The organism is Staphylococcus sp. HMSC063A07 (assembly GCF_001836955.1).
Taxonomy (GTDB): Bacteria; Bacillota; Bacilli; order Staphylococcales; family Staphylococcaceae; genus Staphylococcus; species Staphylococcus lugdunensis.
Genome location: NZ_KV830932.1, coordinates 230563 through 285882, shown reverse-complemented (window position 1 = coordinate 285882; position 55320 = coordinate 230563). Strand labels below are relative to the sequence as shown.

The window sequence follows — 55320 nt, the reverse complement described above, 5'->3', positions numbered from 1 at the left end:
AGTTGACTGGATTGAAAATACGCTTATACTCAGCTTTATTCAATCCTAGTCAACCTTACCGGGGCGGACTACGAATTCATAATGAATTATGTTCTGCTCCTTTTTATTGGAGTGTCGTCTTAAATTGGGCTTGTATTTTGTTGGTGGGTTGTGGCATTATAAATGTAAGGGCTTACAAAACAACTCTTTTATTTATATAAAGGAGTTGTTTTGATTTATTTGTATGATGTAAAATTGATTAAATTATTGTGACACAATGTTTAATTCGGCAATCAAACATTGGTATATAAAGTTTTGATATGATGTTTATACAAATTGCTAGGCATACTGTAATGGTAGTACTAAAGGCTGTTCAAAAAATTGTAACATTTAGTATGAAACCCCTTTAAAAACATAAGACATATTGTTAAAATGTTTATGAAAGCGAAATCATTAGTTAAAAAGAGGCGAAGAGGATCATGACTGAGACTAATAATTTAGTAACTTCTACACAAAGTATTATTAAAGAGGCATTACATAAATTAGGTTTTGATGATGGTATGTACGATTTAATTAAAGAACCATTAAGATTTTTAGAAGTGCGTATTCCAGTAAGAATGGACGACGGAACTGTAAAAACATTTACTGGTTATCGTGCACAACATAATGATGCAGTTGGGCCAACAAAAGGTGGCGTAAGATTTCATCCTGAAGTAGATGAAGAGGAAGTAAAAGCTTTATCTATGTGGATGACCTTAAAATGTGGCATTGTCAACTTACCATACGGCGGTGGTAAAGGTGGTATTGTGTGTGATCCACGTGAGATGAGTATTCATGAAGTTGAAAGATTATCTCGTGGCTATGTAAGAGCAATTTCACAATTTGTTGGACCGACTAAAGATATTCCAGCACCTGATGTATTTACAAATTCACAAATTATGGCATGGATGATGGACGAATATAGCGCATTAGATAAATTCAATTCACCTGGTTTCATTACAGGAAAACCAATTGTCTTAGGCGGTTCACAAGGTCGTGATCGTTCTACTGCCTTGGGTGTTGTTATAGCTATTGAACAAGCAGCTAAGCGAAGAGGACGTCAAATCGAAGGATCTAAAGTAGTGATTCAAGGCTTTGGAAACGCAGGTAGCTTTTTAGCAAAATTCCTATACGATATGGGTGCTAAAATTGTAGGTATATCTGATGCATATGGCGCATTACACGATCCTAATGGACTAGATATTGATTACTTATTAGATCGTCGAGATAGTTTCGGTACTGTAACAAATTTATTTGAAGATACGATTTCGAATAAAGAGCTATTTGAAATAGATTGTGATATTTTAGTTCCAGCAGCAATCTCAAATCAAATTACTGAAGATAACGCACATGATATTAAAGCTGATATTGTTGTTGAGGCAGCTAATGGACCAACGACACCTGAAGCAACACGTATTCTAACAGAAAGAGGTATTTTACTAGTACCAGATGTGCTTGCAAGCGCTGGTGGCGTAACGGTATCATACTTTGAATGGGTGCAAAATAACCAAGGCTACTATTGGTCAGAAGAAGAAGTTAATGAAAAATTACGTGAAAAATTAGTTGAAGCCTTTGATACAATATATGAATTATCTCAAAATAGAAGAATTGATATGAGATTAGCAGCATATATTGTCGGTATTAAGCGTACTGCCGAAGCTGCTCGTTATCGTGGTTGGGCATAAAATACAATAATAATTTTTAGGGTCTAGGACATTAAGTTCTTAAACAATGTAAAAAAGACAATTTCTATCAAATAATTTTAATAGAAATTGTCTTTTCTCTTATGTATTAGATAATATACAGCTCGTTATCATTTTAGGGTGATAAGATGTAGCCCTACGATGGTGTTCGAATTATAAATTAATTTTGGTTTGATATCATTGCTTTCCTTATTATTATTCGGCAAACGTCATAAAAATCGTAAAGAAAATTAATTATATTTTACAGAAAGGTCGGGCGTCTGTCCGTCCTTTTTTATAATTGATTGAAAATTTGCAGAAAAAATAAAATATTTGTAAAGTAAAGTTAACCTATTATTAAAGGAGAAAGCCTATGAATATAGAAAGTAAAATTCAAGACTTAGTTGATCAAGTCAACAATTTCTATCCTGAATTTGATAAGATATTTGTGAGTTTGGGCAAACCCAATATTAAAGCGCAAGTCAAATTATTAAAAAATAAGCGTAATCTTGAACGTGATGTTATGAAGCGATGCCAAAAATTTAAGAAACAAGCAGGTAGTTACCCGCAATGGATAAAATTGGATATCGTTACTGATACACAAACCATTCGTTTTGATAATGTAGCTGAAGAATTGATAACTACTCGTAGAAATTATATTGATTTTGGTATTGCAATGGATAATTATTGGAATTTAACTTTTTTACCAGAAGAAATTAATGCCAATGCATTTGTTAGACCTAAAAAAGGTACGAACACTTTATTTTTATCCGAAGAAAATATTAATAATTATCTTAAAAAATATACGACACATAAAAAAGGTTTTAGCTATGAATTTTACAAAGATAAAAATGTAACGAAGTTTTATACACAAGGGTTTATATATGATGGTGAAGGTATTTATCAATTACATGGAAGAGGATATCAAAAAAACTTACGTATAGTTAATAATTTACATACAGAAATTGATAAGTTAATAGATAAGAGTTCTGACTTTTTACAAAATATGTTAATGCCGAATGGACGCTATATTTATGGTTATTTTCCACATTTTGATAAAACGATTAATTTTTATAACGTACTTAGACACGCTTCCTCAACGTATGCATTAATTGAAGGTTTAGCATATCAACAGAAAGATATTACATCAACAGAGAAAGCAATTGACTATATTATTGATTATTGTTTATGCAAAGATAACTCAGGAGCAATGTTTGTTTTTGATGGTACGAATGATATCAATGAAATTAAATTAGGTCAAAATGCGTCATTTATTTTTGCTGTATGTGAATATTTAAAATATGGACAATTTAATAAACGTTATTTAAATGTAGCGCAGCAAGTTGCTCAAGGTATGTTAAAAATGATTAATCAGACGACAGGCGAAACGGTACATATTTTAAATTATCCAGATTTAACTGTAAAAGAAAAATATCGTATTGTATATTATGATGGAGAAGCAGCACTTGCGCTATTACGGTTATATCAAATCGATCAGCAGCCGCAATGGATAAAAACGGTAAAAATATTATTTGAGTATTTTATTGCTAATGATTATTGGAAATATCATGACCATTGGTTAGGCTATTGCACAAATGAGTTAGTTCAAATTTCATCGGAAGAAAAGTATTACCGTTTTGGAATTCAAAACGTTAGTTCTCACTTGGATTATATTAAACAGAGGGAAACAACATACCCTACGTTTTTAGAAATGCTGATGGCCACATATCATTTAGTTGAAAAGGCTAAAGCTTCGGGATATGATGATTTGGTTGCAGAATGGTTAGACGAAGATAAATTTATTGATACGATCCATACAAGGGCAGATTATGAACGCACGGGTTTCTTTTATCCTGAAATTGCGATGTATTTTAAAAAGCCAGGTCGCATTTTAAATAGTTTCTTTATTAAACATCATGGTTATCGTGTAAGAATTGATGATATAGAACATTATGTGTCAGGGTACGTGCAATATCAGAAAGTATTTAAGTCGTAAGTTTTGTAGGTAAAAAGGAGTATAAGATATGACTCTCAAGGATAATCAAAAGAATGACAATAAAGTTCCTGAAAAACACAGCAAAAATTATGAAGACGAGAAATCAAAAATAGATAAAGAAATAGAAGCAGAATTACTGGAATATTTAAATAGGGATAAAACTAATGAAAAAGAAGAGAAGCAGGAAAAGAAAAAATACAAATCGGCAATGTTTGTTGTTTTACTGATTATTGTTTTACTATACTTATTTAAAATGGGCAAACATTTTATGTATATTGATATTAATGCGCTGCTGCTATATTTTAGTTAATATTATAAGAATGTATATCTCATGCGTTATTGTAATAAGACTTGTTGTGAGAAGGATACCTAACACTTTCGCTAAATTGATTTAATGTGAACTTAGCGAAAGTTTTTTTATAAAAATGATTAGAAATTAATAGCATAGTTATCACAATAAAATATTACTGTAAATAACAAAGTTTAAATACAAACGCATGTCGATTCTTCATAAAATTTTAAAACTTAGCAGATATAATATATTACGTAAAGATAATTAATAATACTTTATTTGAAATCATCACATGTTAAAGGAGAACCATACCAGTGAATAAATTTAAATTATCCATCTACTTACTATCCATTCTTCCAATAGATTATTTTGGTTTAATTATAGATTATCATTATAAAGTGATGTGGGGATATATTCCGCTAGTTATAATATCTATTGCTCTCGGAATGTTTATTAAAAGCTTTAAGAGCTATGTCTCAACATTTATGATTAGAACAATAGGTATAGTAATATCTTTCATTTGTACGCATGTTTTTATGAATTTGTATGAAACATCAGGGTATTTTAAACCGTTCTATGCATCTGGTTATGCCATTTTTTTAGGAATAATCAGTCATATCATCATACTGGTAACGATAGCAATTACTTATACAATCACACCAAAAGATGATAAGTCTTAGGCAGTTTTATGGTAAATGCATATTTATGTTACAGCTTAAATTAGTGATTATCTGCAAGTAGGTCGAATAACCAATAGGCTAATTATTATAGAGGTAATTGCACTATTTTTCTATTCAAAATTTAAAAATCGAACTAGTGTTTTATCTCACCAGTCCGATTTATTATAGAACCAAAAGAAATCATTATAAAATGAAATCAATTTTTAATGAATGATTTATGATTCATCGAGTAATGCTTGCGCTACTTTAAGTTGATGTTTAACTGCATCAGGTCCCGTAGAACCATAGCTTTGGCGACGTTGTAAGCAATTTGCTGGTTTGAGGTAGTCATAGATATCTGCTTCAATGCGTGCGTCATAAGCCTGGTAGCGTTCTAGTGAGACATCTAGGAGGTAAATACCTTGTTGTATACATTCAAATACTATTTTTCCAACGATTTCATGTGCAGTTCTAAATGGGACGTTTTTAGTAACTAAATAGTCAGCTAACTCTGTTGCATTTGAAAAATCTTGTGTAACTGTTTGTGCTAAGCGTTCTGAATTAACAGTCATAGTTGCAATCATACCTTCAAATATTCTTAATGAACCTTTGATCGTATGCAAAGCATCAAATAATCCTTCTTTATCTTCTTGCATGTCTTTATTGTATGCTAGTGGTAACCCTTTAAGTGTTACAAGCATACTCATCAAGTGACCTGTTGTACGTCCCACTTTGCCACGGATAAGTTCAGCCATATCGGGATTCTTTTTCTGTGGCATGATAGAGGAACCAGTTGAAAATGCATCCGCAAGTGTAATGAACTTTGCTTCATCTGTTGACCAAAAAATAATTTCTTCGGCAAAGCGTGATAAATGAACCATTGTTAATGAAATATTGTGCAATGTTTCTACAATATAATCACGGTCACTAACGGCATCTAAACTATTTTCATAAACGCTAGCAAATCCGAGTAAGTCCTTCGTTTCATGTCTATCAATTGGATATGTTGTACCGCTTAAGGCTGCTGCACCTAATGGTGAGATATCTATACGTTTTAAGCTATCAGTAAAGCGTCCTTTATCACGTTCAAGCATCCAAAAATATGTCATAATATGATGTGCGAAAGATATAGGTTGAGCACGTTGTAAATGCGTGTATCCAGGCATTATCGTATCAACGTGTTGATTGGCAAGCTCAACGATGGTCTGTTGGAAAGATTTAATTAACGTTGTTATATCTAAAACTTGTTGTTTTGTATATAAATGCATATCCGTTGCAACTTGGTCATTGCGACTACGACCAGTGTGCAGTCGACCACCTGCTGCACCTATGCGCTCAATTAATTCATGTTCAATATTTAAATGAATATCTTCCAATGAATGTTTAAATGTTAATTTATGCTGATGAAAATCAGCTTGTATTGCTTTTAGCCCGTCTATAATATCCGCTTTGTCTTGTGTTGAGATGATACCTTGATTTGCTAACATTGTGGCATGTGCAATACTTCCTGCAATGTCTTGATCAATTAAGGTTTGGTCAAAATCGATGGACGCATTAAAATCATCTACCCATTCCTCGGGTTGCTGTTGGAAGCGTCCACCCCATGCTTTATTGCTCATTGCTATAGCCTCCATGTAACATGGCGTTGACTTGTGTTGGTAAGCCAAAGATATCAATGAAGCCAACAGCAGCTTCTTGATTGAATGCGTCCTCTTTAGTATAGGTTGCTAATTTTTCATCATAAAGCGTGTAAGGTGATTGTCTGCCATTAACGATGGCATTACCTTTAAATAATTTAATTCTGACATCTCCTTCAACATGTTGCTGTGTTGAATCAATGAATGTTTTTAAGCTGTCTGTCAAAGGTGAGAACCATAACCCGTTGTATGTTTGCTCTGCGAATTGTTTTTCAATGATCGGTTTGAAATGTGCCACATCTTTTGTTAGCGTAATGGTTTCAAGCGCTTTGTGTGCTTTTAAAATGACTTCAGCACCAGGCGTTTCATAAATCTCTCTCGATTTAATACCTACAAGTCTATTTTCTACATGGTCGATACGACCGATGCCATGTTTCCCAGCTAGGTCATTCAAAGTTAAGATTAGCTCATCTAAATCATAGGCTTTATCGTTCAATTTAACTGGAATACCTTTTTTAAATGATAGGATAATTTCATCAGCAGTATCTGGCGTCTCTTCAATAGGTGTTGTTAAATCAAATGCATCTTCTGGAGGCGTTGCATAAGGATCTTCTAAAATACCGCATTCATTTGCTCTGCCCCATAAATTTTGATCAATTGAATAAGGAGAATCATGATTGATAGATACAGGAATATTGTGTTTCAATGCATAATCAATTTCTTCTTCACGGCTCCAAGCCCATTCTCGCACGGGTGCAAATGTTTTTAATTTAGGGTTCAAAGCTTTGATCGCTACTTCAAAACGTACTTGATCGTTTCCTTTACCTGTACAGCCATGTGCAATACCAATTGACTGTGTTTGTTCAGCAATTTCTACCAATTTTTTAGCAATGAGTGGTCGTGATAATGCTGATACGAGAGGATAACTATTTTCATACATCAAATTACCTTTAATAGCATAGCTTACATAGTCATCACTAAACTCTTTCGTAGCATTGATAATATGGCATTCAATTGCGCCCATTTCTAAAGCTTTAGAGTGTACAGTATCTAAATCTTTTCCTTCACCGACATCTAAACAACAAGCTACAACATCATATCCTTTATCTATAAGCCATTTAACTGCTACGCTAGTGTCTAATCCACCAGAATAAGCTAACACGATTTTATCTTTCATTATATAGTCACCTCAAATTGTTTTCATAATTATCATTATGACTTTATCATAACAGAAAGGTAATGAAAATAAAACCGTTTTATTACATAATTATACATTTTATAACTTTATCATTTTTCTTTATTAGCCTTATATGTTCACATTTAAAGCTTTTTTGTAATTTCTAAAAAATATGAAAAATGCATAAAAAAGTAATGGTAGATTTTACTTTAATTTGATATCATTATCATTTTTTAAATAGCTCAAATTTAGTTCTAAGGACTTGAAATTTGAATAAGGTATACAAAGTTAGTAAAATTAAAGTAATCTACCCCACAGGAGGCTTTTTAAATGACGCATATTCAATTAGATTATAGTAAAACGTTAGAATTTTTTGAAAAACATGAACTAGAACAACAACAAGAAATTGTAAAATCAATTCATCGTACAATTCATGAGGGAACAGGTGCGGGTCATGATTTCTTAGGTTGGCTTGATTTACCAGAAAATTATGATAAAGAAGAATTCTCTAGAATTGTTGAAGCGGCAAAACGCATTAAAGCTAATTCTGATGTGCTTGTTGTAATTGGAATTGGAGGATCTTATTTAGGTGCACGTGCTGCAATTGAAATGCTAACCTCATCATTCCGTAATAATACAGAATATCCTGAAATCGTTTTTGTTGGAAATCATTTATCATCCACATACACTCAAGAATTACTCGATTATTTAGCTGATAAAGATTTTTCTGTTAACGTAATTTCTAAATCAGGTACGACTACTGAGCCTGCAGTTGCATTTAGATTATTTAAGCAATTAGTTGAACAACGTTATGGTAAAAAAGAAGCACAAACACGTATTTTTGCTACTACTGATAAAGCAAAGGGTGCGTTGAAACAACTTGCTGATAATGAGGGCTATGAAACATTTGTTGTTCCTGACGATGTTGGCGGACGATATTCTGTACTAACTGCCGTAGGTCTATTGCCTATTGCAGCAGCTGGAATTAATGTTGAAGCAATGATGATAGGTGCAAATAAAGCACGTAAAGAGTTATCATCTGATAATTTAGACGATAATATTGCATATCAATACGCAACGATTCGTAACGTTCTTTATAATAAAGGCTACACAACTGAAATGTTAATTAACTATGAGCCGTCTATGCAATATTTCAACGAGTGGTGGAAACAATTATTTGGTGAATCAGAAGGTAAAGATTTCAAAGGTATTTATCCATCAAGTGCTAACTATACAACTGATTTACACTCTTTAGGACAATATGTACAAGAAGGACGTCGTTTCTTATTTGAAACTGTAGTTAAAGTAAATCATCCTAAACAAGATATCACGATTGAAGAAGATAGCGAGGATTTAGACGGTTTAAACTATTTAGCAGGCAAAACAATGGACGAAGTCAATACTAAAGCATTTGAAGGTACGCTATTAGCACATACAGATGGCGGTGTTCCAAACATTGTCATTAATGTACCAAGATTAGATGAAGAAACATTTGGCTATTTAGTATATTTCTTCGAATTAGCCTGCGCAATGAGCGGTTATCAACTAGGCGTTAATCCATTCAATCAACCTGGAGTTGAAGCATACAAACAAAACATGTTTGCATTACTAGGTAAACCAGGTTATGAAGATAAAAAAGCTGATTTAGAAGCACGCCTATAATAGGTAATGGTTTATTAAAGTTTGTTGAGCCGATATGTGGTAATAGTGCCGCATATCGGTTTTTAGTCTTTCAATAAGGTATTGTAGGCGTTTATTTGCTACAATGTTTTTAAGTAAATAGCAATGTCAGACATTATTTATAGAAGGGATAGGTCACTCATGTTACAACAAATTGAACAATGGTTTGATGCGTTTCGAGATTTGGGCTATTTGGCTGGCTTTCTACTTCTATATTTAAGAGCTATGGTACCCATCTTACCGTTATTTCTTTATATTACAGTTGTTATTCATGCTTATGGATTTACTGTAGGAATTATTATATCTTGGTTGGGAATTGTAGCAGGTACATTTACAGTCTATCTTATTTGCAAACGATTTATTCATTCCAAATTTATGCTTAAAATTCAGCAAAGAACAGCGGTGAAAAGGCTTATTCATTTTATAGATAGACAAGGACCGGTGCCTATATTTATCTTACTATGCTTCCCGTTTACGCCCACTACGTTAGTGAATTTTGTTGCAAGTTTATCCCATATTAAGACTAAATATTACTTTATTATTTTGCTAATCTCTAAATTGATTTCTATATTATTATTAGGCATGATGGGCACAGGAATAACAACATTATTTACGCATCCTATTCGTGGCATATTATTGATTTTAGTTACAGTTGTATTATGGATTGTTGGCAAACAAGTTGAAAAGTATTTTATGGGTCAATCAAAGGAGAAGTGACAAGGTGCAAAAAGTTAGTCAATATATAATAGCTTTTATTGCTGCGATAATTTTTGTTTTCATTTTAAATGTTTTTATTATTCAAGGTGCAGTAGTAAAGCAACAGAACATGGCACCTGTTTTACAAAAAAATGATCGTGTCATTGTTAATAAAGTCAAAGTGACGTTTAACATACTACAACATGGCGATGTCGTTATGTTCCGACAACATGGTGATTTAAAGTTTAGTCGAATTGTCGGTATGGCTGGTGAATCAGTTGAAGTCAAGCAGGGGCAATTATATCGAGATGATAGACAAATTAAAGCATCATATGCTAAAAATATAAAAACAGACTTTCAGTTACGCAATTTACCTCATTCAGAAGGAGATATCATTCCACCTGATAAGTACCTTGTACTATCTGATGATAGTCGATTAAATAAGCAATCTCAGTCATATCAACTTATAGATAAAAAAGACATTATTGGTGATGTTAATTTAACTTATTATCCTTTCCATCATTTTCGTTATAACTATGAACGATAAAGGAGGTGTTTATGTGAAAAAGGAATTGACAGAATGGTTAATAGCTATAGCGGTAGGTATTATTTTAGTCATACTAATCATTAATTTTGTAGCGAAATCATATACCATTAAAGGAGACTCAATGAATCCAACATTAAAAGATGGCGATCATGTTCTGGTCAATATTATCGGCTATAAAGTAGGCACTGTGAAAAAGGGGAATGTCATTGTCTTCCATGCTAACCAAAAGGATGATTATGTTAAACGCGTTATAGGCACACCAGGTGACAAAGTATACTATCGAGATGATCAACTTATTATAAACGGAAAAAAAGTAAAAGAACCTTATCTCGAATACAATATGAAACGTAAGCAAGGAGAGTATATTACTGGATCTTTAGATATAAAAGATTTGGCCGGTGCAAAACATAATTCTAATGTCATACCTCAACATAAATACCTCGTGTTAGGAGACAATCGTGAGGTAAGTAAAGATAGCCGTGCTTTTGGCCTTATCGATGAAAAGCAAATTGTCGGTAAAGTGTCTTTAAGATTTTGGCCATTAACTGATTTTAAATTTAATTTTAACCCTGATATGAGCTAATGATATAGACAAGAGATGATTGCATTTCAATGCGCAACGTCTCTTTTTATTTATCATAAAAAGTATTTTCGATTATCTGCGAACAACCTCATAAAATCACTATATAGAAACGTATGTTCTGTGTTAAAATGAATTTAATAAAGGAGCGTGGCTATATTTATGGAATTTAATACATATATCGGAAGAGCTGGGACCGGCAAATCCTATCAAATGATTAGTGACATTAAATCAGAAATGAAACGCCAACCTCTTGGAGACCCGATTGTACTCATAGCCCCTACTCAAAGTACCTTTCAGTTGGAACAAGCTTTTGTAAGCGACCATGAATTGTATGGAAGTCTTAGAACAGAAGTACTACATTTTGAGCGATTAAGCCATCGTGTGTTTCAAGAAGTAGGTGGCTTATCAGAAGAACGCTTATCTAAATCAACCATGGAAATGATGATTTATGATATTGTTCAAAATCACCAACAGGAATTAAAGCTTTATCATTCTCAAGCTAAATATTATGGCTTTAGTGAGAAATTAGCAGAACAAATACAAGATTTTAAGAAATATGTTGTAACACCTGAGGATTTGCAATCGCTTGTGACACAACATTCATTACCTACACGCATGCAACATAAATTAGAAGATATTGCATTAATATATAATGCTTTTGAGCGTCAAATTGCTGGACGTTATATCACATCAGAAGATAAGCTGAAGCAATTCATTAATGTTATGCCACAGTCACAATGGTTGAAGCGTGCTGAAATTTATATAGATGGTTTCCATAACTTTTCATCATTAGAGTACGACATTATCAAACATTTAGTGAAGTATGCTAAGAAGGTAACTGTACTTCTAACAACTGATGGAAATACTGATCCATTTAGTCTATTTAGAAAGCCATCTGAAGTATTACAACATTTAGAAGAAATTGCAGCAGAATTAAATATAACTTTAAATCGCAAACATTTTAACCAACAACATCGATTTACTAATCATGATTTAGTGCACTTAGAACAAGAATTTGATGCTTTACAAATTAATCCAATCCAACAACAAGGTCACATTCAAATACTTGAAGCAGCAAGTATACGAGAAGAAGTCAATGAAGTTGCACGACAAATTATTAAAGCGACGCGTGAGCAACACTTAAGGTATCAAGACATAGCAATACTGTATCGAGATGAAAGCTATGCATATCTACTAGCATCTGTCCTGCCACAATTTGACATCCCATTTCATATTGATATAAAGAAATCTATGACACATCATCCTATCATGGAAATGGTGCGTTCATTGATAGAAGTCATGCGTACAAATTGGAGTACAGATGCTATGCTGCGCTTATTTAAAACAGATATCTTAACATATCAAATAAAAAACAGCAGTTATCTTATTGATTTATTAGAAAATTTTGTATTAGAACGCGGTATCACTGGGAAACGTTGGTTTGATGAATCTCGATTTCAAATAGAACATTTCCAGAAAATGGGGCGTAAAGAACATCAGCTTACACCTGAAGAACAGGAAACCTTTGAAAAGGTTGTGCAACTAAAAGATGATGTGGTTCATAAAATTCTCTATTTCGAACAGGCGATGAATGATGCGCATACTGTCATTGATTATGCTACGGCATTTTACGAAAGCATGGAATATTTTGAACTGCCTAATCAATTAATGACTATACGTGATACGTTAGAGGCTGATCATCGGTATGAAGAAGCAGAAGAAATTGATCAAATTTGGAATGGCATCATTCAAATTTTAGATGATTTAGTCACAGTATTTGGAACGACTGAGATGTCATTACAACGTTTTAACGAAGTACTAGATATTGGTTTAGAACAGTTAGAATTTGCCATGATTCCTCAAACGCTAGATCAAGTATCAATAGGGAGCATGGATTTAGCTAAAGTAGACAACAAGGCTAAAGTATTTATGGTTGGTATGAATGATGGCGTGATACCTCAACCGATTGCTTCTACGAGCTTAATATCTGATGAAGAAAAGAAATTTTTTGAAACACAAACTCATATTGAGTTGAGTCCAACATCAGATGTTTTGCAGATGGATGAAGCATTTGTATGTTATATAGCAATGACACGTGCGACACAACAAGTAACTTTTTCGTACAGCTTAATGGGTAATTCTGGCGATGAAAAAGAAATCAGTCCATTTTTGTCTCAAATTAAGCAGCTTTATACAAACATGCAGATAGATAATTTAAATTATGTTCATGCGCAACAACCATTATTACTCGTTGAACATGGCCATCAAACTAAAATTCATTTATTTGAAGCTTTACGTGCATGGCTTGATGATGAAATCGTTGCAGATACATGGATAGATACGTATCAAGTCATGCGAGATGATGCACAATTAAATGATGGACTTGATTATTTATTAACGTCATTAACTTATGATAATCACACTGTACAATTGAGTGATCAATTGGCACAGCAATTATATGGTAAAGCGATTAATGCCAGTGTGTCACGTTTTGAAGGATATCAACAATGTCCATTTAAACACTATGCTTCTCATGGGTTACGCTTAAATGAGCGTACGAAATATCAATTGCAAAACTTTGATCTTGGTGACATTTTTCATTCTGTATTAAAGTACATTTCTGACAGAGTTAATGGTGATTTTAAACATTTAAACGCTAAGACAATCAAACAGCTGACTTCTGAAGCACTTGAAGAAATTTTACCGAAAGTTCAATTTAATTTATTAAATTCTACAGCTTATTATCGCTATTTATCGCAGCGTATTGGCGCCATTATAGAAACAACACTTGGCGCATTAAAATACCAAAGTAGCTATTCTAAATTTAAGCCACAACGCTTTGAAACCGGATTTCGTCGCAAGCCTCATGAAGATGAACTTATGGCCGAATCACTTCAAACAACTCAAGGCATTCCGATTAATATAAGAGGACAAATTGACCGCATAGATACCTACACTGAAGATGATCAAAGTTATGTGAATATTATTGATTATAAATCGTCAAAAGAAAGTGCAAAGCTAGATTTAAAGAAGGTTTACTATGGTTTACAAATGCAGATGATGACATATATGGATATTGTCTTGCAGAACCATGAACGGTTAGGATTATCAGACACAGTTAAACCAGGGGGATTGCTGTATTTTCATGTGCATGAACCTCGCATCAATTATAAACATTGGACTGATATTGATGATGTTCAGTTAGAATTAGATTTTAAAAAAGCGTTTAGAATGAGTGGATTAGTAAATAGCTCAGAAGAAGTGTTAAATGCTTTAGATTTAAGAATGGAACCAAAATTTGTGTCTGATATCATACCCGTGGGAAAAACAGCTAAAAACACTATAAATCAGCGAGGCAGTCAAGTCGCTGATGAAGCGACAATCATGAAGTTTATTGAGCATAATAAGCGTAACTTTATTGAAACCGCATCTAATATTATGGCAGGACATACAGAAGTGGCGCCATTAAAATATAAACAAACTTTACCTTGTCAATATTGTAGCTATCAGTCTGTTTGTCATGTTGATGGCATGATTGATAGTAAACGATATCGTACAGTTGATGAAACAATTAATCCTATTGAAGAAATCCAAGAGGCGGTTAAAGATGGAGGTGACGATGCATGATACCAGTCAAGCCCGAAGGGGTAATTTGGACAGATGCGCAGTGGCAAAGTATATATGCTAAAGGTCAAGATGTGTTAGTTGCGGCCGCTGCCGGCTCAGGGAAAACGGCAGTTTTAGTAGAAAGAATTATTCAACGTATCATCAGAGACAATGTTGATGTTGATCGATTATTGGTGGTTACTTTTACTAATTTAAGTGCACGTGAAATGAAACATAGGGTAGAACAACGCATTCAAGAAGCAGCACTTGAAGATCCTAATAATACGCATTTAAAGAATCAACGCATAAAGATACACCAAGCTCAAATTTCTACATTGCATAGTTTTTGTTTAAAGCTAATACAACAGCATTACGATGTGTTAGATGTTGATCCTAATTTTAGAACGAGTAGTGAAGCAGAAAACATCTTACTGTTAGAACAGACCATAGATGAAACTTTAGAACACTACTATGATGTGTTAAACAGCGATTTCATTGAACTAGCAGAGCAATTGTCTAAGGATAGAAATGACGATGACTTTAGAACAATCATTAAATCTCTTTATTACTTTAGTATTGCGAACCCCAATCCTTTTGAATGGTTAACCCAATTAGTGAAACCATACCAAAATGAAGCACAACAAGACAACTTGTTACAATTGTTGACAGATTTGTCGCGTATTTTTTTACGTGCTGCACAAGAGGCTTTAAGTAAAAGCTATGAAATATTTACTTTAGCTGAAGATACGGACAAGCAAATAGCTGTCATTGAAGATGAAATGGCTTTTATGACTAAAGCCTTTGATGGAGATATGATACAAAGTGATGTAATTGCAAATCATGAATTTGTCAGTAGATTTCCTGCATTGACTAAAAAGATAAAAGAAGTAAATGAAACTATGGGTGATGCACTTGTTGAAGCTAAAGCATATTACGATAAATATAAATCGCTTGTATCCAAAGTCCAAGCAGACTATTTCTCACGCAGTGCGCAAGATTTAAAGCGAGATATGCAAAGGTTGGCACCACGAGTAAATATATTAGCAGACATTGTTAAAGACGTTATAACTGCATTTGGTCAAAAAAAACGAAGTCGTAATATCCTAGACTTTGCTGACTATGAGCATTTTGCGTTACAAATATTAACAAATGATGATGGCTCACCTTCTCATATCGCGGAGATGTATCGCGAACAGTTTGCTGAAATATTAGTAGATGAATACCAAGATACCAATCGCGTACAAGAACAAATATTATCCTGCATTAAGACTGGTTCAGAAGCAGACGGTAATTTATTTATGGTAGGGGATGTCAAGCAATCTATTTACAAATTTAGACAAGCAGACCCAAGTCTATTTATTGAGAAATATCAACGTTTTAATGCAGAGGGTAACGGCACAGGTATACGCATTGATTTGTCGCAAAACTTCCGATCTAGAAAAGAAGTGTTAAGTACCACTAACTATTTATTTAAGCACATGATGGACGAAGAAGTTGGTGAAATTAGTTACGATGATGCTGCACAATTGTACTATGGTGCGCCATTTGATGAGGTGGATCATCCAGTAGAGCTGCGTACATTGATTGAAGCAGATAAAGAACATAGTGAACTAAATGGCTCAGAACAAGAAGCTGAATATATTGTTAAACAGGTGAAAGATATTTTAGAAAATAAGCGTATATTTGATATGAAAACGGGTCACTATCGTCAACCAACATATAAAGATATTGTTATTTTAGAACGTAGTTTTTCGCAAGCTAGAGACTTGCAACAAGCGTTTAAAGATCATGACATACCCTTTCACGTGAACAGTAGACAAGGCTATTTCGAACAAACGGAAGTGCGATTAGTTTTATCATTTTTAAGAACAATAGATAATCCTTTACAAGATATTTATTTAGTAGGATTGATGCGTTCGGTCATCTATCAATTTACCGAAGATGAATTAGCTAATATACGTGTCTTCAGTCCTAATGATGACTATTTCTATCAATCTATTGTGAACTATATTAACCATGATTTGGCTAATAAAAAATTAGTAAAGAAACTACAAAATTTCATAGCTGATATTAAAATGTATCAGATTTATAGTCAAAGTAATCCAGTTTACCAACTCATAGATAAGTTTTACCATGACCATTATGTTATCCAATATTTCAGTGGTTTGATTGGTGGTAAAGGACGACGGGCCAATCTTTATGGATTATTTAATAAGGCTATCGAATTTGAAAATTCTAGTTTTAGAGGACTTTATCAATTTATTCGTTTTATAGATGAACTGATTGACCGCGGCCAAGATTTTGGCGAAGAAAATATCGTAGGTCCTAATGATAATGTCGTTAAAATGATGACTATTCATAGCAGTAAGGGATTAGAATTTCCATTTGTTATTTATTCAGGATTAACAAGGGAATTTAATAAGAAAGATTTACGGGAACAAGTTATCTTAAACCAAAAATATGGTTTAGGTATCGATTATTATGATATTGATAAAAATATGGCATATCCTTCACTGTCATCTGTTGCTTATAAAGCAATAACAGAAAAAGAAATGATATCAGAAGAAATGCGTTTAATTTATGTGGCATTGACACGTGCAAAGGAACAACTTATTTTAATTGGCAGACTTAAATCTACAAAAAAACTTGAAGAGTACGAAAAATTAGCTATTTCAGGTTCACATATAGCTGTTAATGAGCGTTTGACAGCAGAACATCCTTTTGAACTTATTTATGGTATTTTGTCGAAGCATAAGTCCTATGAACTGACACCGGATTTAATGTTCGAAAATGATATTGCAAATTTAGCAGAAAGCATAAGACCAAACGTAAATATCATTATTGATTATTTTGAAGATATTATTGAAGCTAATCATCAAGATATGAATGAGCAGCGTTCTATTTCGGATCTTAATACGTTGGATACAGGCAACGATGATATTAAGGCGAAAATTACGCAACAGCTTAAGTTTAAATATCCAAACGTGATTAATACCACTAAGCCTTCTAAGCAATCCGTATCTGAATTAAAACGACAACTGGAAACTGAAGAAAGCGATACGAACTACGATCGCGTTCGACAATATCGCATTGGTGTTGCGACATATGAACGGCCAAGATTTATGCGTCATGTTACGAAGCGTAAAGCCAACGAAGTAGGAACATTAATGCACACCGTCATGCAACATTTGCCTTTCAAACCTGAGCGTATGACAGAGGAAGCATTGGAGCAATATATTGATCATTTAATCACACAACAAATTATTGAACATGATGCTAAGAAAGACATTAAATTTCCAGAAATAATGACGTTTATTCAAAGTGATTTATATCTTGAAATCGCAGAAGCTGAACAAATTTATCGTGAATTACCTTTTGTTGTAAATCAAGCAAAAGTTGATAATATATCAGATAACCATGAAGACGTAGCGATTATTCAGGGTATGATTGATCTAATTTATAAGAAAGATAATCAATATTACTTTGTTGATTATAAGACAGATGCTTTTAATAGACGAAAAGGTATGACAGATGAAGAAATAGGAGAACAACTTAAAGAAAAATATCGCATTCAAATGCAATATTATAAAAATGCTTTAGAAACCATGCTCCATACTGAAGTAAAAGGTTCTTTATATTTCTTCCAGTTTGGTAGATTATCCATATAGTTCAGTCCAATCAAGATTTTTAAAGCGAAATTATTTGAACAAGGTTTGTCATAATGTATGAGCTAACTTTTGAAATTTTCGGACATATATATTTGTGATTTTAAGAAAATTATAGTTATAATATGAGTTAAGATATAGATGAGGAGTTGATAATGAATGAAATTCTTGTCATTCAAACATGAAGACGTCACATCTTACGGCGTGAAAGTAAAACGTGAAGATGCGGTTTGGGATTTAACAAAAGTATTTGCTGATTTTGCAGAAGGGGATTTTCATCCTAAATCATTATTAGCGGGCTTACAACAAAACCAAACGTTAGATTTTCAAGAACAAGTACGAAAAGCTGTTGTTGCTGCAGAAGATAGTGGCAGAGCAGAGGATTATAAAATAGCATTCAAAGATATTACATTTTTACCACCAGTGACACCGCCAAATAATGTTATTGCTTTTGGGAGAAACTATCAAGATCATGCGAGCGAACTTAATCATGAAGTCCAACGCCTCTATGTATTTACAAAAGCAGCTTCATCGTTAATCGGCGATAATGCTACAATTCCGAATCATAAAGATATTACAGATCAATTGGATTATGAAGGTGAACTTGGTATTGTTATTGGTAAATCAGGTGAGAAAATTCCTAAAGCTTTAGCGCTAGATTATGTCTATGGGTATACTATTATCAATGACATTACAGATCGTAAAGCGCAGGATGCTCAAGACCAAGCATTTTTATCTAAAAGCTTAACGGGTGGTTGCCCTATGGGACCATTTATTGTGACTAAAGATGAATTACCAACACCGGAAAATGTAAATATAGTGACTAAAGTAAATAATGATATCCGTCAAGATGGTAATACAGGAGAAATGATTTTAAAAATTGATGAATTAATTGAAGAAATTTCAAAATATGTCGCATTACATCCAGGTGACATTATTGCAACTGGTACACCGGCTGGGGTTGGAGCTGGAATGGAGCCACCACAATATTTACAACCTGGCGATGAAGTAAAAGTAACAATTGACAATATTGGTACGTTAACAACATATATTGCAGAATAAGTTAGTGTGTAAACATATAGTTATAGAGGTTAAGATATAAAACGTCTCTTACCTAATAACAAATCAGTCTGGGACATCATTATGTTTTAGGCTGTGAAATATATATTAGCAGTCGTTGACTGGATTAAAAATACGCTTATACTAAGCTTTTTTCAATCCTAGTCAACTTGCCGGAGCGGGACTACGAATTCATTATGAATTCTGTCCCGCTCACATTTTTGTTATTGAAATTATCGTTTTAACGTGAAAAATTCATATTCTGTATTTAGTGATGAAGGTTCCATGAATATTATACTTTAGTCTACGATTTCAAAGGCTTGTTTCCGCTGTTGTGCAGGTGCAAGGCTTTTTTAATTATGATTTGATGCACATGTATTGTTATAAATGTAAATGATGATGAATACAGTAGAGTGGTAAATATGTTATATTTATTTAAGTAATTATTGATATTTTTTAGTGGGGGGATAAAGTTTTGTTACATGTACATATTTTAAGCTGGGTGCTTGCGATTATAATGTTTATAGTGACATATCTTAATTATTCGAAAACACAAGGTGGAACGCCTACAGCTAAACCATTACATATGGTGTTGAGGGTTGTTATTTTGCTAACGTTAATCTCTGGATTTTGGATAATTATTAAAGAATTTGCAAGTGGTGGAGGCAACCACATGTTATTGACACTCAAAATGGTATGTGGCATAGCAGTAGTTGCTTTAATGGAAGTAACGATCATAAAACGTAAAAAGCATGAATCAACACAAGGATTATTTTGGACGACAATTGCATTAATTGTGATTACAATCATTTTAGGAATTATTTTACCACTTGGTCCATTAACCAAAATGTTCGGATTAAGTTAAATAATCATTTGATAGAAGAGACTAGTACATTATCCCTAGAAAACAGGATGGGATATAAATCTCAAGATAATAAGCACAAAGATGGTTTGAAATTCAACATCATCTTTGTGCTTATTTTTAGCTTCAATACTTCGTAATAATGGCTCGCTTTATATGCTAGATTTAATTAATCGTTGCCTAAAATTTTTAAAGATTACGTGCTTTGTAGCCCAACATATTTATTAAATCTTTGGGATGACTATATGGTGGCGCATAGGCGACTTCAAATTCGGTAAGTGCATCAATTGTTAAGTCATTCATCATGGCCATTGACAGCACGTCGATGCGTTTATCCACACCCTGTTTTCCTACTGCAGCAGCACGAATGATTTTACGATTATTTGTATCAAAATAGGCACGTAGATGCAATTTATCATTTCCTGGGTAATAGCCAGCATGTGTTCCACCAGTAATTTCAACCATTTTATAGTCAAAATGCTTCAATTCATTAGGCTTTATACCTACACTGGCGAATGAATAATCAAAAAATTTAACAATATTTGAGCCTAAATAGCCCTTAAAAGTAATATTTGAATTCCCAGCAATTTGTTCAGCAATAATACTAGCCGCACGATGGGCTCCCCAAGCCAATGGGACTTGTGCAGGGAGATTTACATGGCGATAATGTGATTTTATCACATCTCCAAGCGCATAAACATTGCTAATATTTGTCTCAAATTTATCATTTACTGGAATAAAACCTTGTGTATCTAGTTGGATATTTGAAGACTCAAGGAATTTAGAATTTGGATGTGTTCCTACGCCTTCTATAACAATATCATATTGTTCAGAGTGACCTGATTTAAAGTGAACGATTGAGCCGTCAATATCATCGATTTCTTCATTAAATCGATATGGTATTTTATATTGGTTCAGCATTTCCAAAATTGGCTGATTCATGTTGCTATCCATCAGTTTATTAATATGTTCAGAGCGATGGATTAATGTGACATCTAAACCACGATGATATAAATTTTCAAGAATTTCTAAAGCAATATAACCCGCACCAACTATAAGTGCACGTTGTGCGTGATGGTTTTTAATATATTTGTCTATTTGGTCAGTATCTTCCATATTGCGAAGTGTAAAAACCATAGGACTATCGCTGTTGAGTTTGTTAGCATTTGCACCTGGGCTGAGAATCAATTTATCATACGCTGCTTCAAAGGTTTGATTTTTCTGTCGATCTCGGACGGTTACAATATTGCGTTGCGTATCGACGGCGACAACTTCATGGTATGTTTTAACATCAATGTTTTTATCTTCTTTAAATGAGCTTGGGGTAATAGGTAATAATTGATCTCGAGATGAAACGATTTGACCTAGATAATAGGGTAAGCCACAATTAGCAAAGCTCATATCACGATCTCGCTCAAATATTGTAATCTTACAGTCATTATCTAATCTTCTAATTTGACTTGCACAGGTAGCGCCACCAGCTACAGCACCTACTACAATCATTTTTTGCATGTCTTCATTCTCCTTAAATATAATGTACTGAATGCATTATCCTTAATAGTTATATCCTAAATCAAAAAATTCATTTAAATAACGACCAATGCCATCGCTATTGTTGTCATGAGTAACGTGGTTTGCAACATGTTTTAATTCATCTAGTCCATTATCCATGGCAACACCAAATTTCGCATATTTAATCATTTCTAAATCATTATCTTCATCACCAAAAGCGATAATTCGAGATGTTGGCACATTCAAATAGTCTTTAACAACATCAATGCCACGTGCTTTACTTATACCCCGTTTTACTATTTCAATGACAGGGAATGGTGCACCCCAACGACGATGTTCAATATTTTCAGCATAAAACCGTGTTAACATTTGCTTAATGCGATTAATATGAATTTCCTCAGCTTCCACAAGTAGAGATGTTGGCGGTGTGTCAAGAGAATTTAATAGATTACCCGTTTTTATTTTAGGATTACCCATAGAAAAACCTTCGAATAATCGAGGATCTTCATTATTGATAAAAACATGATCTTGTACTTCGGCAATAATATTTGTTACGTTTGCTTGTTGTAGTACCTCGATGACACTTTTAGCGATGTCTAAATCTAAAACTTCATGAATTGTGTCAAATTGAGCATCTTTTGGATGATGTACGAAAGCACCATTGAAATTAACAATAGGTGTTTCTAAATTAAGTTCATGATAATAAATTTGACTTGCGCGATAGGGACGACCTGTCGCGATCATGATATGGTGTCCAGCCTTTTGCAATTCCGTTAAAATTTCCTTTGTATAAGGGCTGATTTCTTTATCATCTGTTAGTAATGTGCCGTCCAAATCGAGGCATATTAAATAAGGTTGCATATAGTTCTCCTCAAACATTTTTCATTTTATTAGTATCATAGCATTTTATTGGCGTTTTGTCGGATATTTGATATATTAGTATACAGACAAATATTGAGAGGTGATACTCGTGGAAGAAGCTTTAAAAGATAGTATCCTAGGTGCTCTTGAAATGGTAATCGACCCTGAATTAGGTATTGATATCGTGAATTTAGGTTTAGTATATAAAGTAGATGTAGATGAAGAAGGATTATGTACAGTTGAAATGACTTTAACATCGATGGGGTGTCCTTTAGGGCCACAGATTATTGATCAAATTAAAACCGTGTTAGCAGAAATTCCAGAAATCCAAGATACTGAAGTTAATATTGTATGGAATCCACCATGGAATAAAGACATGATGTCTCGCTATGCCAAGATTGCCCTTGGTGTGGGTTAATTGAGATATAAATTAAATAAAGAACACTAATTTCTTGATGTTATGAAGTTAGTGTTCTTTTTCTTTAAATACTAGTAAAACTGATATCAAACGCTACAAGCAAAAATTAAAACCAAAAAGTTGAGTGTAATAGTTGCGTAAAGGCAAAAGAGCGACTATAATATATTTAAGGTCAAAGAAAGTCAAAGTCAAAATTTGGCCAACTCTGATAATGTAGGGGTGAAATAATTGGACATTAACCAAATGACACACGCAATTCAAGGTGCGTTACAACGTGCTGTTGAATTAAGTAAAACACATGAATTACAAAATATTGAAATAGAAGCCATTTTAAAGGGCGCATTAGAACAACCGGACAGTTTAATCAAAAGCATCTTAGAACGTGCAAATATCGATGTTGATAAGCTTGAAGCAGATTATGCTGAAAAGTTACAAAGCTATCCAAGTGTACAAGGTGACAATATACAATATGGTCAATATATTAGTGCAAAAGCCAATGAATTAATGACTAAATCTGAACATTATATGAAAGCATACGAAGATGACTATATCTCTATGGAACATCTACTCAGAGCCGCTATGGATATAGATACAATCATGCAACAAACAATAGAGAATAAACAAGATGTCATTAAAGAAATAATAAAAAAAATTAGAGGGGGAAATCACGTGACTTCTCAAAATCCTGAAGTAAATTATGAAGCATTAGAAAAATATGGTCGTGACCTTGTAGAAGAAGTTCGTCAAGGTAAAATGGATCCTGTTATTGGTAGAGATGAAGAAATTCGTAATACAATTCGAATTTTAAGTCGTAAAACTAAAAACAATCCGGTATTAATTGGTGAACCAGGGGTAGGTAAAACTGCTATTGTAGAAGGTCTTGCCCAACGAATAGTCAAAAAAGATGTACCTGAATCTTTGTTAGATAAAACGATTTTTGAGTTAGACTTAAGCGCATTAGTTGCAGGGGCAAAATATCGTGGTGAATTTGAAGAACGTCTTAAAGCTGTATTAAAAGAAGTAAAAGATTCAGATGGACGTATCATATTATTTATTGATGAGATTCATATGCTTGTTGGAGCTGGAAAAACAGATGGCGCCATGGATGCTGGTAACATGTTGAAACCAATGCTAGCTCGAGGCGAATTACACTGTATTGGTGCTACAACCTTAAATGAATATAGAGAATATATTGAGAAAGACTCAGCATTAGAACGTCGTTTCCAAAAAGTAGGCGTGAGCGAACCAGACGTAGAGGACACAATTTCTATTTTACGTGGTTTGAAAGAACGTTATGAAGTTTATCATGGTGTTAGAATCCAAGACCGTGCACTTGTAGCTGCAGCGGAATTGTCTGACCGTTATATTACAGATCGTTTCTTACCAGATAAAGCTATAGATTTAGTCGACCAAGCATGTGCAACAATTCGCACAGAGATGGGATCAAATCCGACTGAATTAGATCAAGTGAATCGCCGCGTTATGCAGTTAGAAATTGAAGAAAGTGCCTTAAAAAACGAATCTGATAACGCAAGTAAACAGCGATTGGAAGAATTACAAGAAGAATTATCAAATGAAAAAGAAAAACAAGCGTCATTACAATCACGTGTTGAACAAGAAAAAGAAAAAATTGCCAAAGTGCAAGAAAAACGTGCCGAATTAGATCGTAGTCGTCAAGCTTTAGAAGATGCACAAACTGAAGGTAATCTTGAAAAAGCTGCCGAATTACAATACGGTAAAATACCACAACTAGAAAAAGAATTACAAGAATTTGAAGATGCTTTCCAAGACGAACAAGGCGATAGCGAGCGCATGATTCGCGAGGTTGTGTCTGATGAAGAAATTGGCGATATAGTAAGTCAATGGACAGGTATACCGGTATCTAAATTAGTAGAAACAGAAAGAGAAAAATTATTAAGTTTAAGTGATATCTTGCATGAACGTGTTGTAGGTCAAGATAAAGCTGTTGATTTGGTATCAGATGCTGTTGTAAGAGCACGTGCAGGTATTAAAGATCCTAATAGACCAATTGGTAGTTTCCTTTTCTTAGGACCTACTGGTGTTGGTAAAACAGAATTAGCTAAATCACTAGCAGCATCATTATTCGATTCAGAAAAACATATGATTCGTATTGATATGAGTGAGTATATGGAGAAACATGCTGTATCTAGATTGATTGGTGCCCCTCCAGGCTATGTAGGACATGATGAAGGTGGACAATTAACAGAAGCGGTTAGACGTAATCCTTATTCAGTTATTTTATTAGATGAAGTTGAAAAAGCACATAGTGACGTCTTTAATGTGTTATTACAAATCTTAGATGAAGGTCGGTTAACTGATTCTAAAGGACGTAGCGTAGATTTTAAAAATACAATTATTATCATGACTAGTAATATTGGTTCCCAAATTCTTCTTGAAAATGTAAAAGACACAAGTAGCATTACTGAAGAAACTGAAAAAGCGGTTATGGATAGCTTGCATGCTTTCTTTAGACCAGAGATTTTAAACAGAATGGATGATATTGTATTATTTAAACCATTATCAGTTAGTGATATGAGTATGATTGTTGATAAAATCTTGACGCAATTAAACATTCGCTTAATGGATCAACGCATTTCAATCGAAGTATCAGATGCGGCTAAACAATGGTTAGGAGAAGAAGCATACGAGCCACAGTTTGGTGCTAGACCATTAAAACGATTTGTCCAACGGCAAATTGAAACACCTTTAGCACGTATGATGATTAAAGAACACATGCCGGAAGGTACAAACGTGTACGTTGATATCAATGACCAACAAGAATTAACATTCGATGTTCAACGACCAACAGATAAATAAAGAGTTAAATATTAAAGCCGAGAAAGTGAAAATTAAGTCACTTCCTCGACTTTTTTATTATAGATTTAGTTAGATGATTTGCTAGTTTTAAATAATAATGTATAAAAAAACGACAAAGTCCAGAACCTTGTCGACAATTGAGATATAACGGTATTATTTTTTTGAATGTTCTACTTCACGTGGTGCTTCATTCATAGAGCTAATAAGAATTACAAATAAAGTGAAAATAACTGCAATAATTACTGGTGTAATGAAATTTAGCGTACCACCACCATTTAAACTATTCAATACAAAATTAACCATTTGTAATAAAATTAAAGACCAAATCAATGTTACGAGGTGTCTCATGAATGTTTCTACCTCCACTCTTAATATATAATACTATTGTAGTCTATCATTGATTATTTGTATAGTGACAATCATATGATACTGTTGCATTTTTTGAATAAAATGATGTAATTTTCGATATAACGTGATAGCAATAATCGCATTTTGAATGATTTTAATATGATTTAAAAGGTATCTGCTTGAGTTTAATAGACACAAATGTTAAATTAATACCTGGTATTAAAAAATGAAGTAAGAGGGTGTCATCCATGAACGTGGGTATCAAAGGTTTTGGGACATACTATCCTGAAAAAGTAATCGACAATGCCTATTTTGAGCAATTCTTAGAAACATCAGATGAATGGATTTCTAAAATGACAGGTATTAAAGAAAGACGTTGGGCTAGAGAAGATCAAGACACATCTGATCTAGCATATGAAGCAAGTAAAAAAGCTATTGCAGACGCAGGTTTAGAACCGTCAGATATAGATATGATTATCGTAGCTACAGCTACGGGGGATATGCCTTTTCCATCTGTAGCAAATATACTGCAAGACAAACTAGAAACAGGTAAAATACCAACTATGGATCAATTAGCTGCTTGTTCTGGTTTTATGTATTCAATGATTACCGCAAAACAATATATACAATCAGGAGATTATCATAATATCTTAGTTGTAGGTGCTGATAAGCTATCAAAAATTACTGACTTAACAGATCGTTCAACAGCTGTATTATTTGGAGATGGTGCCGGTGCTGCCGTTATTGGTGAAGTTTCTGAAGGTAGAGGCATTATCAGTTATGAAATGGGTTCAGATGGTAGCGGTGGAAAATACTTATACCTAAACCAAGAAAATGGTAAATTAGTAATGAATGGTCGTGAAGTATTTAAGTTTGCGGTTAGAATTATGGGTGAAGCGTCAAAACGTGTGGTTGAAAAAGCAGGATTAAAATCTGAAGATATTGACATGTTTGTGCCACACCAAGCAAATATTAGAATTATGGAATCAGCACGAGAACGTCTAGGTCTCGATAAAGATAAAATGAGTGTATCTGTTAATCGATTTGGTAATACTTCCGCAGCTTCCATACCTCTTAGTATTAATCAAGAATTAGAAAATGGCAGAATTAAAGACGATGATACATTAGTATTAGTTGGTTTCGGTGGCGGTCTAACTTGGGGCGCTATGGTTATCAAATGGGGAAAATAGGAGGAAAAAATGTATGAGTGAGAAAAATAGAGTGGTCATCACTGGTATAGGTGCACTATCTCCAATTGGTAATGATGCACATACTTCTTGGAATAATGCACTTAAAGGGGTAAACGGTATCGATGAAATTACTCGAATTAATACCGACCCGTATAACGTGAAATTGGCTGGAGAATTAAAAGATTTTAATATAGAAGACTACTTAGATCGCAAAGAAGCGCGTCGAATGGATCGCTTCACCCAATATGCAGTTGTAGCAGCACGTCAAGCATTGGAAGATGCACAATATGAAATTAACGATGATAATGCGGCGCGTATTGGCGTATGGATTGGTTCTGGTATCGGTGGTATGGAAACGTTTGAATATGCGCATAATCAATTATTAGAAAAAGGTCCTAGACGTGTAAGCCCATTTTTCGTACCGATGCTAATTCCGGATATGGCTACTGGACAAGTTTCGATTGATACTGGTGCAAAAGGTCCTAACGGTTCAACAGTGACCGCATGTGCTACAGGTACAAACTCAATTGGTGAAGCATTCAAAATTATCCAACGTGGTGATGCAGATGCAATGATTACTGGTGGTACAGAAGCGCCAATAACTGACATGGCAATTGCAGGATTTAGCGCTAGCCGTGCATTATCAACAAATAATGACAGAGAGACTGCTTGCCGACCTTTCCAAGAAGGGCGCGATGGTTTTGTCATGGGTGAAGGTGCAGGCATTCTGTTTATTGAATCATTAGAATCTGCACAAGCGCGTGGCGCAAATATTTATGCAGAAATTGTAGGTTACGGAACAACTGGCGATGCTTACCATATTACTGCGCCAGCACCTCAAGGTGAAGGTGGATCAAGAGCAATGCAAGCTGCATTAGATGATGCAGGTATTGAAGCAAAAGATGTTCAATATTTAAATGCACATGGTACAAGTACGCCAGTAGGTGATTTGTTTGAAGTTCAGGCAATTAAAAATACCTTTGGTGACGCTGTGAACAACTTGAAAGTAAGTTCAACTAAGTCAATGACTGGACACTTATTAGGTGCTACGGGTGGCATTGAGGCAATATTCTCAGCGTTGTCTATTAGAGACTCTAAAGTTGCACCAACAATTCATGCAATGACACCTGACCCTGAATGTGATTTAGATTTTGTACCAAATGAAGCACAAGATTTAGAAATTACGCATGCTATGAGTAATAGCCTTGGATTTGGTGGCCATAATGCTGTACTTGTATTTAAAAAATTCGAAGCATAAAAATTAAAATAAAAAGCTTTCTTGTTATGAGATAATATCAAGAAAGCTTTTTATAGTAATAACGATATAATGATTGAAATAATAATATAAATAAGGGAAATGATTAACAGAGGGACGAGCCAATCAAATATTGGGTAGTCTTCTTTTTTTACGTGCTGTGGATTGAAAAATTCATCATCTTCAATCATTGTACGCTTTTTCTTCGAAGATAATTGGTATTTTAGTCTTCTAAATCCAAAACTTGTTGCATCAAAAATGCCTTCTTGAATGATTAAGAGAAGAAATAGCGTGATAAAACATATGGTAGCAATGATGAATAAATTATTTAAATAATTGATTAGTGTGTGCTGACGACATAACCAGACAATGAATGAAATTAAAGGAATAAGTAATAGTCCCATTCCAAAAGTGTATTTTTGTTTCATCTTTTCACTCCGCTTTCGTATGTTATATCAGTTTACCGCACTTATTCACAAAGATAAATACATAATCCATATTTAGAAAAGCTAACGTTATTTAAAGTTACCAGTTAAAAGATTTTCTTAATAAATTGTGAAACTATATTGCAATTATATGAAAAAAGTATATATAATGTTATTAAATATTTCTGAATATTTTGAAGGGAATGTTAATTTCGACAATTAATTAGGGGGGATTAGATGTCAAAGTATGTATTAAAACGATTAATGTATATGTTTATTTCGCTCTTTATTATTATCACGATTACCTTTTTCTTAATGAAATTAATGCCGGGTTCACCATTTAATGATGCTAAATTAAATGCTGAACAGAAGGCGATTTTAAATGAAAAATATGGTTTGAATGATCCAGTAGCGGTGCAATATTTACATTATTTAAAAAATGTTGTTACTGGCGATTTTGGCTATTCATTTCAATATCATAATCAGCCTGTATGGGATTTAATAGGGCCACGATTAATTCCATCCATGGAAATGGGGATAACAGCTATGATTATTGGTGTACTGTTAGGTCTTATTTTAGGTGTAGCCGCAGCAACAAAGCAAAATACATGGGTTGATTACACAACAACAGTTATTTCTGTTATTGCAGTATCAGTTCCTTCTTTTGTGCTGGCTGTATTACTTCAATACGTTTTTGCAGTTAGATTGCGGTGGTTTCCAGTTGCAGGCTGGGAAGGATTTTCAACAGCCGTATTACCGTCTCTTGCATTATCTGCGAGTGTGCTGGCAACAGTAGCGCGCTATATTAGAGCAGAAATGATTGAAGTATTAAGCTCAGATTACATATTGTTAGCGCGAGCAAAAGGTAATTCATCTATGCGTGTGCTTTTCGGACATGCATTACGCAATGCTTTAATACCGATTATCACGATTATTGTGCCAATGTTAGCTGGGATTTTAACTGGCACACTTACAATAGAAAATATTTTTGGGGTACCTGGATTAGGGGATCAATTTGTTAGATCTATAACTACAAATGATTTCTCAGTTATTATGGCCACTACTATTCTATTTAGTACACTATTTATAGTATCAATATTTATTGTGGATATTTTATATGGAATGATAGACCCACGAATTCGTGTTCAAGGGGGTAAAAAACAATGACACAAAATATAGACAAGTCACTTGATGATCAATCTAATGCTGCTATGACGCATACATCAGAAGGTATTATGGCCACTGATTTTGTTATGCGTGACATCGACTTGAACAAAGAACCCGAAATGCAACGCGAGAGTAAGAATTTTTGGCAAGATGCATGGGCACAGCTTAAGCGTAATAAACTTGCGATTGTAGGAATGATTGGGCTGATTCTCATTGTTATACTTGCGTTTATTGGACCGATGTTAAGTCATCATGATTATGCGGAACAAGATGTTAATCGCCGTAATCTACCAGCTAAAATTCCAGTGTTAGATAAAGTATCTTTTTTACCATTTGATGGCACAGGTTCTGACGGGTCAAATGCATATGATAAGGCAAAAGTGAACGAAAACTTTTGGTTTGGTACAGACCAACTCGGTCGTGATTTATGGACCCGCACATGGAAGGGTGCCCAAATTTCCTTGTTTATTGGGATTGTCGCTGCTATTTTAGATATTTTCATAGGCGTTGTATATGGTGCCATTTCGGGATTTTTTGGCGGTAGAGTAGATAATGTTATGCAACGTATTCTTGAAATTGTTGCTTCTATTCCTAATTTAATCGTAGTTATTTTGTTTGTATTGATTTTTGAGCCTTCTATTTGGACGATTATTTTAGCAATGTCGATTACAGGATGGCTAGGCATGAGTAGGGTTGTGCGAGGAGAATTTTTAAAATTAAAAAATCTAGAATTTGTGATGGCTTCAAGAACACTTGGTGCTTCAAAATTCAACTTAATATTCAAACATATTTTGCCTAATACATTAGGAGCTATTGTTGTTACATCAATGTTTACAGTTCCTAGTGCTATTTTCTTTGAAGCATTTTTAAGCTTTATAGGAATTGGAGTGCCTGCCCCACAAACGTCATTAGGTTCACTAGTCAATGATGGTCGTGCGATGTTGCTCATACATCCACATGAATTATTCATACCAGCCACAGTACTAAGTTTATTGATTTTATTCTTCTATTTATTCAGCGATGGATTACGTGATGCATTTGATCCTAAAATGCGTAAATAAAGGAGGCATATGAGATGTCAGAAAGAGTATTAGAAGTGAATGATTTGCATGTTTCCTTTGATATTAACGCTGGGGAAGTGCAAGCCGTTAGAGGTGTAGATTTCTATTTGAATAAGGGCGAAACTTTAGCCATCGTAGGTGAATCAGGTTCTGGAAAATCTGTGACTACAAAAGCAATTACGAAATTGTTCCAAGGGGATGCCGGAAGAATTAAACAGGGCGAAATTATTTTCTTAGGGGAAGATTTAGCACAAAAGTCAGAAAATGAGTTGATAAAATTACGAGGCAAAGATATTTCGATGATTTTTCAAGATCCAATGACATCACTGAACCCTACAATGCAAATAGGCAAACAAGTCATGGAACCACTAATTAAGCATAAGCATTTTAGTAAATCGCAGGCAAAGAAACGCGCGCTAGAAATACTCAATTTAGTTGGATTACCAAATGCAGAAAAAAGATTTAAAGCATATCCTCATCAATTTTCAGGTGGACAACGACAAAGAATTGTTATAGCTACCGCTTTAGCATGTGAGCCTAAAGTATTAATTGCCGACGAACCAACAACGGCTTTAGACGTAACAATGCAGGCTCAAATTTTAGATTTAATGAAAAAGTTACAACAGAAAATTAATACGTCAATTATATTTATTACTCATGATTTAGGTGTTGTAGCAAATATTGCTGATAGAGTTGCCGTGATGTATGGTGGTCAAATGATTGAAACTGGGGATGTGGATGAAATATTTTATGATCCTAAACATCCTTATACATGGGGGTTGTTGTCATCAATGCCAGATTTAGATACTAAAAATGATACACCATTGGTTGCAATTCCAGGAACTCCACCCGACTTATTAAATCCACCACAAGGCGATGCGTTTGCGCGTCGTAGTCAATATGCATTAGATGTTGATTTCAAAGCCGAACCACCATGGTTTAAAATTTCTCCTACGCATTTTGTGAAATCGTGGTTGTTAGATGAGCGCGCGCCTAAAGTTGAACCACCAGAAATGGTTCAGAAAAGGGCTCATAACATGCCTAATAATTACGACAAGCCACTAAAAGTAGAAAGGGTGTCGTTTAATGAAAAATAAAGATATTTTACTAGAAGTTAAACACCTTAAACAATATTTCAATGAGGGTAAACGAAATGAAGTAAGAGCCATAGAAGATATTTCATTTAATATTTATAAGGGTGAGACATTAGGGCTTGTTGGAGAATCAGGTTGTGGTAAATCAACGACTGGAAAAGCAATTATTAAATTAAATGAAATTACCAGTGGTGAAATTATGTATGATGGCGTAGATATTCAAAAAATAAAAAATAGAAAAGACTCACTACGATTCAATAAGAAAATTCAAATGATTTTTCAAGATCCATATGCATCATTAAACCCACGTTTAAAAGTTATGGATATCGTAGCAGAAGGCATAGATATTCATAAAATGGCAGTAAATAAACGTGATCGCAAGAAACGTGTCTATGATTTGCTTGAAACGGTAGGGTTAAGTAAAGAACATGCGAACAGATATCCACATGAATTCTCTGGTGGTCAACGCCAACGTATCGGCATTGCTCGTGCATTAGCAGTAGAACCAGAATTTATTATTGCCGATGAACCAATATCAGCACTGGACGTATCTATTCAAGCACAAGTCGTAAATTTAATGCTGAAGTTACAACAAGAACGAGGTATTACATTTTTATTTATTGCACATGATTTATCGATGGTTAAATATATTTCAGATCGTATTGCTGTCATGTATTTTGGGAAAATAGTTGAATTAGGACCTTCTGAAGAGATATATCATCATCCACTACACGATTATACAAAATCTTTACTTTCAGCTGTTCCTCAACCTGATCCGGAAAGTGAAAGAACAAGAGAACGTGTTGCTTATATCGCTGATGATAACCTTGATAATGATAGAACATTAATGGAAATACGGCCAGAACATTATGTTTTTGTGACAAATGAAGAAGCAGAACAGCTCAAGACACAGTCAATGGTTAGTCATACTTAAATTTAGGGGAAGGGGGAATAAGAACATGAAAAAGTTGATGTCGATACTTGCATTTTTCTTAGTTACAAGCACTGCACTTACTGGGTGTGGCAATAAAGAAAGTTTATATTCCGACAAAGGAAATGTGTTTAGAAAAGTTTTAACTCAAGATATGTCTTCACTAGATACAGGATTAATTACAGAAGAAATATCATTTGAAGTTACAGCGCAAGCCTTTGAAGGATTATATGTACTTGGACGTGGAGACAAAGCAGAATTAGGGGTAGCCCAAGATTTTCCTAAAAAATCAAACGGCGGAAAGACATTGACAGTTAAGTTGAAAAAAGATGCGAAATGGTCAAATGGAGATCCTGTCACGGCGCAAGATTTTGTTTATGCTTGGAGAAAGGTAGTTAATCCTAAAACAGGGTCAGAATTTGCGTATATTATGAATGATATCAAAAATGCATCACAGATTAATACAGGAAAAAAGCCAGTTAAAGACTTAGGGATTAAAGCTTTAGATAGTCATACTTTAAAGATAGATTTAGAAAAACCAATTCCATATATTAACCAATTATTAGCTTTAAACACATTCGATCCACAAAATGAAAAAATTGCCAAAAAATATGGTGAAAGTTATGGAACAAAAGCTAACAAAGCAGTTTATAACGGACCTTTTAAAGTTGATCAATGGAAACCAGAAGATAAAATAATGTTGTCAAAAAATGATAAATATTGGGATAGAGATAAGGTTAAACTAGATAAAGTAAATTATAAAGTACTTAAGGATCAACAGGCTGGTGCTTCCTTATACGATACGGGTTCAATAGATGATACAACGATTACTGCTGATCAAGTTAATAAATATAAAAAATCAAGTGGTTTAAAATATCGTTTAACTTCAGGCACCTTTTTTATTAAAATGAATGAAAAAGAATTTCCAGCTTTTAAAAATAAAAATTTAAGGTTGGCTATCGCACAATCTATTAATAAACAAGGCTTTGTAGATTCAGTTAAAAACAACGGTTCTACACCTGCTAATACTTTTACTGCTAAAGGCGTTGCAAAATCCCCAAACAATAAAGATTTTGCAAGTACTATAGATTCAGAATTAAAATATAATCCAAAATCTGCTAAGTCACATTGGGATAAAGCTAAAAATGAATTAGGAAAAAATCAAATTGCTTTTTCAATGAACACAGAGGATACACCAGATGCTAAAATAGCAGCTGAATATATAAAATCACAAGTTGAAAAAAACTTGCCAGGTGTAACACTAAAAATAAAACAATTGCCATTTAAGCAAAGAGTAAATTTAGAATTAACTGAGAATTTCCAAGCATCATTAGGTGGTTGGTCTGCAGATTATCCCGATCCAACCGCATATTTAGAAATTATGACGACAGGAAACGCACAAAACAATACAGACTGGGGTAATAAAAAATATGATAGTTTGATAAAATCGGCTAAAGGTGATTTATTGCAGAAAACAAATGAAAGATATCAAGCAATGAAGCAAGCAGAAGAATTATTGTTAGATGATGCGCCAGTAGCACCAATATATCAAAAAGGAGAAGCACACTTGATGAATCCTCAAGTGAAAAACTTTTACTTCCACAAAGTTGGCCCAAACTATTCATTAAAACAAGTATATATTGATAAATCGATTGATAGAGAAACAGGTAAGAAGAAATAAATAATAGTTACCTATCATTACCTATAAATTGAAGTTCTACTAGGAAAAGTTGTGAAATTAATATGATAAAGGCGAGAATAGTCCTAATGACTAAATTATCGCCTTTTTCATATTAATTACATTATTAGCTGTAATGCCAGGTTTTAAAAGGCTATTATATCTTATTTGTTCTTTGTTATAAATTTCACTTGCTAATTCAACAAATAACTTATTTGGTGGCTGCATGTACGATGTAATTTAAATCTGATTTATGATTTTTAAATGTGATAAACATGCGTTTAAACATAGAGCGATTGTCTTTTTTTAGTGCATTTTTAATTATTTTAATTGTACCAAATATACCTTCGTCATAAATCATACCTTTTGGTGTCATTAATGTCATAGGTTCATAGTGATTATGTACGCTACTAAATCCAGCTTCTTTGTAAAGTTGTGTCCAATGCTCTGGTGTAAGCGGTGTTACATTGACATTGATTGCAGACGATAGGTGTTGAATTACTTCTTTTTCCTTATCATCATTCATAACAGCAACATCTTGAGTAAGTAATATACCTCCTGGTTTTAGCACTCGAAAGTATTCTGCTACTGCTTGTTGTTTTGCTTTCATTGGTAACATGGTAAGCATCGCTTCATTTAAAATAATATCGAATTGATTATCTTCGAAAGGAAGGCGGATAGCATTTGCTTGCTGTAGCTGTATGAGATGTTCTAAATGAGCTTTTTTAACATTTAAACGACCTTTATCAAGTGCTTTTTTATTTAAATCTACGGCTGTAATGTGGCATTGATATGTTTTGGCTAAATAAATGGAGGTCGTACACATATTACAAGCTACTTCTAACACTTGTTTTTTATAACTAAATTGTCCTTGAGTAATTAACCAGTCTGTTGCTTTTTTACCTCCGGGGCGTAAGCGTGTTTTACCTAATTTTGCTAAAAAAGTGTGTCCAGGTTCTTTTGACATGATGTATAGCCAGCTCCTTAATGATAATTACTATTAATCAAATTTTATCACGTTAATTTGATAAAGGTTATGGCTATTTAATGAAAAATAAAAGGGAGAGAGACTACGAATTCATAATGAATTCGTAGTCTCTCTCCGGCAAGATTGTTTTCAAGTACTTTGAAGCGGGTACATTATATTTAGTTATTAACGTTTACGTCCCAATCCCATAGCTTTTTCCATCTTTTTCAATGTTTTCATTGACGCTTTATGTGCTTTATCGCGGCCTTTATCTAAAATAATATCTAGTTCTTCAGATTGATAAAATGCATTATATTTTTCTTGGAAAGTAGTAAGGAAATCTTTGACAATTTCCGCTAAGTCAGATTTTAATTTGCCATAACCTTCACCTTCATATTTCTGTTCAATATCTTGAATAGATTCATCTGTAAGACTGGAATATATAGATAAAAGATTAGAAATACCAGGTTTATTATCACGATCAAATTTGATAATACCATCAGAGTCGGTAACTGCACTTTTGATTTTTTTAGCAGCAATATGAGGTTCATCTAATAATGAAATAAAGTTTTTTTGATTATCATCACTTTTGCTCATCTTTTTAGTTGGTTCTTGAAGACTCATTACTCGTCCACCTATTTTAGGCATGCGAATTTCAGGTTTAGTTAACACATCATTATAGCGACTGTTAAATCGTTCAACTAAATTACGCGTTAATTCCATATGTTGTTTTTGATCTTCACCAACAGGAACAATGTTTGTATTATATAAAACAATGTCTGCTGCCATCAATGGAGGATAAGTTAGTAAGCCGGCTGGTATACCATCTGTGCGCTTTTGCGCTTTATCTTTGTATTGAGTCATTCGCTCTAATTCACCTACAGATGCAATTGTAGTTAGCATCCAACCTGCTTGGACGTGTGCAGGTACTTCAGATTGAATGAATAGCGTTGATTTGTCTGGGTCAATACCTGAAGCTAAGTAAATCGCAGCTAATTGTTTAATTTGTTTACGTAACTTTAAACGATCCTGAGGGACTGTTATTGCATGTTGATCAACGATACAAAAAAAACAGTCATAGTCATCTTGAACTTCTACAAATTGCTTTAAGGCTCCAATGTAGTTACCTAATGTTGGTATACCACTTGGTTGGATTCCAGAAAATAAAGTTTCCATATGTATGCCTACTTTCTAAAATAATAATTTCGTTTTTAACTATTATAACAGTATTTCTTTAAAATGAAAGTTATGTTAAACTATGTACGTACCTGATTTATAAGACGTTTCGGCATATTGAAAGAATTTAAAGATTTCTCAGAAAAATGAGGATTTTCTCATTTAATTTTAATGTTAGATGTCTATAATAAGTATTGTAAGATTAAGAGAGATAAAAAAGTGCAATATCTTAATCATTAAATTATAAAATCAATGAATAATATTCATTCTATAGGAGAGTGAGATGTATGGTAACATTATTTACTTCACCAAGTTGCACATCTTGCCGTAAAGCGAAAGCATGGTTACAAGAACATGACATTCCATATACGGAGCGTAATATTTTTTCTGAACATTTAACAATTGATGAAATTAAACAAATTTTAAAAATGACTGAAGATGGAACAGACGAAATTATTTCTACTCGTTCAAAAACATACCAAAAATTGAATGTAGATATCGATTCTTTACCATTACAAGATTTATATTCTATTATTCAAGATAATCCTGGATTGTTACGTCGCCCAATTATTTTAGATGACAAACGATTACAAGTGGGTTATAACGAAGATGAAATTAGACGTTTCTTACCAAGAAAAGTTCGTACTTTCCAATTGAAAGAAGCTCAACGTTTAGTAGATTAATATTTAAACGGTCTTAACTTATCAAAGTGTTAATTATGATATTTTAAATGTACAACAGCGCTGCGTGACGTAGTGCTGTTTTTTGTACTTAAATTAGGGAATGTGTTATTATAGGGAATCGATAGTGAGGCTTTGATCATTCAGAACAAATCAATTGTATTTTTACAGACGTTTTAATACAATATGATTACGATTCATCGACTGTAAGGAGTGAGATGATATGAGAATAGAACGCGTAGATGAAACAACTGTTAAATTGTTTATAACTTATAGTGATATTGAGGCTAGAGGTTTTAGTCGTGAAGATTTATGGACAAACCGTAAACGCGGAGAAGAATTCTTTTGGTCAATGATGGATGAAATTAATCAAGAAGAAGAATTTGTGGTCGAAGGTCCATTGTGGATTCAAGTGCATGCATTTGAAAAAGGTGTAGAAGTACTTATTTCAAAATCTAAAAATGATGAAGCCATGGATGAAGCTATGAACATGTCTGACGATGATGCAAATGATCAATTTGACCAGCAGTTAAATGAATTACTTGCAGCTAGTGTGTTAGATAAAGACCAAAAAGCAGACGATATGTTTGAACAACGTGCCAATAATAAATCTACTAATAAATCAGATACGGTCCAAAGTCAACGTGCCAATATGAGAACAATTATTGTTAAATTTGATGATTTGGAACATGTGATTGATTATGCTTATCATCATAATCAAGCGACTGACTCATATGAAGACTTGCTTTATATGCTTGATTCTAATTACTATTATGCAGTTCACTTCGATGAGAAGGTTGAACAAGAAGACATCAATGATTTTTATAGTCAATTATTAGAATATGCTTATCCTACTGATAAGACTGAAGTATATTTAGATGATTATGGAAAAATTATTATGAGTTACAATGTAACTGCTCAAGTACGTCGTTATTTTCCAGATACAGCTGAATAATGAGTTGTTATAAGTTACCAAGATACGTTAGCGTGTCTTGGTTTTTTTGTTGAAGTAATTTGAAGATAATGTACGTTTAATATTTATGAGGTGTTGACATTTGTTAAGTGCATTTAATAACAAAAGACAACTGATAAAGGCAGTAGACGCAATGAATTCCGAGCATTATTACTGTCCCAGCTGTAGGGAGTTAGTGATTTTAAAGAGAGGTTATAAAGTCAAGGCACATTTTGCCCATCGTTCCCACAGTTTATGTATACATGCTAAAGGAGAATCACAATTACATTATCAAATGAAATATCACATTGCTCAATCATATCTTTTGCATGGACAGAAGGTAGAAATAGAACCTTTTTTAACTGATATTCAGCAATACCCTGATCTTTTAATAAATGACAAATTTGTTATTGAATTACAACTTTCTACAATTCCATTTAATATCATAAAGCAGCGTACAAAAGGATTAATGTCTGTAGGAAAGCATGTAATTTGGTTGCTTCAAGGTCTACAATTTAGCCGAAATCAATTGACTCTAACACAGTTTCAAAGTAGTTTTATCCATCCAGAACAGCGCACACTTTATGAATGGGATGATAGAGAAAAGTCATTTTATTGTTATCATCACATTCAACATCTTGGAGGCAAGCGCTTTAGTGCAAGGAAAACACAGACTTCTCCACTTAATATATTAAAGTTACAATCACCATGCCCGTCAGTTTCCTTTAAATTAGCTAATCATCATATAAAATATTATATTCAACAATGTCGAAGACAAAATTCAGTTTTAGAACCAACTTTAAGTGCAATATATCAATTACGACTATCAGATGATCAAGCTACTCAATTTTTAGGTTATATTTTTCCCAATCAAATTTATATCAATTCTCATCCAATCGCATGGCAAGCACAGTTATTGTTGTATTTAGCACATAAAATTAACTTTAATTCCTTTAAATCAAGCGTTAAATTTAGGAATTTACTTTTTTCGAATGCAACAGAGGAAGATATTTTAAACATGTTAATTACACAATATAAACAAACATTTGATTCGATGTTTAAACGTGCAAAATAAGCTAGAACGTGAGAAAATTAGAAATATCACATTCACAAGGAGGTATATATAATGAGTCAACAACTAACTCGCGAAGAACAAGAACAACAATATCCTCAATATACTTGGGATTTAACTACTATTTTTGAAAGTGATGAAGCGTTCGAACAAGCGTTTAAATCAGTTGAAAATAAAATTGGAGAAGAGCAACGATATCAAGGACATCTTGGTGATAATGCACAAACATTATATGAGGCTTTGGCCTTTGAAGATGAACTAGGAAGTCAACTTGAAAAAGTATATGTTTATGCCCATTTAAAACAGGACCAAGATACTGCCAATGATAAATATACTGGTTTCGAGTCACGTGCGCATCAATTAATTATTAAGTTTAGCTCAGCTTGGAGCTTTTTAATTCCTGAAATTTTACAAATTGATGAAGTTAAACTTCAAACGTTCATCGATGAAAATGATAATTTAAAGCGATACGCGTTTGATTTAAAATTAATCAATGAAAAGCGTGAACATATTTTAGATGCAGATACGGAAAAATTATTAACTGAAGCTCAAGATGCATTATCAACACCGTCAAATGTCTATGGTATGTTTTCAAATGCAGATTTGGAATTTGAAGATGCAATTGATAAAGATGGTAATACACACCCATTAACACAAGGTACATTTATTAAATATCTAGAGTCAGATGACCGGAAGTTGCGTGAATCAGCATATAAAAATGTCTATAAAGCATATGGTTCTCATAATAATATGTTAGGCGCAACATTAGCTGGTGAAGTGAAAAAGAATGTATTTAATGCAAGAACGCATCATTATAAATCTGCACGTCAACGTGCATTAAGTAACAATCATATTCCAGAAGAAGTCTATGACAATTTAGTGGATACAGTTCACAAATATTTACCGTTATTACACAGATACACTAAATTACGTCAAGAATTACTAGGTTTAGATGACTTGAAAATGTACGACTTATATACACCATTAGTAAAAGATATTAAATTTGAAATGCCTTATGAAGAAGCGAAATCATGGATGCTTAAAGCACTAGAACCTATGGGCGAAGAATATTTAAATGTCGTCAAAGAAGGCTTAGAAAATCGTTGGGTAGACGTATATGAAAATAAAGGTAAACGTTCAGGTGGCTACTCTTCAGGTGCGCATTTGACGAATCCGTTTATTTTATTAAACTGGTCTGATACTATATCGGATTTGTATACATTAATTCATGAATTTGGACATTCAGCTCATAGTTATTTTAGTCGACAAAATCAACCTTCAAATGCGAGTGATTACTCAATATTTGTGGCAGAAGTTGCTTCTACATGTAATGAAGCGCTTTTAAGTGATTATATGGATAAGCATCTTGATGACGAACGTCGTTTACTATTATTAAACCAAGAGTTAGAACGTTTTAGAGCAACATTATTCCGTCAAACGATGTTTGCAGAATTTGAACACAAGATTCATCAAATTGAAGAAGCGGGAGAACCATTGACACCTACTCGCATGAACGAAGAATATGCAGCTTTAAATAAACAATATTTTGGAGAAACTGTGGAAACAGATGAAGATATCAGTAAAGAATGGTCTAGAATTCCACATTTCTATATGAATTATTATGTTTATCAATATGCAACAGGTTATAGTGCCGCTCAAAGTTTAAGTCATCAAATATTGACAGAAGGTAAACCGGCCGTAGAACGCTATATCAATGAATTCTTGAAAAAAGGTAGTTCAAATTATCCAATTGAAATATTGAAAAATGCCGGTGTTGACATGACTTCACCAAAACCAATCGAACAAGCATGTGAAGTATTTGAACAAAAATTAGATGCATTTGAAAAATTAATAAAAGCATAGGCTGTGGTGAATGTTCGTATTGGTCACGCTTACAATTTGTCAAGTTTGTGACAAATTGAATGAAACAAGAATTTCTTATTGAAACACCTTGTTGTGCGTGTTATATTATGAACATGAAATTAATCACATAACAAACATACCCCTTTGTTTGAAGTGAAAAATTTCTCCCATCCCCTTTGTTTAGCGTCGTGTAATCAGACACGGCGTTTTTTTTATACCCAAAAACAAAACATTCAAACGAGACACAAAAAATCAAACAAAGCAACCAAAAACACAAACAAAAAACGAACAGGGCCCCAGCACAAAGAAATTCCGTAAGAAATTTAACAGAAATGTGCAAGCTGGGGAACGGGGCCCCAGCACAAAGAATTTCTGTAAGAAATTCAACAGAAATGTGCAAGCTGGGGAAACAGGGCCCCAACAAAGAGAAATGCCCAAGTATTTCAACAAAAACGTGCCCCAGTAAGGTATTTAAAAAACAATTATATTTTTATGTATAGAAATGGGAGTTATCAAAGTAGCAGGGCGTTAATTGATTTCTTTGTTGGCAAAAAGCCGAACATTATTATCAGTAAATACAAAAACCACACATCAACTAGTATTAGATGCGTGGTTTTATATATGTGTAGATAAAGTATAAAATCTCCTACAATTTTGGCATTTTAGATTTCCAAAAATGTCCTTCAGGATAATATAATTTTTCGATTTTTTGTTGTAAAACGAGTTTTTTCAATTCTTTATTAAGCAATTTTTCTGGCCATTCATAAATGGTTAATAATTCTTCCATCGTGACAAGTTGTTTTTTCTGGATATATATTTCCAATTTAGGTGGAAGTTGCTTTTCAATCGGAGTGCCCATTAATTCGTTAATAATATACGTATATATATGGTATGGATATAATCCTTCAACTTTCAGACCTTCTTCATGAATGTTCTCATTGAAGAATACAAGTGAAGGAGATTGTTCAATTTCCATTTCTCTAGCAATATGAAGATCTACTTTCAGACTTTCAGTTAATTTACTAGTTTGTAAATCCTCTTTGAACACTTCATAATCAAGCCCAGCATTTTTAATACAATTACAAATCATATCTTCTGTAATAATATCGCATTTAGGGACAATCTCATTTTGCATTAAATGTATAAAGCGTTCAGCTCTGAGCCGACCTTGTAATTCTGCAGCTTTATAAGCTAAAGCAATATTATCAAACTCTGATGTACTTTGAGCTTGGCATTTGGTCAAGACGCGTAATGAAGGATTTAGTATATGTCTTATTCTAATGTATTGATTATATTCAATTCGAAGTTTAGAAATCAATGCAGATAATTTAAAGCAATCTGAGTCAAATGGGTCAAAAAATGAATAGATTTCAATTTTGCTTACAGGTGACAGATTTGCATCTTCACGACTCTCATTGTGCATTAATTTTAATTCTTCAGCCATGTTTTTCACCTTCAATGTCTAGTTAAGCATTTACCATATGGTTCGCAGTTAAGCGAAGTCGCTCATATAAGTATTCACCAACACCGGCTGGAAATTGTGCGGCTTGGATTGCTATATACATATTTTCCAACCATGCGTCACGTTCATATGTTGTAATTTTAAATCTTAAGTGTCGCTTCTTAAGCATTGGATGTCCATGTTCAGCTGTGTATAAATTAGGACCACCCAGAAATTGCGTTAAGAATTGCTTTTGCTTTCGACTTGTTTCTTGAAAATCTCCAGGAAATAAGTGATTAATTCTGTCGTCTTGTTCTACGAGAGCATAAAAATGATCTATCATCTTGTATAGCGCTTCTTGACCTATAATGTCGTAAGGTGTTGATGTCATGTAATCACCTATTTCTTGTAATTATATATCTAATATAACATGAATTTTTACATTTAAAAGTATTTCGCCTTCCAGTACAACGCTTTAATATTTATATAATCATTGTGCTTTGTAATCGAAGAATCGCTGTACTTTGTTCTTAGGTTTAACATAGTCAATTCCACATTCTTGAAGAAAATTTAGAAAGATTTGCTTGCCTTGTTCGTAATCATTAACCTCAAATTCAAGTTCATAGTCTTCAGTTCCCAAGTATTCACTATGGTCAAGAACAAGAAGTTGATGTTTAAAGTATACTTCCATGCGATGTGTTGTTAGGGAACCTAAAATGTTTAATTCATCATCAGTTATATCGAATTGCATCAATTGATGTTGAATATCTTCAGGAAATTGTTGTAATGTCAAAGTTTTACCAATTTCAGGTATAAGATTGGTGGAATGATTATATTCTGTTAATCCAACAGTTGCAGGTACTTTTAAAGTAAGTTCATAGCTGTCATCTTTGACACGGATGCGCAAAGCACTATGGTTAGCTTTCAGTTTAAAATCGCTAGTATCTATATAAAAATTTGTTTGTGAAAAAGGCATAACATTTTGAAAATACTTTTGACGGATATCATCATATTGTGAAGCAGTTAATAACTGTTTAAATTCAATTTCGTGATTTGTTGACATGGATTGACACTCCTTTAACACATGCTGTGATAATAACATTAATATTATGCAGTAATTCATCAAAAAGTTAAAGTAAACGTGTGCGCTGGGATATTATTAAACCACTGTGGTTTCTTTTGCAAGTACTAGTTTGAAACATGTGTTATGTATGAGATTTATGTTAAAATAGTAACGAAAATAAGGAGGAACAGGCATGCGTATTTATGTAAATGAAATTAAAGTTAAAGATGATGGCATTTATTGCTACTCAGATGACCCAACAGATGGTTTGGAAGAAGTAGGACAAATGCTTGTAGATAGTGATAATTATGGATTTGCTTACATATTAGATGATGGACAGTCCTATTCATACCTCATTTTTGTAGAAGAAACATGGTCAATGTTGCATGAAAATAGAGATAAAACCATTATTGTAAATGATGATTTGAAATTAGAACATTTTCAGGAAGAATTCGATTTTATACTAGATAATATCGTTGGCAATAATAATTATGGTAAGGAGTTTGTAGCAGCAGTAGAAAAAACTTTTGAACTAGAGTGAAGCGGAGTGAAGTAATATGAATCAATGGGATCAATTTTTAACACCTTATAAGCAAGCTGTAGATGAATTAAAAGTAAAACTTAAAGGATTACGTAAGCAATATGAAGTTGGAGAACATGCATCGCCCATTGAATTTGTCACCGGCCGTGTTAAGCCAATTACTAGTATAATCGATAAAGCGAATAAGAGAGGTATACCCTTTGATCGCTTGCAACAGGAAATGTATGATATCGCTGGATTAAGAATGATGTGTCAATTTGTAGATGATATTGATGTTGTTGTTAAGATGTTACGACAAAGACAGGATTTTAGAGTGATTGAAGAGCGTGACTATATTAATAATACAAAACAAAGTGGCTATCGTTCGTATCATGTAATTATCGAATATCCAATTGAGACATTAGATGGTCAGAAAAAGATTTTAGCTGAAATTCAAATTCGTACTTTAGCGATGAATTTCTGGGCTACGATCGAACACACATTACGTTATAAATATGATGGCGATTATCCAGATGAGATACAGCACCGATTAGAACGTGCTGCTGAAGCGGCTTATTTACTTGATGAAGAAATGTCTGAAATTAAAGAAGAAATACAAGAAGCACAAAAATATTATTCACAAAAACGAGCTAAAAAACATGATAATAATTAATGAGGTGTAAAGTAATGCGTTATACGATTCTATCCAAAGGTGACTCGAAGTCGAATGCATTAAAGCATAAAATGATTAGTCATATGAAGGACTTTCACATGACACAGAATGATGAGAATCCAGAAATAGTTATATCTGTTGGTGGAGATGGTACTTTACTTCAAGCATTTCATCAATACAGTCATATGCTTTCCCAAGTCGCTTTTGTAGGGGTGCACACTGGTCACTTAGGATTTTATGCTGATTGGTTACCTCATGAAGTGGAAAAATTAATTATAGAAATTAATAATTCTGAGTTTCAAGTCATTGAATACCCATTATTAGAAATGATTGTACGCTATAATGATAATGGTTATGAGACGCGTTACTTGGCATTGAATGAAGCAACGATGAAAACGGATAATGGCTCTACACTGGTTGTTGATGTTAATATTCGTGGTAAACATTTTGAACGCTTTAGAGGAGATGGTTTGTGTATCTCTACACCATCTGGGTCTACTGCTTATAATAAGGCGTTGGGAGGGGCATTAATTCATCCTTCCCTTGAAGCAATTCAAATTGCTGAAATTGCCTCAATCAATAATAGAGTATTCCGTACGGTCGGTTCACCACTTGTCTTGCCTAAGCACCATACATGTTATATCACACCTGTAAACCATGATACAATTCGTACAACCATTGATCATGTCAGCATTAAACATAAAAATGTCAGCGGTATTCAATATAGAGTTGCCAATGAAAAAGTAAGGTTTGCTCGTTTTAGACCTTTCCCATTTTGGAAACGTGTCCATGATTCCTTTATTGAAAGTGATGACGAACGATGAGATTCACTTATGCAATCAAATCACCTGATGTACTAAAGTCATTTTTACAACAACAAGGTTTTTCCAAGAAAACGACAAGCGCCATTAAACAAAATGGCGCTTTACTTGTTAATCATGAGCCGGTCACAGTGCGTTATCAATTGCAACCGGGAGATAAGCTCACGATTATTTTGCCTACTGAAATTCCAAGTGCTAATTTACAAGCCTTTCACCATCCACTTGATATTGTTTACGAAGATGATTATCTATTAATCGTATGTAAACCGAGTTTACAAAATTGTGCACCATCGAGGGAGCATCCACATGAAAGTTTAATTGAACAAGTGCTAGCTTATTGTCACGAGAATGATAATGATTTTACACCACATATTGTGACAAGACTGGATCGTAATACCACAGGTTTAGTGTTATTAGCTAAACATGGTCACATTCATCATCTCTTGTCACATATCAAAATAAACAAGCGTTATATAGCACTGTGTCATGGCGCAACTCAGCCAGAAGGAATTATAGAAGCGCCTATAGCCCGTGCAAATGATAGTATTATTACGCGGCAAGTTTCATCCACTGGTAAGTATGCTAAATCAACTTATCGAACGCTTAATAGCAAACAAAACGTTAGTTTATGTGAAGTTACATTACATACAGGACGCACACATCAAATCCGTGTACATTTTCAATACATTGGACATCCTTTGATAGGAGATGCGTTATATGGTGGAAATCATGATATGATTCACAACCATTGTTTGCAATGTACGGCATTACAATTTAAGCATCCTATTTTGCATAAAACGATATCAATAACTATTGATTATAAACAACTAATATGCCTGTATAACATGCTATAATAAACCAGTAATGGAGGTGTTCCAATTGTCTATGGAGATAGAGAAAGCGGACAATGATCAACATGCGGTATATAACCAATCACTACTAGATGAATTATTAAATAACAATGATATTGATGATTTTAGAAAAGAATTTCTCGCAATGCATTCATATGAGCAAAGCGAGTATTTTGAGGATAGCGATAATGTTATTAGACATAAAATATTTCAATTGTTATCACCTCAAGAAGTTGCTGGATTTTTCGATCAATTAGAAATAGATGATGAGGATTATGAGCAATTATTCGACACAATGAATGCACAATATGCAAGTAAAGTTTTAGAAGAAATGTCCTACGATAACGCGGTAGATATATTAAATGAGTTATCAAAACCCAAAGTAGCAAGTTTGCTGACATTGATGAATAAAGACGATGCCAATGAGATTAAGGCATTACTGCATTATGAAGAAGATACAGCCGGCGGGATTATGACGACGGAATATATATCATTAGAGGCTGAAACACCAGTTAAAGAAGCATTGATGCTTGTCAAATCACAAGCTCCTGATGCAGAGACCATCTATGTTATTTTCGCAACGAATGTAGAAGGACAATTGGTTGGTGTTCTATCATTACGTGACTTAATTGTTTCTGAAAATGATGCTTATATAGAGGACATTATGAGTGAGCGTGTAATTAGTGTGAACGTTGCAGACGATCAAGAGCATGTTGCACAAAAAATGAGAGACTATGATTTTATTGCGTTACCAGTTGTTGATTATCAGGACCATCTGCTTGGGATCATAACTATTGACGATATTTTAGATGTTATGGATGAAGAAGCTAGTGAAGACTATTCTCGTTTGGCCGGTGTTTCTGACATTGATTCAACGAATGATTCAATTGTAAAAACAGCAGCAAAACGTTTACCTTGGCTCATTATTTTAACATTTTTAGGTATGATAACAGCTACCATTTTAGGCAATTTTGAAGATACTTTATCTAAAGTTGCTTTATTAGCAGCATTTATTCCAATTATCAGCGGGATGTCAGGAAATTCAGGCACTCAATCACTAGCCGTTTCAGTTCGGAATATTTCGACAGGAGAGATTGATGAACAAAGTAAGTTTAGAGTTGCATTACGTGAAGCGGGGAGTGGCATGTTATCTGGTTCGGTTTGCGCTATCATCTTATTTCTAATTATCGTTGTTGTTTTCAAACAGCCGTTTTTAGCTTTAATTGTTGCAGCAAGTTTAACTATAGCTATGACGGTTGGTACTTTAGTAGGTTCCATGATTCCATTATTAATGAATAAAATAAACATCGATCCTGCAGTAGCAAGCGGTCCGTTTATTACTACAATTAATGACATTGTTAGTATGTTAATTTATTTCGGATTAGCAACATCATTTATGTCATATTTAACTTAGGGGGGCGCATATGGAGTTTTTCTCACTTGTAATTGTTGTCGTAGCGGCATTTTTTACGCCGATATTAGTAAATCGTTTAAATATTAGTTTTTTACCTGTTGTTGTAGCAGAAATTTTAATGGGAGTGATTATTGGGAATTCTTTTCTAAATTTAGTTGAAAAGGATAGCATGCTCAATATTTTATCAACGCTTGGCTTTATCTTTTTAATGTTTTTAAGTGGTCTTGAGATTGATTTTTCAGCCTTTAAAAAAGACACACGCAATCGTCAGGGGCAAAGTCAAGAGGATAAAAATGTGCCTAGCCATTTAAATATGGCGTTAACTGTTTTTATCTTTATTATGATTATTTCTATTGTTTTAGCTTATGCTTTTAAATGGCTAGGTTTAGTTGATGATGTGCTATTGATGATCATTATTATTTCGACAATTTCTTTAGGTGTTGTCGTGCCAACGCTAAAGGAAATGAATATTATGCGCACGACGATTGGACAGTTTATTTTATTAGTAGCAGTATTAGCAGACTTGTTTACTATGGTGTTATTGACAGTATACGGTGCATTAAATGGTCAAGGTGGCGGTTCGATATGGTTATCAGCGATTTTAGTTGTTTTTACCGCTATTTTTTATATTATTGGTATTCTGTTCAAACATATGTCCTTTTTACAAAAATTAATGTCAGGTACAACACAAATTGGAATCCGTGCGATTTTTGCATTAATTATTTTATTAGTAGCATTGGCTGAAGGCGTGGGTGCTGAATACATTTTAGGTGCGTTTTTAGCTGGTGTCGTAGTTTCATTACTTAAACCCGATGAGGAGCTTGTGCAAAAATTAGATTCATTTGGTTATGGCTTTTTTATACCGATATTTTTTATTATGGTTGGTGTAGATTTAGACATACCATCACTTATTAAGGAACCCGCTTTATTGATTATTATACCGGTATTGATAGGTGCATTTTTAATATCAAAACTCTTACCAGTATTATTTATTCGACGATGGTTTGATACGAAAACAACCATTGCGTCAGCATTTTTACTCACTTCAACATTGTCATTAGTTATTGCGACGGCGAAGATAGCTGAACAGCTAAAAACGATATCGTCAGAGACATCTGGTATTTTAATCCTCAGTGCCGTGATTACTTGTGTCTTTGTACCTGTTGTTTTTAAAAAATTATTCCCAATTCCAGATGAAGTTAATCGACGTATTGAAGTGGCGCTCATTGGGAAAAATCAACTAACCATACCAATTGCACAAAATCTAACATCACAGCTTTACAATGTGTCTTTATATTTTAGAAAAGATTTAAGTGATCATCGTCATTTGGCTGATAGTATTACTGTACTAGAAATCAATGATTATGACGAGGCGATATTAACTCGATTAGGTTTATTTGATAATGATATTGTCGTATGTGCAACCAATGATGATGATATCAATCGTCGTGTTGCGATGATGGCAGAAGAACACGGTGTTAATCGAGTGATTTGTCGTTTAGAGACAATGACTGATGACGTGGGAATGAAAAATTCTGGCATAGAAATATTCAGCAACTTTTTAAGCAATAAAATTTTTCTTAAAGGACTTATTGAAACACCCAATATGCTTAATTTACTAAGCAATGTGGAAACATCTTTATATGAAATTGAGATGTTAAATCATAAATATGAAAATCTAGAATTGCGTAATTTCCCATTTGGTGGCGATGTTATCTTTGTACGCATAATTAGAAATAATGAGTCTATCGTGCCACATGGTGATACACAGTTGCGTTATAAAGATCGTTTAATTGTAACAGGGTCTAAGGAATATGTAGATGAACTTAAAGGCGAGTTAGAATTTTATTATTAAGGGAGTGAAAATGTTACTCAATGTGAATTTGTAGTCCCGGCCCGGCAAGGTTGACTAGGATTGAAAAAACGTGGTATCAATGTATTTTCAATCCAGTCAACTACTGCCAATATTTAGTTTTAGCTTAAAACATAATGATGTCTCAGACTCAGGAACATACATGTTACACCACAAGTACCTAGGGCATTAAAACACTTTATTAGACACTAGAAATAGTGTTAAAATGTTGTATGATGCATAGAAGAGAGAGTTATGTATATAAAAAACGAAACAAGGAGATAGTTTAAATGTTAAATCTTGAAAATAAAACGTTTGTCATTATGGGTATTGCAAATAAACGCAGTATTGGGTTTGGCGTAGCTAAAGTATTAGATAAGTTAGGTGCAAAGTTGGTATTTACATACCGTAAAGAACGCAGCCGTAAAGAATTAGAAAAATTATTGGAACAATTAAATCAAAATGATCCAAAATTGTATCAAATTGATGTGCAAAAAGACGAAGATGTTATTAATGGTTTTGCTAAAATTGGTGAAGAAGTAGGCAATATTGATGGCGTTTATCATTCAATTGCCTTTGCAAATATCGAAGATTTACGTGGTCGCTTCTCTGAAACATCACGTGAAGGTTTCTTATTAGCTCAAGATATCAGTTCATATTCATTAACACTTGTAGCGCATGAAGCTAAAAAAATTATGCCTCATGGCGGTAGTATTGTGGCAACAACATATCTTGGTGGCGAATTTGCCGTTCAAAATTATAATGTGATGGGTGTAGCTAAAGCAAGTTTAGAAGCGAATGTTAAGTATTTAGCGCTAGACCTTGGGCAAGATAACATCCGTGTAAATGCGATTTCTGCTGGCCCAATTCGCACACTTAGTGCTAAAGGCGTAGGTGGTTTCAATACAATTTTGAAAGAGATTGAGGAACGCGCTCCTTTACGTCGTAATGTAGATCAAGAAGAAGTCGGTAAGACAGCAGCATATTTACTTAGTGACTTATCTAGTGGTGTGACAGGTGAAAATATTCATGTAGATAGTGGATTCCACGCGATTAAATAATGATATTTTATTGAACACCGTTTGCACACCATAAATATATGGTAAGACACGGGCCCCAACAAAAAGAATTTCGATAAGAAATTCCACAAGCACAGGAAGTTGGGGTGGGCCTCAACAAAGAGATGTTTGAAATGAAAGCCAACAAACAAAGCGAGTTGGGGTAGCAAAAGAAAGCTGTTTCCTAAGAAAGCAAACCAACAATATAAAATGTTTTAAATAAGCCAGTAAATGAGTTTAAATACAACCCATTTACTGGCTATTTTTCTAGGAATGATGGTCCAGTTTCTTCTTTAGTTTGAAAATATTACACTGCTCTTATTAATCTTTAACGTCACTATTGGCTTTATCCATAATACGAGTGCGGTACTTAAAGATGTTGCTCGCGACTGTTTTCAACACTGCGTATAATGGAACTGCGATAAGTATGAGTGTAAATCCACCTAAATCGCCAGCTGCTAAAATAACGACGATAATTGTTAATGGGTGAATGCTTAACGATTTACCCATTACATTTGGTGTAATGACATTACCTTCAAGTTGTTGTGCAATTAATGTGACTATACAAACCCAGATAAATGTTGTAGGGCTATCGATAATTCCTAAAATGCCAGCTGGTGCGAATGACAACCATGGGCCTAAGAAAGGAATTAAGTTAGCAACACCAGCAAATAATACGAGTAAAGGTGTGTATGGTAATCCGATAATTGTATAACCGATATATAAGATGATTCCTAGGATAACACTAACGGTAACCTGTCCTTGGATATATGATTTTAATGTAAAGTTTAAATCTTGTAATAAACCTACAGCAAAAACTTTACGCTCTCCTTTGAAAAATTTAGCCACAGCTGGAATAAACTTTTCATGATCTTTTAACATATAAATTAAGAAGAACGGTACCATAACCAACAAGAAGATAGTAGAAATAAATGAAGTAATATAACTTAAAGAGTTGGCTAATACATCAGATACGCCATCTCCTAAAGACTTCACAGTATTATTAATACGAGTAGTCACATCACTAGGTAATTTATCCATTTGTTTTAGTGAGAAATTAATAATTCTTTCAACGTCATTTTGAATAGTTGGAATAGCATGAATTAAGCTATTAACATTTGAAATGATGATAGGTGCAATAAATGCAACAACAACTGCAACAATTGCAATCAAAGCAATAAAAATTGTCGTAATACTTGCCCATCTAGGGAAGCCAAATTTTTCCAATAATGTTTGAAATGGTAAACAAATATAAAATAGAAAACCACTTAGTATAAATGGAAGAAACACTGAACCAATGATGGTAGCAATTGGTGTGAATACGCTATGTACCTCCATAATTAATTTTATCAGTAAGAACAGAATTAATAATGCAACACCCGTTCTAAACCACACTTTATTAAGCATATGCTTAAGTCCTCCTAAATTTCATCATTCAATATATTTAAGTATATATCAAAACTTGTAACGACAAAAGTTATTTTAAATATAAACACAAATAAACAATTCAAGTTGAAGTCAAGATATTTTTTAAATGAACTTATCATTACTGTATTTTTCAAATCTTATTTTAAAAGTGAAAATCTCTTGTTACAATATGAATACGATAACTAGGGGGCCAGTCCAAATGTTAGATTTTAAGCCAGGTAAAATTAATAAACATATTTTACATAGTGATATATTACAAAGAGATATTACGTTATCTATATATTTACCCGAAACATATACTAATTTATCAAAATACCAAGTAATCATTTGCTTTGATGGGCTCGATTTTCTTAGATTTGGTCGTATTCAAAGAGTCTATGAACGCTTAAGACAAAATGAACAAATCCATCCAGCCATAATCGTAGGATTTAACTATGAAGATGTAGATAAGCGACGTGCTGAGTTTCATCCACAAGGTCAACGCAGTTCACAGACGATTCAAGCTGTAGGTAAAGAGTTGTTACCGTTTATAGATCAAACATTCCCAACATATAAAGTGGGTAACGCGCGATTATTAATAGGAGATAGCTTAGCCGGAAGTATTGCATTAATGATTGGGCTTACTTATCCGACAATATTTAGTCAAGTTGCCATGTTAAGTCCGATGTATGATGACTCAATTAGAGCACGCTTTGAAGCATGTCAACAACGTGATCAGTTGACGTTATGGCAAGCAATTGGATTGGAAGAGGAAGATTTCAAGTTACCAACGACAGGAGCGCCAGCCAATTTTCTAACACCAAATCGAGAATTGTCGGCACTAATAAAGCGTTATGGTATGTCACACGAATATGTGGAATTTGATGGCGGACATAATTGGAAATCCTGGAAACCAATGTTAGAGGATATTTTGAAATATTTCTTAAAGGTCGAAGAATAAGAAGATTTATAATATGCATAGATTACCAATGGGGCGTATCACAGGCAACACGATTGTTGATCAAAAAGCAGTTTGTTACAAGAAAGGTAGCGGGACTACGAATTTATTAGAATTCTGTCTCGCTCAGCGGCAAGAGTGACTAAGGTGGAAAAGCTTGATATAAGCATATTTTTAATACAGTCTATTCATATATAGTTTAGAGCTTAAAACGTAATTATGTTTTAAGCTCTAAATAGCTAGATTCATGCCAATAAAAATAATTCATATAATGAAATAATTTTTATTGTGCATTTAAGCTTATTTTTAAAGTTTTATAAAGCTTGTGCCGTCGGACGGATGATGATTTCATTAATTGAAGTTTCCACAGGTGTATCAATTGCAAATTGAATCGTACGTGCAACTTGTTCAGGTGGAATAGCTAGATTTGAGTAGAAGTCTTTAAGATTGTCTTTAATTTCTTGATCACTACCCTGTTGTGGTAATTCAGTTTGTACAGCTCCAGGTGAAATAACAGTTACACGTATATTTGATTGTACGCTTGCTTCCTCTTGTCGTAATGCTTCACTTGCTGCCCATACACCAAACTTAGTAGCTGAATATACACCTGTTGTTGCGCCAGATTGGTGTGCAGATAATGAAGCAATATTGATAATATGACCTGATTGTTGCTTACGCATAGTAGGTAAGGCAGCATCTATACCATATAAAGTTCCTTTTAAGTTAACATCAATCATTTGATCCCATTCTTCAACCAAACCTTTTGAAAATTCAGACAATGGCATTAGTCCTGCATTATTAATCCATACATCAATTTTTTTATAGTTTTCTAATGTCACTTGAGCTACTTTTTTACTTTCTTCTAGTTTTGATACATCTGCAGTAACATAGATGGCTTGACCACCATCATTTCTAATATCATTAACTAATTGAACCAAACGTTCCTTACGTCGCGCAGCAATTACTAAAATATTACCAGCTTTAGCTAACATTTTGGCAGTTGCTTCTCCTATACCACTACTTGCTCCTGTGATTACAATTACTTTTGACATATGTTAATCGTCTCCTTTTTCATCTTTCCTTAGGGCTACATAAGCCTCATAGCGTGCTTTTTCTGTATAACCATTTTTTTGTAGTTCTGCTAAATGTTGATGGATTTGTATCTTTTTGACTAGATATTCACGAGTAGATATAAGTTCATTAATTTGTGTATCCAATTTAGTTAAAGTGTTATTCAAAAGTTGAGTTGATAATTGATGATTGTGAAATTCTTTCATAATTTGTTTGATATCTTGTAATGACATACCAACATTTCGATAATGTGCAATCGCCATAAGCGTATCCATAGTTATTTCATTAAAAATACGAATACCTTGCTTATTTCTAGGTATATTAATTAAACCTTCTTTTTCGTAAAAACGTATAGTGTGTGGTGAAAGTCCAGTCTCATTAGATACTTCTTTGATTGTCTTCATTGAATCTCCTTTCCAACATATCTTAACCATAAACCCTTAGAGTAACTCTAAGTCAAGCTTTAAGTATAATGAAATTATAAAGGTGGTAGAGGGACTACGAAATCATTATGAATTCTGTCTCGCTCAGCGGCAAGAGTGAC

48 protein-coding genes are annotated in these 55320 nt (G+C 33.7%); 34 read left to right on the top strand and 14 right to left on the bottom strand.

Features of this window, described 5'->3' with window-relative positions; translation table 11 throughout:
* The 5 genes from HMPREF2597_RS12820 to HMPREF2597_RS11285 form a co-directional block, all read left to right on the top strand.
* Positions 1–200: hypothetical protein (locus HMPREF2597_RS12820; RefSeq protein WP_218117586.1), on the top strand; the 200-nt coding region annotated here is incomplete at its 5' end.
* Between the two features lie 258 nt (positions 201–458).
* Positions 459–1703: a Glu/Leu/Phe/Val family dehydrogenase gene (locus tag HMPREF2597_RS11300; protein ID WP_002459545.1), complete on the top strand. Its 1245-nt coding sequence runs from the start codon at positions 459–461 to the stop codon at positions 1701–1703.
* Positions 1704–2073: 370 nt separating this feature from the next.
* Positions 2074–3696, top strand: a complete 1623-nt coding sequence (locus HMPREF2597_RS11295; RefSeq protein WP_002478442.1) for a hypothetical protein — start codon at positions 2074–2076, stop codon at positions 3694–3696.
* A gap of 28 nt (positions 3697–3724) precedes the next feature.
* Positions 3725–4006 carry a hypothetical protein gene (locus HMPREF2597_RS11290; RefSeq protein ID WP_002478441.1) on the top strand — a complete coding sequence of 94 codons (282 nt, stop codon included), beginning with the start codon at positions 3725–3727 and terminating at the stop codon, positions 4004–4006.
* A gap of 296 nt (positions 4007–4302) precedes the next feature.
* A complete protein-coding gene (locus tag HMPREF2597_RS11285) occupies positions 4303–4668 on the top strand; it encodes a hypothetical protein (RefSeq protein ID WP_002478440.1) in 366 nt (121 codons plus the stop codon).
* A gap of 215 nt (positions 4669–4883) precedes the next feature.
* On the opposite strand, the gene argH is transcribed toward HMPREF2597_RS11285, so the two are convergent.
* Positions 4884–6266 carry an argininosuccinate lyase gene (argH, locus tag HMPREF2597_RS11280; RefSeq protein ID WP_002478439.1) on the bottom strand — a complete coding sequence of 461 codons (1383 nt, stop codon included), beginning with the start codon at positions 6264–6266 and terminating at the stop codon, positions 4884–4886.
* Entirely contained in the window at positions 6256–7461 is a 1206-nt protein-coding gene (locus HMPREF2597_RS11275; protein WP_002459540.1) for an argininosuccinate synthase, read from the bottom strand. The genes argH and HMPREF2597_RS11275 overlap by 11 nt, the downstream gene beginning before the upstream one ends.
* A 330-nt stretch (positions 7462–7791) precedes the next feature.
* Here HMPREF2597_RS11275 and HMPREF2597_RS11270 point away from each other — a divergent pair, with 330 nt between their 5' ends.
* From HMPREF2597_RS11270 to HMPREF2597_RS11235, 8 genes are all read left to right on the top strand, one after another.
* Positions 7792–9123 carry a glucose-6-phosphate isomerase gene (locus HMPREF2597_RS11270; RefSeq protein WP_002478438.1) on the top strand — a complete coding sequence of 444 codons (1332 nt, stop codon included), beginning with the start codon at positions 7792–7794 and terminating at the stop codon, positions 9121–9123.
* A gap of 159 nt (positions 9124–9282) precedes the next feature.
* Positions 9283–9858 carry a TVP38/TMEM64 family protein gene (locus HMPREF2597_RS11265; RefSeq protein WP_002478437.1) on the top strand — a complete coding sequence of 192 codons (576 nt, stop codon included), beginning with the start codon at positions 9283–9285 and terminating at the stop codon, positions 9856–9858.
* Positions 9859–9862: 4 nt separating this feature from the next.
* On the top strand, positions 9863–10384 hold the full coding sequence (gene lepB / locus HMPREF2597_RS11260) for a signal peptidase I (RefSeq protein ID WP_012990899.1): 522 nt from the start codon (positions 9863–9865) through the stop codon (positions 10382–10384).
* A 13-nt stretch (positions 10385–10397) separates the two neighbouring features.
* Complete coding sequence (lepB, locus tag HMPREF2597_RS11255) at positions 10398–10967, top strand: signal peptidase I (protein ID WP_002478435.1); 570 nt, start codon at positions 10398–10400, stop codon at positions 10965–10967.
* A gap of 159 nt (positions 10968–11126) precedes the next feature.
* Positions 11127–14594, top strand: a complete 3468-nt coding sequence (gene addB / locus HMPREF2597_RS11250) for a helicase-exonuclease AddAB subunit AddB (protein WP_002478434.1) — start codon at positions 11127–11129, stop codon at positions 14592–14594.
* Positions 14591–18241, top strand: coding sequence for a helicase-exonuclease AddAB subunit AddA (addA, locus tag HMPREF2597_RS11245; protein WP_012990897.1), 3651 nt, complete (start codon positions 14591–14593; stop codon positions 18239–18241). Before addB ends, addA begins: the two co-directional genes overlap by 4 nt.
* 156 nt (positions 18242–18397) lie before the next feature.
* Positions 18398–19300: a fumarylacetoacetate hydrolase family protein gene (locus tag HMPREF2597_RS11240; protein ID WP_002459533.1), complete on the top strand. Its 903-nt coding sequence runs from the start codon at positions 18398–18400 to the stop codon at positions 19298–19300.
* A 472-nt stretch (positions 19301–19772) separates the two neighbouring features.
* Positions 19773–20162 carry a YisL family protein gene (locus tag HMPREF2597_RS11235; protein ID WP_002478432.1) on the top strand — a complete coding sequence of 130 codons (390 nt, stop codon included), beginning with the start codon at positions 19773–19775 and terminating at the stop codon, positions 20160–20162.
* 186 nt (positions 20163–20348) lie between these two features.
* Here HMPREF2597_RS11235 and HMPREF2597_RS11230 read toward each other — a convergent pair whose 3' ends face one another.
* Together HMPREF2597_RS11230 and HMPREF2597_RS11225 are read right to left on the bottom strand one after the other, a co-directional pair.
* On the bottom strand, positions 20349–21671 hold the full coding sequence (locus HMPREF2597_RS11230) for a CoA-disulfide reductase (RefSeq protein ID WP_012990896.1): 1323 nt from the start codon (positions 21669–21671) through the stop codon (positions 20349–20351).
* A gap of 42 nt (positions 21672–21713) precedes the next feature.
* On the bottom strand, positions 21714–22532 hold the full coding sequence (locus HMPREF2597_RS11225; protein WP_002478430.1) for a Cof-type HAD-IIB family hydrolase: 819 nt from the start codon (positions 22530–22532) through the stop codon (positions 21714–21716).
* Positions 22533–22641: 109 nt separating this feature from the next.
* Between HMPREF2597_RS11225 and HMPREF2597_RS11220 the strand changes: the two genes are divergently transcribed.
* Positions 22642–22950 carry a metal-sulfur cluster assembly factor gene (locus HMPREF2597_RS11220; protein WP_002459529.1) on the top strand — a complete coding sequence of 103 codons (309 nt, stop codon included), beginning with the start codon at positions 22642–22644 and terminating at the stop codon, positions 22948–22950.
* A gap of 228 nt (positions 22951–23178) precedes the next feature.
* Positions 23179–25788 (top strand): ATP-dependent chaperone ClpB, encoded by a 2610-nt coding sequence (clpB, locus tag HMPREF2597_RS11215; RefSeq protein WP_070817302.1) that lies wholly within the window; start codon positions 23179–23181, stop codon positions 25786–25788.
* Positions 25789–25941: 153 nt separating this feature from the next.
* On the opposite strand, the gene HMPREF2597_RS11210 is transcribed toward clpB, so the two are convergent.
* Complete coding sequence (locus tag HMPREF2597_RS11210; protein WP_002478428.1) at positions 25942–26136, bottom strand: YjzD family protein; 195 nt, start codon at positions 26134–26136, stop codon at positions 25942–25944.
* A gap of 248 nt (positions 26137–26384) precedes the next feature.
* Between HMPREF2597_RS11210 and HMPREF2597_RS11205 the strand changes: the two genes are divergently transcribed.
* Both HMPREF2597_RS11205 and fabF read left to right on the top strand, forming a co-directional pair.
* Entirely contained in the window at positions 26385–27326 is a 942-nt protein-coding gene (locus HMPREF2597_RS11205; protein WP_002459525.1) for a beta-ketoacyl-ACP synthase III, read from the top strand.
* A 13-nt stretch (positions 27327–27339) separates the two neighbouring features.
* Entirely contained in the window at positions 27340–28584 is a 1245-nt protein-coding gene (gene fabF, locus HMPREF2597_RS11200; protein WP_002478427.1) for a beta-ketoacyl-ACP synthase II, read from the top strand.
* Between the two features lie 50 nt (positions 28585–28634).
* Here the strand turns inward: fabF and HMPREF2597_RS11195 are convergent, their stop codons facing one another.
* Entirely contained in the window at positions 28635–29009 is a 375-nt protein-coding gene (locus tag HMPREF2597_RS11195; RefSeq protein WP_002459523.1) for a DUF3899 domain-containing protein, read from the bottom strand.
* A gap of 234 nt (positions 29010–29243) precedes the next feature.
* On the opposite strand from HMPREF2597_RS11195, the gene opp3b reads away from it, so the two are divergent.
* Genes opp3b through HMPREF2597_RS11170 form a run of 5 tightly spaced genes read left to right on the top strand, consistent with a single transcriptional unit; the run spans position 29244 to position 34940 of the window.
* Positions 29244–30173: an oligopeptide ABC transporter permease gene (opp3b, locus tag HMPREF2597_RS11190; protein ID WP_002478426.1), complete on the top strand. Its 930-nt coding sequence runs from the start codon at positions 29244–29246 to the stop codon at positions 30171–30173.
* Complete coding sequence (opp3C, locus tag HMPREF2597_RS11185; protein ID WP_002478425.1) at positions 30170–31234, top strand: oligopeptide ABC transporter permease; 1065 nt, start codon at positions 30170–30172, stop codon at positions 31232–31234. The genes opp3b and opp3C overlap by 4 nt, the downstream gene beginning before the upstream one ends.
* A 14-nt stretch (positions 31235–31248) precedes the next feature.
* Positions 31249–32331: an ABC transporter ATP-binding protein gene (locus tag HMPREF2597_RS11180; RefSeq protein ID WP_002478424.1), complete on the top strand. Its 1083-nt coding sequence runs from the start codon at positions 31249–31251 to the stop codon at positions 32329–32331.
* On the top strand, positions 32321–33262 hold the full coding sequence (locus HMPREF2597_RS11175; RefSeq protein WP_002459519.1) for an ABC transporter ATP-binding protein: 942 nt from the start codon (positions 32321–32323) through the stop codon (positions 33260–33262). Before HMPREF2597_RS11180 ends, HMPREF2597_RS11175 begins: the two co-directional genes overlap by 11 nt.
* 25 nt (positions 33263–33287) lie before the next feature.
* A complete protein-coding gene (locus tag HMPREF2597_RS11170; protein ID WP_002478423.1) occupies positions 33288–34940 on the top strand; it encodes a peptide ABC transporter substrate-binding protein in 1653 nt (550 codons plus the stop codon).
* A gap of 208 nt (positions 34941–35148) precedes the next feature.
* Here the strand turns inward: HMPREF2597_RS11170 and HMPREF2597_RS11165 are convergent, their stop codons facing one another.
* Both HMPREF2597_RS11165 and trpS read right to left on the bottom strand, forming a co-directional pair.
* Positions 35149–35904 (bottom strand): class I SAM-dependent methyltransferase, encoded by a 756-nt coding sequence (locus tag HMPREF2597_RS11165; RefSeq protein ID WP_002478422.1) that lies wholly within the window; start codon positions 35902–35904, stop codon positions 35149–35151.
* Positions 35905–36090: 186 nt separating this feature from the next.
* A complete protein-coding gene (gene trpS / locus HMPREF2597_RS11160) occupies positions 36091–37080 on the bottom strand; it encodes a tryptophan--tRNA ligase (protein ID WP_002459515.1) in 990 nt (329 codons plus the stop codon).
* Between the two features lie 287 nt (positions 37081–37367).
* Between trpS and spxA the strand changes: the two genes are divergently transcribed.
* The 4 genes from spxA (at position 37368) to pepF (ending at position 41647) form a co-directional block, all read left to right on the top strand.
* The gene (gene spxA, locus HMPREF2597_RS11155; RefSeq protein ID WP_002459514.1) at positions 37368–37763 is read left to right on the top strand and encodes a transcriptional regulator SpxA; all 396 of its coding nucleotides are present in this window, start codon (positions 37368–37370) and stop codon (positions 37761–37763) included.
* A gap of 220 nt (positions 37764–37983) precedes the next feature.
* Complete coding sequence (gene mecA / locus HMPREF2597_RS11150) at positions 37984–38715, top strand: adaptor protein MecA (RefSeq protein WP_002478421.1); 732 nt, start codon at positions 37984–37986, stop codon at positions 38713–38715.
* A gap of 100 nt (positions 38716–38815) precedes the next feature.
* Positions 38816–39787, top strand: coding sequence for a competence protein CoiA (locus HMPREF2597_RS11145; RefSeq protein ID WP_002478420.1), 972 nt, complete (start codon positions 38816–38818; stop codon positions 39785–39787).
* A 51-nt stretch (positions 39788–39838) separates the two neighbouring features.
* A complete protein-coding gene (gene pepF, locus HMPREF2597_RS11140; protein WP_002478419.1) occupies positions 39839–41647 on the top strand; it encodes an oligoendopeptidase F in 1809 nt (602 codons plus the stop codon).
* 646 nt (positions 41648–42293) lie between these two features.
* Here the strand turns inward: pepF and yjbH are convergent.
* The 3 genes from yjbH to HMPREF2597_RS11125 all read right to left on the bottom strand — a co-directional run bounded on the left by yjbH (position 42294) and on the right by HMPREF2597_RS11125 (position 44151).
* A complete protein-coding gene (gene yjbH / locus HMPREF2597_RS11135) occupies positions 42294–43091 on the bottom strand; it encodes a protease adaptor protein YjbH (RefSeq protein ID WP_002459509.1) in 798 nt (265 codons plus the stop codon).
* 22 nt (positions 43092–43113) lie between these two features.
* Positions 43114–43479 carry a truncated hemoglobin YjbI gene (locus HMPREF2597_RS11130; RefSeq protein WP_002478418.1) on the bottom strand — a complete coding sequence of 122 codons (366 nt, stop codon included), beginning with the start codon at positions 43477–43479 and terminating at the stop codon, positions 43114–43116.
* A gap of 99 nt (positions 43480–43578) precedes the next feature.
* Positions 43579–44151, bottom strand: a complete 573-nt coding sequence (locus HMPREF2597_RS11125; protein ID WP_002478417.1) for a CYTH domain-containing protein — start codon at positions 44149–44151, stop codon at positions 43579–43581.
* A gap of 193 nt (positions 44152–44344) precedes the next feature.
* On the opposite strand from HMPREF2597_RS11125, the gene HMPREF2597_RS11120 reads away from it, so the two are divergent.
* The 7 genes from HMPREF2597_RS11120 to fabI all read left to right on the top strand — a co-directional run bounded on the left by HMPREF2597_RS11120 (position 44345) and on the right by fabI (position 51343).
* Positions 44345–44692 (top strand): UPF0738 family protein, encoded by a 348-nt coding sequence (locus tag HMPREF2597_RS11120; RefSeq protein ID WP_002459506.1) that lies wholly within the window; start codon positions 44345–44347, stop codon positions 44690–44692.
* 16 nt (positions 44693–44708) lie between these two features.
* On the top strand, positions 44709–45344 hold the full coding sequence (locus HMPREF2597_RS11115) for a GTP diphosphokinase (protein WP_002478416.1): 636 nt from the start codon (positions 44709–44711) through the stop codon (positions 45342–45344).
* Positions 45345–45358: 14 nt separating this feature from the next.
* Positions 45359–46168, top strand: coding sequence for an NAD kinase (locus tag HMPREF2597_RS11110; protein WP_002478415.1), 810 nt, complete (start codon positions 45359–45361; stop codon positions 46166–46168).
* Complete coding sequence (locus tag HMPREF2597_RS11105; RefSeq protein ID WP_002478414.1) at positions 46165–47019, top strand: RluA family pseudouridine synthase; 855 nt, start codon at positions 46165–46167, stop codon at positions 47017–47019. The genes HMPREF2597_RS11110 and HMPREF2597_RS11105 overlap by 4 nt, the downstream gene beginning before the upstream one ends.
* Positions 47020–47050: 31 nt before the next feature.
* Positions 47051–48430 carry a magnesium transporter gene (gene mgtE / locus HMPREF2597_RS11100; RefSeq protein ID WP_371089513.1) on the top strand — a complete coding sequence of 460 codons (1380 nt, stop codon included), beginning with the start codon at positions 47051–47053 and terminating at the stop codon, positions 48428–48430.
* 10 nt (positions 48431–48440) lie between these two features.
* The gene (locus tag HMPREF2597_RS11095; RefSeq protein ID WP_070817301.1) at positions 48441–50285 is read left to right on the top strand and encodes a monovalent cation:proton antiporter family protein; all 1845 of its coding nucleotides are present in this window, start codon (positions 48441–48443) and stop codon (positions 50283–50285) included.
* A 287-nt stretch (positions 50286–50572) separates the two neighbouring features.
* Complete coding sequence (fabI, locus tag HMPREF2597_RS11090) at positions 50573–51343, top strand: enoyl-ACP reductase FabI (protein WP_002459500.1); 771 nt, start codon at positions 50573–50575, stop codon at positions 51341–51343.
* Positions 51344–51661: 318 nt separating this feature from the next.
* Here fabI and cozEa read toward each other — a convergent pair whose 3' ends face one another.
* Positions 51662–52747 carry a lipoteichoic acid biosynthesis protein CozEa gene (cozEa, locus tag HMPREF2597_RS11085; RefSeq protein WP_002459499.1) on the bottom strand — a complete coding sequence of 362 codons (1086 nt, stop codon included), beginning with the start codon at positions 52745–52747 and terminating at the stop codon, positions 51662–51664.
* Positions 52748–52967: 220 nt separating this feature from the next.
* Here cozEa and HMPREF2597_RS11080 point away from each other — a divergent pair, with 220 nt between their 5' ends.
* Positions 52968–53708 (top strand): alpha/beta hydrolase, encoded by a 741-nt coding sequence (locus HMPREF2597_RS11080; protein ID WP_002478412.1) that lies wholly within the window; start codon positions 52968–52970, stop codon positions 53706–53708.
* A 311-nt stretch (positions 53709–54019) separates the two neighbouring features.
* Here the strand turns inward: HMPREF2597_RS11080 and HMPREF2597_RS11075 are convergent, their stop codons facing one another.
* The gene (locus HMPREF2597_RS11075) at positions 54020–54757 is read right to left on the bottom strand and encodes an SDR family oxidoreductase (RefSeq protein ID WP_002459497.1); all 738 of its coding nucleotides are present in this window, start codon (positions 54755–54757) and stop codon (positions 54020–54022) included.
* Positions 54758–54760: 3 nt separating this feature from the next.
* Complete coding sequence (locus HMPREF2597_RS11070; RefSeq protein WP_002478411.1) at positions 54761–55180, bottom strand: MerR family transcriptional regulator; 420 nt, start codon at positions 55178–55180, stop codon at positions 54761–54763.
* Between the last annotated feature and the right edge of the window lie 140 nt (positions 55181–55320).

Coding starts and splice junctions, on each gene's coding strand:
- HMPREF2597_RS11300 (WP_002459545.1), top strand. CDS start 459: ATGACTGAGACTAATAATTTAGTAACTTCTACACAAAGTATTATTAAA.
- HMPREF2597_RS11295 (WP_002478442.1), top strand. CDS start 2,074: ATGAATATAGAAAGTAAAATTCAAGACTTAGTTGATCAAGTCAACAAT.
- HMPREF2597_RS11290 (WP_002478441.1), top strand. CDS start 3,725: ATGACTCTCAAGGATAATCAAAAGAATGACAATAAAGTTCCTGAAAAA.
- argH (WP_002478439.1), bottom strand. CDS start 6,266: ATGAGCAATAAAGCATGGGGTGGACGCTTCCAACAGCAACCCGAGGAA.
- HMPREF2597_RS11275 (WP_002459540.1), bottom strand. CDS start 7,461: ATGAAAGATAAAATCGTGTTAGCTTATTCTGGTGGATTAGACACTAGC.
- HMPREF2597_RS11270 (WP_002478438.1), top strand. CDS start 7,792: ATGACGCATATTCAATTAGATTATAGTAAAACGTTAGAATTTTTTGAA.
- HMPREF2597_RS11265 (WP_002478437.1), top strand. CDS start 9,283: ATGTTACAACAAATTGAACAATGGTTTGATGCGTTTCGAGATTTGGGC.
- addB (WP_002478434.1), top strand. CDS start 11,127: ATGGAATTTAATACATATATCGGAAGAGCTGGGACCGGCAAATCCTAT.
- addA (WP_012990897.1), top strand. CDS start 14,591: ATGATACCAGTCAAGCCCGAAGGGGTAATTTGGACAGATGCGCAGTGG.
- HMPREF2597_RS11240 (WP_002459533.1), top strand. CDS start 18,398: ATGAAATTCTTGTCATTCAAACATGAAGACGTCACATCTTACGGCGTG.
- HMPREF2597_RS11230 (WP_012990896.1), bottom strand. CDS start 21,671: ATGCAAAAAATGATTGTAGTAGGTGCTGTAGCTGGTGGCGCTACCTGT.
- HMPREF2597_RS11225 (WP_002478430.1), bottom strand. CDS start 22,532: ATGCAACCTTATTTAATATGCCTCGATTTGGACGGCACATTACTAACA.
- HMPREF2597_RS11210 (WP_002478428.1), bottom strand. CDS start 26,136: ATGAGACACCTCGTAACATTGATTTGGTCTTTAATTTTATTACAAATG.
- HMPREF2597_RS11205 (WP_002459525.1), top strand. CDS start 26,385: ATGAACGTGGGTATCAAAGGTTTTGGGACATACTATCCTGAAAAAGTA.
- fabF (WP_002478427.1), top strand. CDS start 27,340: ATGAGTGAGAAAAATAGAGTGGTCATCACTGGTATAGGTGCACTATCT.
- HMPREF2597_RS11195 (WP_002459523.1), bottom strand. CDS start 29,009: ATGAAACAAAAATACACTTTTGGAATGGGACTATTACTTATTCCTTTA.
- opp3b (WP_002478426.1), top strand. CDS start 29,244: ATGTCAAAGTATGTATTAAAACGATTAATGTATATGTTTATTTCGCTC.
- opp3C (WP_002478425.1), top strand. CDS start 30,170: ATGACACAAAATATAGACAAGTCACTTGATGATCAATCTAATGCTGCT.
- HMPREF2597_RS11180 (WP_002478424.1), top strand. CDS start 31,249: ATGTCAGAAAGAGTATTAGAAGTGAATGATTTGCATGTTTCCTTTGAT.
- HMPREF2597_RS11175 (WP_002459519.1), top strand. CDS start 32,321: ATGAAAAATAAAGATATTTTACTAGAAGTTAAACACCTTAAACAATAT.
- HMPREF2597_RS11170 (WP_002478423.1), top strand. CDS start 33,288: ATGAAAAAGTTGATGTCGATACTTGCATTTTTCTTAGTTACAAGCACT.
- HMPREF2597_RS11165 (WP_002478422.1), bottom strand. CDS start 35,904: ATGTCAAAAGAACCTGGACACACTTTTTTAGCAAAATTAGGTAAAACA.
- trpS (WP_002459515.1), bottom strand. CDS start 37,080: ATGGAAACTTTATTTTCTGGAATCCAACCAAGTGGTATACCAACATTA.
- spxA (WP_002459514.1), top strand. CDS start 37,368: ATGGTAACATTATTTACTTCACCAAGTTGCACATCTTGCCGTAAAGCG.
- mecA (WP_002478421.1), top strand. CDS start 37,984: ATGAGAATAGAACGCGTAGATGAAACAACTGTTAAATTGTTTATAACT.
- pepF (WP_002478419.1), top strand. CDS start 39,839: ATGAGTCAACAACTAACTCGCGAAGAACAAGAACAACAATATCCTCAA.
- yjbH (WP_002459509.1), bottom strand. CDS start 43,091: ATGGCTGAAGAATTAAAATTAATGCACAATGAGAGTCGTGAAGATGCA.
- HMPREF2597_RS11130 (WP_002478418.1), bottom strand. CDS start 43,479: ATGACATCAACACCTTACGACATTATAGGTCAAGAAGCGCTATACAAG.
- HMPREF2597_RS11125 (WP_002478417.1), bottom strand. CDS start 44,151: ATGTCAACAAATCACGAAATTGAATTTAAACAGTTATTAACTGCTTCA.
- HMPREF2597_RS11120 (WP_002459506.1), top strand. CDS start 44,345: ATGCGTATTTATGTAAATGAAATTAAAGTTAAAGATGATGGCATTTAT.
- HMPREF2597_RS11115 (WP_002478416.1), top strand. CDS start 44,709: ATGAATCAATGGGATCAATTTTTAACACCTTATAAGCAAGCTGTAGAT.
- HMPREF2597_RS11110 (WP_002478415.1), top strand. CDS start 45,359: ATGCGTTATACGATTCTATCCAAAGGTGACTCGAAGTCGAATGCATTA.
- HMPREF2597_RS11105 (WP_002478414.1), top strand. CDS start 46,165: ATGAGATTCACTTATGCAATCAAATCACCTGATGTACTAAAGTCATTT.
- mgtE (WP_371089513.1), top strand. CDS start 47,051: ATGGAGATAGAGAAAGCGGACAATGATCAACATGCGGTATATAACCAA.
- HMPREF2597_RS11095 (WP_070817301.1), top strand. CDS start 48,441: ATGGAGTTTTTCTCACTTGTAATTGTTGTCGTAGCGGCATTTTTTACG.
- fabI (WP_002459500.1), top strand. CDS start 50,573: ATGTTAAATCTTGAAAATAAAACGTTTGTCATTATGGGTATTGCAAAT.
- cozEa (WP_002459499.1), bottom strand. CDS start 52,747: ATGCTTAATAAAGTGTGGTTTAGAACGGGTGTTGCATTATTAATTCTG.
- HMPREF2597_RS11080 (WP_002478412.1), top strand. CDS start 52,968: ATGTTAGATTTTAAGCCAGGTAAAATTAATAAACATATTTTACATAGT.
- HMPREF2597_RS11075 (WP_002459497.1), bottom strand. CDS start 54,757: ATGTCAAAAGTAATTGTAATCACAGGAGCAAGTAGTGGTATAGGAGAA.
- HMPREF2597_RS11070 (WP_002478411.1), bottom strand. CDS start 55,180: ATGAAGACAATCAAAGAAGTATCTAATGAGACTGGACTTTCACCACAC.